44 protein-coding genes (1 of these 44 running past the window's edge) are annotated in these 51787 nt (G+C 34.9%); 9 read left to right on the forward strand and 35 right to left on the reverse strand.

Going from position 1 to position 51787, the window contains the following annotated elements:
* On the forward strand, nucleotides 1–1189 hold the 3' portion of the coding sequence (gene xylB / locus EQ827_RS01125) for a xylulokinase (RefSeq protein WP_181189135.1). Its footprint begins 323 nt before the window's first position; only the last 1189 of its 1512 coding nucleotides appear in the window; its start codon lies beyond the left edge, outside the window; the stop codon is at nucleotides 1187–1189.
* 27 nt (nucleotides 1190–1216) lie between these two features.
* On the opposite strand, the gene EQ827_RS01130 is transcribed toward xylB, so the two are convergent.
* Nucleotides 1217–2368 (reverse strand): ROK family protein, encoded by a 1152-nt coding sequence (locus tag EQ827_RS01130; protein WP_181189136.1) that lies wholly within the window; start codon nucleotides 2366–2368, stop codon nucleotides 1217–1219.
* Nucleotides 2369–2553: 185 nt separating this feature from the next.
* Here EQ827_RS01130 and EQ827_RS09205 point away from each other — a divergent pair, with 185 nt between their 5' ends.
* On the forward strand, nucleotides 2554–2859 hold the full coding sequence (locus tag EQ827_RS09205) for an argininosuccinate synthase domain-containing protein (RefSeq protein WP_181189137.1): 306 nt from the start codon (nucleotides 2554–2556) through the stop codon (nucleotides 2857–2859).
* Nucleotides 2846–4231: an argininosuccinate lyase gene (gene argH, locus EQ827_RS01140; protein WP_181189138.1), complete on the forward strand. Its 1386-nt coding sequence runs from the start codon at nucleotides 2846–2848 to the stop codon at nucleotides 4229–4231. The genes EQ827_RS09205 and argH overlap by 14 nt, the downstream gene beginning before the upstream one ends.
* A gap of 109 nt (nucleotides 4232–4340) precedes the next feature.
* On the opposite strand, the gene EQ827_RS01145 is transcribed toward argH, so the two are convergent.
* The 22 genes from EQ827_RS01145 to coaA all read right to left on the reverse strand — a co-directional run bounded on the left by EQ827_RS01145 (nucleotide 4341) and on the right by coaA (nucleotide 30219).
* Nucleotides 4341–5090, reverse strand: a complete 750-nt coding sequence (locus EQ827_RS01145) for a GntR family transcriptional regulator (protein ID WP_181189139.1) — start codon at nucleotides 5088–5090, stop codon at nucleotides 4341–4343.
* A gap of 5 nt (nucleotides 5091–5095) precedes the next feature.
* Nucleotides 5096–5596, reverse strand: a complete 501-nt coding sequence (locus EQ827_RS01150) for a UTRA domain-containing protein (protein ID WP_181189140.1) — start codon at nucleotides 5594–5596, stop codon at nucleotides 5096–5098.
* A gap of 140 nt (nucleotides 5597–5736) precedes the next feature.
* Complete coding sequence (locus EQ827_RS01155) at nucleotides 5737–6564, reverse strand: PTS system mannose/fructose/sorbose family transporter subunit IID (protein WP_181189141.1); 828 nt, start codon at nucleotides 6562–6564, stop codon at nucleotides 5737–5739.
* Entirely contained in the window at nucleotides 6554–7324 is a 771-nt protein-coding gene (locus EQ827_RS01160) for a PTS mannose/fructose/sorbose/N-acetylgalactosamine transporter subunit IIC (RefSeq protein WP_181189142.1), read from the reverse strand. The genes EQ827_RS01155 and EQ827_RS01160 overlap by 11 nt, the downstream gene beginning before the upstream one ends.
* 5 nt (nucleotides 7325–7329) lie before the next feature.
* The gene (locus EQ827_RS01165) at nucleotides 7330–7809 is read right to left on the reverse strand and encodes a PTS sugar transporter subunit IIB (RefSeq protein WP_181189143.1); all 480 of its coding nucleotides are present in this window, start codon (nucleotides 7807–7809) and stop codon (nucleotides 7330–7332) included.
* A 24-nt stretch (nucleotides 7810–7833) separates the two neighbouring features.
* Complete coding sequence (locus tag EQ827_RS01170) at nucleotides 7834–8250, reverse strand: PTS sugar transporter subunit IIA (RefSeq protein WP_181189144.1); 417 nt, start codon at nucleotides 8248–8250, stop codon at nucleotides 7834–7836.
* 19 nt (nucleotides 8251–8269) lie between these two features.
* On the reverse strand, nucleotides 8270–9355 hold the full coding sequence (locus tag EQ827_RS01175) for an SIS domain-containing protein (protein ID WP_181189145.1): 1086 nt from the start codon (nucleotides 9353–9355) through the stop codon (nucleotides 8270–8272).
* A gap of 242 nt (nucleotides 9356–9597) precedes the next feature.
* A complete protein-coding gene (locus tag EQ827_RS01180; protein WP_181189146.1) occupies nucleotides 9598–9822 on the reverse strand; it encodes a hypothetical protein in 225 nt (74 codons plus the stop codon).
* Complete coding sequence (locus EQ827_RS01185) at nucleotides 9816–10664, reverse strand: hypothetical protein (RefSeq protein ID WP_181189147.1); 849 nt, start codon at nucleotides 10662–10664, stop codon at nucleotides 9816–9818. The genes EQ827_RS01180 and EQ827_RS01185 overlap by 7 nt, the downstream gene beginning before the upstream one ends.
* Nucleotides 10665–10963: 299 nt before the next feature.
* Nucleotides 10964–14098: an AAA family ATPase gene (locus EQ827_RS01190; RefSeq protein WP_181189148.1), complete on the reverse strand. Its 3135-nt coding sequence runs from the start codon at nucleotides 14096–14098 to the stop codon at nucleotides 10964–10966.
* The gene (locus EQ827_RS01195; RefSeq protein ID WP_181189149.1) at nucleotides 14098–15228 is read right to left on the reverse strand and encodes an exonuclease SbcCD subunit D; all 1131 of its coding nucleotides are present in this window, start codon (nucleotides 15226–15228) and stop codon (nucleotides 14098–14100) included. The genes EQ827_RS01190 and EQ827_RS01195 overlap by 1 nt, the downstream gene beginning before the upstream one ends.
* 84 nt (nucleotides 15229–15312) lie before the next feature.
* Entirely contained in the window at nucleotides 15313–18321 is a 3009-nt protein-coding gene (locus EQ827_RS01200) for a type I restriction endonuclease subunit R, EcoR124 family (RefSeq protein ID WP_181189150.1), read from the reverse strand.
* Between the two features lie 19 nt (nucleotides 18322–18340).
* Nucleotides 18341–19540: a restriction endonuclease subunit S gene (locus EQ827_RS01205; protein ID WP_181189151.1), complete on the reverse strand. Its 1200-nt coding sequence runs from the start codon at nucleotides 19538–19540 to the stop codon at nucleotides 18341–18343.
* A gap of 30 nt (nucleotides 19541–19570) precedes the next feature.
* Nucleotides 19571–21148: a type I restriction-modification system subunit M gene (locus EQ827_RS01210; protein WP_181189152.1), complete on the reverse strand. Its 1578-nt coding sequence runs from the start codon at nucleotides 21146–21148 to the stop codon at nucleotides 19571–19573.
* Between the two features lie 15 nt (nucleotides 21149–21163).
* The gene (locus tag EQ827_RS01215; protein WP_181189153.1) at nucleotides 21164–21709 is read right to left on the reverse strand and encodes a hypothetical protein; all 546 of its coding nucleotides are present in this window, start codon (nucleotides 21707–21709) and stop codon (nucleotides 21164–21166) included.
* A 299-nt stretch (nucleotides 21710–22008) separates the two neighbouring features.
* Nucleotides 22009–23004: an anti-sigma factor C-terminal domain-containing protein gene (locus EQ827_RS01220; protein WP_258231766.1), complete on the reverse strand. Its 996-nt coding sequence runs from the start codon at nucleotides 23002–23004 to the stop codon at nucleotides 22009–22011.
* A complete protein-coding gene (locus EQ827_RS01225; RefSeq protein ID WP_181189155.1) occupies nucleotides 22997–23488 on the reverse strand; it encodes an RNA polymerase sigma factor in 492 nt (163 codons plus the stop codon). The genes EQ827_RS01220 and EQ827_RS01225 overlap by 8 nt, the downstream gene beginning before the upstream one ends.
* Nucleotides 23489–24623: 1135 nt before the next feature.
* Nucleotides 24624–25226: a stage II sporulation protein M gene (locus EQ827_RS01230; protein ID WP_181189156.1), complete on the reverse strand. Its 603-nt coding sequence runs from the start codon at nucleotides 25224–25226 to the stop codon at nucleotides 24624–24626.
* A 161-nt stretch (nucleotides 25227–25387) separates the two neighbouring features.
* Entirely contained in the window at nucleotides 25388–26413 is a 1026-nt protein-coding gene (locus EQ827_RS01235) for a threonine aldolase family protein (RefSeq protein WP_181189157.1), read from the reverse strand.
* A gap of 353 nt (nucleotides 26414–26766) precedes the next feature.
* Nucleotides 26767–28314, reverse strand: coding sequence for a glutamine-hydrolyzing GMP synthase (guaA, locus tag EQ827_RS01240; protein WP_181189158.1), 1548 nt, complete (start codon nucleotides 28312–28314; stop codon nucleotides 26767–26769).
* Nucleotides 28315–28381: 67 nt separating this feature from the next.
* Nucleotides 28382–29191, reverse strand: coding sequence for a Cof-type HAD-IIB family hydrolase (locus EQ827_RS01245; RefSeq protein ID WP_181189159.1), 810 nt, complete (start codon nucleotides 29189–29191; stop codon nucleotides 28382–28384).
* 98 nt (nucleotides 29192–29289) lie between these two features.
* Nucleotides 29290–30219, reverse strand: a complete 930-nt coding sequence (gene coaA, locus EQ827_RS01250) for a type I pantothenate kinase (RefSeq protein WP_181189160.1) — start codon at nucleotides 30217–30219, stop codon at nucleotides 29290–29292.
* Between the two features lie 49 nt (nucleotides 30220–30268).
* Between coaA and EQ827_RS01255 the strand changes: the two genes are divergently transcribed.
* Complete coding sequence (locus tag EQ827_RS01255; RefSeq protein ID WP_181189161.1) at nucleotides 30269–30826, forward strand: SGNH/GDSL hydrolase family protein; 558 nt, start codon at nucleotides 30269–30271, stop codon at nucleotides 30824–30826.
* A 50-nt stretch (nucleotides 30827–30876) separates the two neighbouring features.
* Here the strand turns inward: EQ827_RS01255 and EQ827_RS01260 are convergent, their stop codons facing one another.
* Together EQ827_RS01260 and EQ827_RS01265 are read right to left on the reverse strand one after the other, a co-directional pair.
* Nucleotides 30877–31503, reverse strand: coding sequence for a sugar O-acetyltransferase (locus EQ827_RS01260; RefSeq protein ID WP_181189162.1), 627 nt, complete (start codon nucleotides 31501–31503; stop codon nucleotides 30877–30879).
* A gap of 69 nt (nucleotides 31504–31572) precedes the next feature.
* Entirely contained in the window at nucleotides 31573–32946 is a 1374-nt protein-coding gene (locus EQ827_RS01265; protein WP_181189180.1) for an amino acid permease, read from the reverse strand.
* A gap of 438 nt (nucleotides 32947–33384) precedes the next feature.
* Here EQ827_RS01265 and EQ827_RS01270 point away from each other — a divergent pair, with 438 nt between their 5' ends.
* The 3 genes from EQ827_RS01270 to EQ827_RS01280 are packed head-to-tail and all read left to right on the forward strand — an operon-like array spanning nucleotide 33385 to nucleotide 35623.
* Nucleotides 33385–33921 (forward strand): hypothetical protein, encoded by a 537-nt coding sequence (locus EQ827_RS01270; RefSeq protein WP_181189163.1) that lies wholly within the window; start codon nucleotides 33385–33387, stop codon nucleotides 33919–33921.
* Between the two features lie 58 nt (nucleotides 33922–33979).
* Nucleotides 33980–34864 carry an ABC transporter ATP-binding protein gene (locus tag EQ827_RS01275; RefSeq protein WP_181189181.1) on the forward strand — a complete coding sequence of 295 codons (885 nt, stop codon included), beginning with the start codon at nucleotides 33980–33982 and terminating at the stop codon, nucleotides 34862–34864.
* A gap of 3 nt (nucleotides 34865–34867) precedes the next feature.
* The gene (locus EQ827_RS01280; RefSeq protein WP_181189164.1) at nucleotides 34868–35623 is read left to right on the forward strand and encodes a hypothetical protein; all 756 of its coding nucleotides are present in this window, start codon (nucleotides 34868–34870) and stop codon (nucleotides 35621–35623) included.
* A gap of 167 nt (nucleotides 35624–35790) precedes the next feature.
* Here the strand turns inward: EQ827_RS01280 and EQ827_RS01285 are convergent, their stop codons facing one another.
* From EQ827_RS01285 to EQ827_RS01330, 10 genes are all read right to left on the reverse strand, one after another.
* Entirely contained in the window at nucleotides 35791–36717 is a 927-nt protein-coding gene (locus EQ827_RS01285) for a quinone oxidoreductase family protein (protein ID WP_181189165.1), read from the reverse strand.
* Nucleotides 36689–37141, reverse strand: a complete 453-nt coding sequence (locus tag EQ827_RS01290; RefSeq protein ID WP_181189166.1) for a hypothetical protein — start codon at nucleotides 37139–37141, stop codon at nucleotides 36689–36691. The genes EQ827_RS01285 and EQ827_RS01290 overlap by 29 nt, the downstream gene beginning before the upstream one ends.
* Nucleotides 37142–37220: 79 nt before the next feature.
* The gene (locus EQ827_RS01295; protein WP_181189167.1) at nucleotides 37221–38045 is read right to left on the reverse strand and encodes a helix-turn-helix transcriptional regulator; all 825 of its coding nucleotides are present in this window, start codon (nucleotides 38043–38045) and stop codon (nucleotides 37221–37223) included.
* A gap of 33 nt (nucleotides 38046–38078) precedes the next feature.
* Entirely contained in the window at nucleotides 38079–39236 is a 1158-nt protein-coding gene (locus EQ827_RS01300; protein WP_181189168.1) for an MFS transporter, read from the reverse strand.
* Nucleotides 39237–39457: 221 nt separating this feature from the next.
* Nucleotides 39458–41350 (reverse strand): beta-glucoside-specific PTS transporter subunit IIABC, encoded by a 1893-nt coding sequence (locus EQ827_RS01305; RefSeq protein WP_181189169.1) that lies wholly within the window; start codon nucleotides 41348–41350, stop codon nucleotides 39458–39460.
* A 119-nt stretch (nucleotides 41351–41469) separates the two neighbouring features.
* A complete protein-coding gene (locus EQ827_RS01310; RefSeq protein WP_181189170.1) occupies nucleotides 41470–42321 on the reverse strand; it encodes a PRD domain-containing protein in 852 nt (283 codons plus the stop codon).
* Nucleotides 42322–42490: 169 nt separating this feature from the next.
* The gene (locus EQ827_RS01315; RefSeq protein WP_258231767.1) at nucleotides 42491–44041 is read right to left on the reverse strand and encodes a glycoside hydrolase family 43 protein; all 1551 of its coding nucleotides are present in this window, start codon (nucleotides 44039–44041) and stop codon (nucleotides 42491–42493) included.
* Nucleotides 44038–44712 (reverse strand): beta-phosphoglucomutase, encoded by a 675-nt coding sequence (pgmB, locus tag EQ827_RS01320; RefSeq protein WP_181189172.1) that lies wholly within the window; start codon nucleotides 44710–44712, stop codon nucleotides 44038–44040. Before pgmB ends, EQ827_RS01315 begins: the two co-directional genes overlap by 4 nt.
* 2 nt (nucleotides 44713–44714) lie before the next feature.
* The gene (locus EQ827_RS01325; protein WP_181189173.1) at nucleotides 44715–47507 is read right to left on the reverse strand and encodes an alpha-L-rhamnosidase; all 2793 of its coding nucleotides are present in this window, start codon (nucleotides 47505–47507) and stop codon (nucleotides 44715–44717) included.
* 13 nt (nucleotides 47508–47520) lie between these two features.
* Entirely contained in the window at nucleotides 47521–49224 is a 1704-nt protein-coding gene (locus EQ827_RS01330) for a glycoside hydrolase family 3 protein (RefSeq protein ID WP_181189174.1), read from the reverse strand.
* Between the two features lie 115 nt (nucleotides 49225–49339).
* Here EQ827_RS01330 and EQ827_RS01335 point away from each other — a divergent pair, with 115 nt between their 5' ends.
* A complete protein-coding gene (locus EQ827_RS01335; RefSeq protein ID WP_181189175.1) occupies nucleotides 49340–50350 on the forward strand; it encodes an AraC family transcriptional regulator in 1011 nt (336 codons plus the stop codon).
* Between the two features lie 102 nt (nucleotides 50351–50452).
* Nucleotides 50453–51640, forward strand: a complete 1188-nt coding sequence (locus EQ827_RS01340) for an MFS transporter (RefSeq protein ID WP_181189176.1) — start codon at nucleotides 50453–50455, stop codon at nucleotides 51638–51640.
* Nucleotides 51641–51787: the final 147 nt, after the last annotated feature.

Consider the following 51787-nt stretch of genomic DNA (forward strand, 5'->3'; position numbering starts at 1 on the left):
ACAATGCCAAGAAATTAAGCAAAAAATGGGAAATGATTTTGTTAAAATCACCCATAATCAGCCCCTAGAAGGTTTTACCTTGCCCAAGTTATTGTGGGTACAAGAAAATGAACCTGATATCTGGCAAAAAGTAAAAACCTTTCTACTTCCAAAAGACTATGTACGCTTTTGTATGACTGGCAAATTAGCAACAGATTTTTCAGATGCTACTGGAACAGTTATGATTGATATACAACAAAAAAATTGGAGTTCAGCAATTTGTCAGGCCTTTGATATACCCTTAAGTATTTGTCCTTCTTTATTATTTGCACATAATTTAGCTGGATATATTAGTGATAAATATGCGCACTTATCGGGTTTAAAAACTAAAACACCAGTATTCGCTGGAGCTGCCGATAATGCCGCTAGTGCCTTAGGTGCTGGAATTTTAGACACTAACACCATTTTGGCTAGTATTGGTACTTCTGGTGTGGTTTTGAAATATGAACCTGAGTCGCATACCAATTATCAAGGAATTTTACAATTTGAAGATCATGCTTTTGACCAAGGCTATTATTCAATGGGTGTCACTTTAGCTGCGGGAGATTCTTTAAATTGGTTTAAAAAGAACTTTTTTCCTCAGCAAAGCTTTAATGATATGGTACAAAGTGCTAATCAAGCACCTATTGGTGCCCACGGTTTGATATATACTCCTTATCTAGTTGGTGAACGCGCACCTTATGCAGATGCTCAAATACGTGGTAGTTTTATTGGACTTGATCGTTCACAAACACGTACTGACTTTGTTCGGGCAGTGTTAGAAGGTATTGTTTTTAGTCTGAAAGATTTAATGCAGATTTATATAGAAAACAATAGTCCTTTTACTCAAGTAATTGCTACAGGCGGTGGGGCTAAAAGTCCGTTATGGCTCCAGATACAAGCAGATATTTTTAATAAGCCAGTCATTAGATTAGCCAATGAGCAAACAGCCAGTCTAGGTGCTGCCATGACCGCAGCTGTTGGATTAGGTTGGTATTCTGATTTTCAAGATTGTAGAAAAACTTTTGTAAAAATAAAAGATACTTACCTGCCTAATTCCGTTAATGTCAAACCTTATCAGCAGCTATACCAAATTTATCACCAGGTTTATTCACAGACACAACAACTAAGTGCAGATTTAATCAAGTTTCGACAACAAAATAATTTATAATTAAAATAGCCCTTGGCATGCCAAGGGCTATTTTTTATGGTAAGTAAATTTCAAATTATAATTATCTAAGTTTAAAACATGATGAATTACTAAAGAACTAGCTCCTAATAAAGTTGCATAAGTAGAATTAGCAATTAAATAAAGTTGCGGTAACATCCCTAATTCGCTGGTTTGTTGTTGGATTGCCGAAAAAACTTCTGGTAATTCTTCTAATAATGGTGAGCTTAAATATATTTCTTCTGGAGCTAAGGAAACGGAGGCGTTGAACAATATCTGAGCAATACCCGCGATAAATTCTTTTAAAACTAATTTCACATCTTGATCTTTATTTTTTTCTAATCTAGTTAAATCTGCTCGCTCTAAGCTAGCATTTTGCTTTAACTGCCGCAAGCGCTCAATAATCGCATCTTCAGAATAAAGATTCTCAGCCTTCATATTGTTGCTAGAAATTATCGTACGTCCAATCTCACCGGCCGCCCCTTGAAAGCCACGATAAATTTGTTGATTTAAAATAATCCCAGCTCCAATACCCTTGTGAATACTAACACACAGAAGATTAGCTTTATTATGCTCATTATTAAAATCATGTTCAAAAATCGCTGCCAAATTAGCCTCATTCTCCAGTAACACTGGAACACCATATTTTTGAGAATAATGACTTTGTAAATTTAAATCCTCCATGTTTAAAAAAGGAGAATTAACTATCTGTGTTTGATCAACAATTCCATGAATTGAAAAAGCAATCCCCAATAATCCATGCAGTGATTGTTCTTTTTGGGCAATCAAGTCGATTTGTTCATCTACCGTTTGTAAAATGTCTTTAATCTGTGTACTTTTATTTTTAATTCTCTGATAATAAAAGTCCTTACTATTTAAATAGTTGGCCATAATGTGCAAGTGCTTATAACCTAAATCAATACTGATGGTATAGCCATATTTTTCATTTAAAGCTACTAAAATAGGTTTCCGGCCGCCACTTTTTGAAGCCTGGCCGATACCAACTTCTTTAAGATAGCCTTGTTGCTCAATTTCATTGTATAAGGCCGTAATTGATGATTTGTTCATCTTCAAATTACGAGCAATATCAATTCTTGAGATAGGCGCATAATTAATAATTTGCTGGAGTACTAAATTTAGATTTTTTTGATGAAATGTCTGCTTTTTGGATAAATCAGCCATATTAACCTCTCAATACAATAATCAGTTAGTTTAATTATACAACTTATTCAGGAGAGAGCAATATTAAGCAAATGAGATTAACAAGCATAATCAAAGGAGCCAATAATTAATGATTTTAAAAAAAGCATTGCATATTAAAGCCTTCTTATCTTATAATTCGCAGTAAATTGAATGGAGGGATTAGTGTGGTAAAAGATAAAATTGTTTTAACTTATTCAGGAGGATTAGACACCTCTGTAGAAATTGCCTGGTTAAAAAATGAAGGTTACGACGTTCTTGCATGCTATATCGATGCTGGTAAGGGTAATGTCATTTGTGAAGGTCGTCAATCGCCAAATTCTCTCTACGATGAAAAACTAGCTACCTATACAGCAGCTGATGAATTCGACCAAGAAGCCGCAGCTGGTTTTATCAAATTATACGGTTTGCCAACACAGGTTTACGCACAAGTCCATCAAAAATTGGCAGGTAATAACCATGTCGACAAATAAACTCTGGGGCGGCCGCTTTGAAGCTAGTGGTTCTCAGGCCATCGATCAATTTGGCGCTTCGATTAGTTTTGATCAGTTAATGGCACAAGAAGATTTGGAAGGTTCTTTAGCACATGTACAAATGTTAAAAGACACCGAAATTATACCCACAGACGATGCTGATCAAATTATTGCTGGCTTGCATCGTCTCCAAAAACAGTTGGCAGCGGGAAAGCTCCATTTTACTAGCACCAATGAAGACATCCACATGAATCTAGAAGCCATTTTAACGGAAGAAATCGGCCCAGTTGCGGGAAAATTACATACAGCCCGCAGCCGCAATGACCAAGTGGCAACAGATTTCCATCTTTATCTCAAAAAGCGCTTGCCCCTGATTATTCAAACACTTAAAGATTTTCAGACAGTGCTTGTCCAAAAAGCTGAACAAAATGTGGAAACTATTATGCCCGGTTATACCCATTTGCAGCATGCACAGCCAATTTCTTATGGGCACTATTTAATGGCCTACTTTTATATGCTGCAAAGAGATGTAGAACGCTTTGAATTCAATCAACAACATACTAACCTCTCACCCTTAGGAGCCGCCGCCTTAGCAGGCACTACCTTTCCAATTGACCGCCAGCAAACAGCAGTGACACTTGGATTCGCACAGCCTTATCCTAATTCTTTAGATGCGGTTTCTGATCGCGATTTTGCGTTAGAATTTTTAAGTAATGCGGCCATCTTAATGGTACATTTATCTCGCATGTGTGAAGAAGTCATTCTCTGGTCTACTTATGAATTCAATTATTTAGAATTGTCTGACCAATACTCCACTGGCAGTTCTATCATGCCCCAAAAAAAGAACCCAGATATGGCCGAATTAATACGTGGCAAGTCTGGGCGTGTATTTGGTAATTTGATGGGTTTATTAACGGTTATGAAATCTCTGCCACTGGCCTACAATAAAGATATGCAAGAAGACAAAGAGGGCACCTTTGACACGGTCAAAACTATCATTCCTTGCTTAAAAATTATGACGGGTATGATTAAAACTGCCACGGTCAAAACTGCGAATATGGAAAAGGCTACAACTAAGGACTTATCTAATGCTACGGAATTAGCAGATTATTTAGCAGTTAAGGGCCTACCCTTTCGCCAAGCACATGCGATTGTTGGCCAGTTAGTTTTAGAAGGAATCAAAACCGGTGTAACCTTACAACAGATTCCCTTAACTAAATACCAAGAAATCATGCCTGAAATTGGTGCCGATGTCTATCAAGACCTGCAAGCTAAAACTGCTGTTGAACGCCGGCAATCTTTAGGCGGTACTAGTTTTGAACAAGTGCGTCAACAAATTCAAAATGCAAAAACAATCTTACAAAAAGATTAAAATTAAAAGCTGCAGCCAAAGTCACATTTGGTTACAGCTTTATTTTTGATATGTGCTTTTCAGTAATTGACCCCACCATTTTACAGTTCGGCGATCAAGAGCAAAAATATTAATTTTTATAATTATTATCTTTGTATAAATGAAAGAAAAATTTTATTTTATCTGGTCGGTAATATGATTGAGTATACTCAACTAATTCATTTTCATCGGTATATCCAAAATATTCACAAAAATAAATTAAGGCATTATTTGAAATATTTAGATATCCTTCAATATTATTTGGGCAATCTTTTACAACCATTTTTTCTTCAAATTGTACAGGGGTTTTATAGACTTTATTCATAAAGTCATATAAAGAACTATTGTTAAAATTCGATCTTTCTGCCCCCTTATACAAAGCAAAAGGTATATTAGCTATTTGAACACATATAGGCTCCTTGTCTGCTAATCTTACGCGACTCAGCCGATAAAATTTGGAAAATTTGGGATAATTTTTAAAAATTAAATCTAACTGTGCATTTCTTTTTATTACATCAAATCTTATTACTTTACTAGATGGTTGCTTTCCTAAAAAAGTGATTTCGCTCGTTAACCCCTTATCTGCATTATTACCAATATCAATTCTTTTATCTCTAACATTCGGACTTATAAACGTTCCTTTTCCTTGTACGCGATATAAAATACCGTCATCAACCAATGAATTAATAGCGTATTTAATAGTCATTCTATTCACACCATAAATTTTCTCCAATTGTCTTTCAGATGGTATAGCTCTATTTTTTTCATACTCACCATTATTTATTTTTTGTAATATAATTTCTTTGATTTGTAAATACATTGGACTATTATAATCTATCAATAAGTTCACCCCGTTATATTCTGGAATCTATAAAGTTCTGGCAAAAAGATGTTCTCACTATATTCAATCATATTGTCTGAATAATCATTTATACACTTAATCATAGGTAATTCTTTTCGACTAGTTTTTAATAATTCAATTTGTATATGATTAATTTTATTAACAATAATTTCTTCATTACAATTTAAAATTTCAAATTTAAAATTATGTTTAAGTAAGTCATGAAATGATAAATTTTCTTTATACAATAAACCAATTCCCTTAACATAGTTCCAGGGAATATATAAATGCTCTATTGTCATAGGATGGTTATTAATAAAACGTAATCTCTGCAGTTCATAAATTTCAGTTGCAATGGGAATTTTTAAAATTACTGCAAGCTTCTTATTAGCTTCTATAACGTTATTTTTGATAACAATTGTTGTTAATACATCATTAGAATCTTTTTTAACAATATTGAATAAAGACTCAAAGTAATTCAAATTTTTAACTATTGGTAAAGTCATATATTAACTCCGTTACTTAATATGTGAATATATATTTGTGTCACTACGATGTATGATAACTCAAAAATAATAAATAGTCTAAAGATGAATTAATATAATAAACTCATCTTCAGACTATTACCTTCTATGAATATATAAATTTAATCTTTCGGAACAGCCAGTATTCCTGAGTACGCACCAAAAATACTAATAATAATTATTACTAATAAAATTATTAAAATATTATATTTTTTCTTCAATAAATGGCTAATATAGAATGTCAATCCCAAAGGTAAAAGACAAGGCATGATACTATTAAGTAAAGATTGTACTGTTTGTGGATGCTTGCCCCCTCCAAAAGTTATAGGTATATTTATTGATACCATTGAAGCAATCATTGCGCCAATAACAGCCATACCTAAAATATTAATAGCATAAGTAATATTATCCATTAAAGACCCGTCAATTTTACTAATAAATTTATTTCCTAAAGAATATCCATACTTTACGCCATAGTAACGAAACAAATAATTAGGTATATTAAATAATAATACAAACAAAACTGGTCCTAACCAATTACCATCTTTAGCTAACGAAATTCCGATTCCTGCTGTAATTATTCGTAAACTTCCCCAAAAAATAGCATCTCCTATGCCAGACAATGGCCCCATAAGCCCTGCCTTCATTGCATTAATAGAATCAGTATCAAAATTAGGATCATATGCATTTCTTTCCTCCATCGCAGTAGAAATGCCTAAAATAATTGGTGAGCAAGCACTTGTACAATTAAAAAATTCTAAATGGCGATGCATGGCTTTTTTTTGATCATCTAACTTAGGATACAATTTTTTTATAATAGGATACATACAATAAGCATAAGCCATTGACATCATTCTTTCATAAGAAAAACTTGCTTCCATGGGCATGGAACGCCAAAATAATTGTCTTATTTCCTTTTTTCCTATTTTTGATTCATTTTTAGAAATCATCTGATACATCTCCATTCTGTTCTGAACCTTCTTGAACAGTACTTAAAATAATATACATGATAGCTCCTAAAGCTCCTCCGATGATAGCAACGCCTATCATATCAAGTTTTAAATATGCATATAAAACAAAACCTATAAAGAAAAATGGTGCAACTTTTTTAGAATATGTCATATTTAATAATTGTGCAAAACCAACTGCTGGCAAAAGTCCAGTAGCAATAGACATTCCATCCATAATTTGTTTAGGTATTATAGCAACTACGTTGCGTACAGCTCCACTACCTAAGTAAAAAGCTCCAGCAATTACTATAGCGCTTAATAATGGTCGTAGCAAAGAAGATAAAATATGCATATTAGCTGCAGTTTTCAATTTCCCTTTATCTACAAAATTATCCGCCAAATGATTTAAAAATGGATTTATAATTACATAAAAAGAATTTTCTATTAATAAGTAAATAGTAGCAATAGGTAATGCAATAGTTAATGCTACATTAGGCCCACTATGCATTTTTAAAGCAAAAGCACATCCAAGTAGTCCACCTGATATGACGTCTGGTGGTATAGAAGCACCTATTTGCATCATGCCCATCCATACCATTTCTAGATATGCACCAATCATAACACCGGATTTAACATCTCCAAATACCATTCCTAGCATAAGACCAGTAACTAATGGACGCCCTATAAAACTAGTACCTGTAAAGTCTTGAAGATATGCAATAAAAGACACAATAAATATTAAAATGGTCTGTAAAATCATTATTGTCACATCCTCTCAATTGCATCATTCATTATAATTTTTTTATCAGTCGGACCTTGCTGAGCAAAAATTTGCACACCCTTTTTACACATTGTACGTATATCAGATTCTTCCTCTTCATTGATATAAATTGAACTACTAATTCTTTTGGATCCGACAGTTTTTTTAGACAATCCTAAATTAAGTTCTTTTATTTTATTACATCCTTGAACTAATCTTTTTGCATCAACAATGTTTTCTACAATAATAAATAAATGGTATTTATCTGTAACATCACTATTTAAAGCTTTTAATGAATCTTCAATATTTTTAAAAATCAATTTGCATCCGTTAGGTTTAGCTAAGCGTAAAGTTGCTTTTCTCATTGCGTCATTTACAACAGAATCATTGGCAATCAAAATACAATCTGCACTAATGAAATTGCTCCATGCAAAAGCTACTTGACCATGTAATAAGCGATAATCAATTCTTGTCATTTTAATCATTATCTTATTTCCTCCTAGCTAAATTTAAAATATGTCATCTTTTGCTTGATTTAAATCTAAATCACTACAGTCCATAATACTATCTTTAGATGCATTTATAGATTGTGAGATAATTTGTTTTATATTTTTATCTTTTGATGAAGTTAGTAAAGTTAATAATAATGAGCTATTCATACCAGTAATGATATATATATTTTTGGTAGATAAATAATTTAATAAATAGTTATTTACACTTCCGCCTAATAAATCGCTTACAAATATAAGCTTGTCTTTATTTAAATCACTATGATTAATAATATTCTGTATTGATTTTTCAAAATCAAAATCATCTATATATGCATCTATGGCCACAATATCATCACGTTTACCTAAGATTACTTCTAGCATACTTTTCATTCCACTAGCTAACTTACCATGACTTACCAAAATGTACTTTATCATAATAAAACTACCCTTCTTGCTATGAATTAATAGAATGTGAAAAATCTTTATTAAATGGATAATTAATTAAATCAATATCTTTAGCATCAGCCAAAATTGATGCCATCAATTGAAAAGGAACAATATAAATAAGCGGTGTTAAATCAATATTTACAGGTGTTGATATCATAAGATCTTTTTTGATATCACTTTCATAAACAGAACTAATGACAAAAACATTATTAGTTATTTTTTTATAAAATTCGATAAACTTTTTCATACGTGGAAGCTCTTTTTCTTCAGATACTATTAAAAATATGTAAAATTCACTATTTAAAGCCATATCAGGTCCATGCATAAATTCTTCCATTTCATATGACTGAATTGGACAACGATAAGATTCTCCCAATTTCATACCGGCTTCTAATGCAGTTGAATAATTCAATCCATATCCTGTAATAACTCCACGTTTCATTCTCAAAAAATCAGAAATATGAGATATACACCATTTGCGTGATTCACTTATTATCTTAGAATAATTCAATAACATATTTCTTATTTCTGAGCATTTACATTCATAATCTCTTAATGACAAATTATTACAAGAAAGAGAAAGCTCTAATGCCCATAAATAAATAGTAAATATTGTTACAATGTATCCCTTTGTCTCTACCATGACATCTTCAGAGCCACAATGTAAATCACAAACAACATCTGCATATTTCACTATTTCGCTATCATTATTTTGTGTTAGAACTAGTGTTTTATAGCCCTTTTCTTGAGCCTCAGCTAATGACATAATGGTAGAGCGACTTGTACCTGTTTGTGAAATTGCTATACACATAATTTCAGATTTATCATATTTTTGATTATTATTTATATTAATATAATTAGTAAATATCGTTGGTATTACAACATCTACTTCAACCTGTAAATATTTTTCTAAATAAAATTTAGCTAAAATTGAAGCATGATGGCTAGTTCCCGAACCTAAAATATAAATTTCTTTTATTGTGTTATTTCTAAAAAATTCAACAATAGGCCTACTTAGTTCTTTTCTATTTTTATATACGTTTGATAACAGGTCTGGCTCTTGATTTATATATTTCTCCAATGTGGTCAGCATTAAAAATCATCCCTTTTAAATTTTTATAAAGTGGTTTATGTTTTCATTTTATAAACCACTTTTATACCACTATAATATGATTGCGTATACATTTTGTCAATAGAAAATTAGTAACAAATAAACTTTTAATAGGAATTCACCTTTTATTTTTACATTTAAAAAACAATACAAAAAAGTTCCCTTTTAAACTTAATATAGCAATTTAAAAAGAGAACTTTATTAAATTAATTTTAAATTAAATATCATTTGTTTTTCAGTAATTGACCCCACCATTTTACTGTTCGGCGATCAAGAGCAAAAACAATAATTGCCCCAATGAAAGTCATAATGTAGGGATGATTAGCAGTAATTACGGGAAAATAATTATCGATAATGAACAGATAAATAATCCCGCCCACAATAATATTAAAATTATAGCGAAATGTTAAAATTGCCAGAGCGATAATTCCTTGAACAATATTTACCAATCTGAATCATCTCCTCGGTCACGATTTTGATATTGCTGATCGCCTTGCCAATAACCGTACATATATCCTTCTTCAAACTGCCCATCAGCACTACGATTATCATCATAATATCCACCTTTGCCGCTTCGCGCTCCGACAATACAATAATAAATTAGCCACAGCATAAATGCGTAAGACCAAAAATCAATGAGAGCATTCCAGTCTGGTGATTGATTCGTAACAGCATCATGACGTTGAACAAAGGTTCGATATTTGTGGATGACCCGCATCAGTTTATGATCATTAGTAATATTTTTTGGCAACAGCCAGTGCAAGTACCAGCGTTGAAAGTTATTGGGAATCCGAGGACTTTTATCATTACTAATAGGTGTAAAAGTAACTAAATTCCGCCCTTGATAACGGTAGACAATCACAAAACTAACTTGCCCACTTATGCGGTCGTTTTGCTTTTCCAGTTGGTCGGCGTGTTTTTGGGCAGCTTCAGCTTCGTCATAGTCATCATAATCTTCATCGTTAATTTCGGGCACTTTAGGCAAGGTGGCTTCGAGCTCGTCTTGTTGATAATCTTCTAAAACGGAATCATTTTGGTAGATTTTTTTTAATTCTTTGGCATTGTAAATATCCCAATTTGATGGTAATCCCTGATATATTCGCACCCAAATTTGCCGTGGGTGCGGCAGCTGCTGCAACTGCTGGTTGAGCTCATGGATTTGTTGGATATCTGCAGTTGTTAGAAGATGTTGTTGGTCATGCACTTGTTGATCAGCATAAACCGGATGAGCGGAAATAACGAACATCAAAAACATTATAATAATAGAACTTAATTTTGTTTTCAAATTCATCACAATCTCTTATTTTAATTATCGAAATATCAGACAAACTACTGAAAAATGGTGGATCCAGCAGACAATAAAATTTTTAACAATTAATTACTATTTACTCTCTAATTAGATAATACAATTTAAAATTAGTATAAGCAAAAAAAGTTGTGGCCTAAATAATGCCTCAACTTCATGGTTTGAATATTTTTAATTAGCGGCTGGGGAAAAATTATAAACACACTCCTAATTAAACTCAATCAATAAAGAATTGTCACTAGATGAAACTTAATATTATTGTTTAAAACCCTTAACTGCTAACATTACGGCACTACAATGTGTGCTTGGCTCTTACCTTGGCCGCGGGCAGTAACTTGAATTTGATATGGTATACGCTCTTGAAGCATTGAGACGTGACTGATAATGCCAATCATACGGCTGGAACTTTCAATATTTTGTAAGGCCGTTAAAGCGGTCGCTAATGAATCTTGATCTAACGATCCAAAGCCTTCATCAATAAAGAGGGTATCAATCTTAATTCCGCCGGATTCATTTTGAATGACTTCTCCTAAAGCTAAAGCCAAACTCAGAGCCGCGATAAAACTTTCACCACCAGATAAGGTATGAACACTGCGCGTTTGGCCGACATTATCATCGTAGACATCAATTTCTAAGCCGGTATTCTTTTGGAAAGTACCCATTTCTTTGTGCAAAATCAAAAAATAACGTCCCGAACTTAACTGCTGCAAATGTTCATTTGCTACTTGCAAAATCTCAACTAGTTGCGAACGTAAAACGTAGCGCTCTAGTCCTAGTTTGTTATCGCCCCGACCATTAACAGTATCAACCAACAACTCTAGTTCATTAATATCTGCCTGCTGGTTAGCGAGATGCTGCCAATTAGTTAAGATAGTTTGTAAATGATCATCATTTAAATTCATTTGATCGCGCCAGTCATGATAACGCTCCCGGGCTGCTTGTAAATCTTGTTGTAAGGTGGCAACTTTTTGGGTTTGTTCTTGAATATCTCCAGGGGAACGATTACCAATAATCTTTTGCAACTCGCTAATTTGGGCTTGAACTTGAGTGAGTTGCTGCTGATAGGTCTGGACTTGCGCTTCTAGCGGGTCTAAATGTGGCAGTTGCTCAAGTAATTCAACAAATGGCTGCCAAGATTGGGTTTGTAGTTTTGCCAAAATTACCGCGGTTAATTGGGCTTGACTTTGTTGATATTCTTGTTGTTTTTGCTTTAAATCCGCTTGTATTTGGGCTTGCTGCGTTTGTGCCTTAGTAAGCTGGTGTTGATTTTGCTGCAATTGTTGCTCATTAGTGTTTACTTGTGTTTGATATGTTGTAATTTGCTTTTCTAGTTGCTGTAAATGCACATCTAAAGCCTGCAAATCGGCATATCCAGCTGGCAAATTATGTTGGGCATCTTGGAGCTGAGTTTGCAGTTGTTGCTGGTGTTGTTGCGCAGTTTGAAGCTGCTGTTGCGCATCTTGGAGCTGAATTTTGAGACTTTGCAATTGCTGTTGAATCTTTTCAACTTGATGATTTTTAGCCTCTAAATCTTTTTGTTGCTGTTGTAACTGCTTTTGTTCCTGATTTTGCTGGTCTAATAACTCCTGCACTGTATCCGCTACGGCCATTAAATCAGTTTGATCCGTTGCAATTAACTTTTCTGCCTGTAAAGTTTGCAATAATTGCGCTAAATCGACCTGATACTGATTATTGCTGTGGCTTAATTGTTGTTGCCGTTCTTTAATGATTGAATCCAGCTGGGATTGGGCGGCCGCTTTTTGGCGACTCAATTTTTCTGCTTGTTGTAACTGCTTTTTCGTAACGACTGGTATATCCGCCACTTCAGCCGGTTGTGGATGATCAAGACTTCCACAAACTGGACAAGCGCTGCCCGGTGTTAGTTGTGCTACTAAATTAGCGATTTGATTTTCTAACCAATGATTGTGCAACTGCTGGTAATCAGCTTGGGCTTGCTCGGCTGCTTGTTGAGCTTGCTGTAATTGCTGTTGAGTCTGGTCAATATTGGTTTTCAAATCTTGGTTGGCTGCTGCTGTTTGTTGTAATTGTTTTACTTGCTGATTAAATTGCTGCAATTTATTGTGCAGCTGTTGGCTGTCATTAAGTTGGGCTAATACAGTTGGCAATTGTTTAACCGCTTGAGTTAATTCTTGCTCTTGGGTCTGCAAGTCTGATTGTTTTTCCTGCAGTTTGGCAAACGCTGCTTGTGCTTGGTTTGCTTTGTGAAGAGCAGTAGTAGTTTGTTGTTTGAGGTCTTCTACTTGGGCAAACGCCAGGCGTTGACTGGTTAAGACAGCCTTCTCATCTAAGCGTTGAGTTTGTTGATCACTGGCTTGCGCTAGTGTTTGTTTTTGCGCTGCTAGTTCTGCTTGTTGATGTTGCAGATCGGTGAGCTTTGTTGCTAGCTGGGGCAATTGCTCTTTTGTGTGTGCAATTTGCTTTTCCAATTTTTGCAGTTGTTGGTAATCGCCTTGATAATGTTGTGCCCACTTTAATTGACTGATAAGGGTCTGCTGACTATTAATATGGGATGATTGTGCTTGCAGCTTTGCCAATTTTTGTTGTTTAGTTGCAAGATCTTCCTGGCGTTGCTGGAGTTTTTGGGCTTCAGACAGTTGACTTTGTGCCTGTTGAGTTTGTTGTTCTAAAAGCTGTTGGCTGGCATCAAGCTGTTGGAGAGTCTGGTGAGCTTGTTCTTGTTGGCATTGTAAGAGTTCGATTTTTTGATGATTAGTCAATTGCTCTAAATCTGCAGGCTGCTCTTGCCAAGTTACCTTAGCAAATTCGCGCGTAACTGCATCTGTATAGCCTTGATATGCTTGTTTTTGCTGTTTTAATTGTTCATTTAAAACATTACTCCAACGTGCAAATAGATTAGTCTTAAAAATCTGACGCAAGACGCCTTCTTTATCCTTACTATCGGCCATTAAAAAACGCCGAAAATCACCTTGCGGCAGTAAGACAATCTGAACAAACTGCTGCCGGCTTAACTGTAAGACATCCCTAATTTTTAAGTTAATATCTTTAAGTTTGGTAATTTCATCTATTTTTTGGTCATCACGAAAAATCGCCAATTTTCCCGTACTTTCATAAACCTTTAACCCGTTGCCACGTTTTTTGGTTAAAGTTTGTTTTGGTTGACGGCTGACACGATACGTTAAACCTTGATGGGTAAACTCAAAATCAATTTGCGTCGGAGCGCTTGGCGCTGCAAAGTCCGAACGTAAACTCTCTGGCTTGCGGTCTTCGCTAATTCCTTCTCCGTATAAGGCAAAAGTCATTGCGTCAAAGATAGTCGTCTTGCCACAACCAGTCCGACCAGAAATCAAAAATACATTTGCTCCCTGTAACTGCGTAAAATCGAGAGTTTGATGTTCATAAGGCCCAAAATTTTGCATGGTTAACTTCAAAGGTTGCATTATTGCTCCTCCTTATTGGCAATTTTTAAAGCAGCAGCAGCCCACTGGCGTTGTTGGTCAGTTAGTTCTTCTTGTGCTACTTGTTCATAAAAGTCAGCCAGCAATTCTAGAGGATCTTTATGCCGTAATTGCTGCCCATTTTCACCCTGATAAGCAAACTGTGCTTCAAAACCCTCTGCGCGGGTTAAAGAAATTAAATTCGGATAAAGTTGGCGCAGCTGGGTTAAAACATTGGGAATTGGTTTTTTGTCGGTCAAAGTAACCCCAATATAATCATCTTGTTTTTGAGCTTGATAAAATTGTGGGTTAGTTAATTCGGCAAAACTAGCCGTGATTTGCTGCACATCTCTTAGGGGTGTAAGAGGATGAAAAGTACGCGTTAAGGTTTCAGTATCAATAATATAGACACCTTTATTTTGTTTAGCCTCAGATAAAGAAAATTTCACTGGTGAGCCGGAATAACAAGCATTTTGCGCCTGTAATGCGTCTTTGCCGTGCAAATGGCCTAAAGCTACATAATCAAAATCAGCTAATAAATCCAAGGGTACCGCCGCTAAACCGCCTACCGTTAACTGGGTTTCAGAGTCTGTTTGCAAACTGCCACTAACAAAGAAGTGGGCAACCAAAATATGACGTTTTCCAGGAGTAAAGAGGGTTTTCATCTGAGTGATGACAGCGGCCACTGCTTGGTCTAAATGCTGCAGCGATTCATCATGAAAATATTGTTGGGCTGCAAATGGTTCAAAATACGGCAACAAAAAAATCTGTGTATCGGCTACTTCGATTGGTGTAAAGGCCTGCTGCAAGTCAGTATATAAATAAAAATTAGTTTGTGGAAACCACGGCGTCCCCGTCGCCAAACGGACACTGCTATCATGATTGCCTGAGATTGCATAGATGGGCAATTTATCAGTTAAATTCAATTGCTGCAACATCTGGTTCAGTTGCCTAACAGCTGCTTCGGCAGGCGCACTGCGATCATATAAATCCCCAGCTATGATAAGCCCGTCTACTTGTTCTTGCTGTGCAATACTTTCAATTTGTTCAAAGGCCTGCTGTTGTTCCGCTGTTAGGTCAAAGCCATGCAGCCGCCGGCCGATATGCCAATCGGCGGTGTGTAATAGTCGCATAATTATCCTCACTTTTCTCACTTAGTAAAAAAGCCAAACTGTCCTCCGCCAGTTTGGCTTAACACCAGTTATTTAATCAATTTCTTAATTATGTTGTATTAATGGTTGTATCTTATCAAAATAGTATTTAACCACTTCATGGCGTACTTGCTTTTTCCACTGTAAGAGATGAGTTAAGTCATTTGTGGGATAAGCCGCTTTAAACTTTTGAAAAGCTCCCTTGCTCACTAACTTATTCATACCCTTTTGTTGGCTAATATCAGCATCAGGATCATAATGAGTCATAACAAAACGCAAATCATCATAATCAACTTGATAACGCTGCGCAAATTCTTGCATAATCTGCTGACTTTCTTGGTCAATTAAGGATTCCAATACTTGATCCATTTGTTGATCAGTATAATCTTGCGGATTTTGTTGAACTTTGCGCCACAAAGACCTAATAATATCGGCTAATGGCTGATTAGTCTGTGCTAAATCGTCAATATAAGTGTCAATTTTTTCTTGACTAGTTGTATCCATAGGAAACAATTCTTGTTCATTGTGTTCGGGAATATAAGCCTGAATCAGCGCCATAATATAACGCTCATCGACTTCCTTCGTATGAAAAGACTCCAATTCATATTCGTCATCAATGACAATATCACTGTCATCTGGATCATCAGAATTATTTTGATGTAACTGTTCCACCACATTTTCATATGTGCCGCGTAAAGCTGCCAAAACATCAGGATCAATATCATCAATTTGAACTCGTTCTTCAGGTTCTAGCTGATCTTGATGATCAAGTTCATCATAAGTTTGAATAGCTGTTAAACTCTTATCATATTCTTGAAAGTCCTTAACAAACTGCTTTTGTTCAGTGACTGGAGCCTTTAAAAGTTGGGTCAAATCATCTTTTTGGCGTAAATATTTATCTAAGTGTTGACGGACTTTTTTAAATCTGCGCCGCGATGTCGCCCAATCTGGAGCCATAATCGTCGCAGTACCACCATTAGAATATAAGCGCAAAGCATCATCAATAGCCGTGCTATAAGTTTCCGGATATTGGAAGGTTACAATCTGTCCCCAAGTCTTACCCGCATCAAAAATACGATTAGTCCGTGAAAAAGCCTGAATTAAATTCTGTGGGTTGAGTGGTGGCCGATCCAAATATAAGGCAGCCAGATTAGGCGAGTCAAAACCCGTTAACAGCCGATCAACCACAATCACCAAATCTAATTGCGCACCTGGCTGTTGGTAAAGCCGTTTCTTACGTGCCAAGCGGTCATTAACATTACGATTATATGCATCTAATTCACTCATAGTAAAATTAGTGCCAAACATCTGATTATAATCCTTAAGCGATTGCTTCATCTGTTCTTGATTAGCTTCTGATTCGGTATCATTTTGCGAAATAGAATAGGTAATTGCAATCCGTGGAAAATCAGGTGCTACTTTTAAAATCCGCTGAGATACACCGCCCGCAGCAATGACTTGACGGAATAAGGTGTAATACTTTTGCGCTTGCTTAATTGAAGAGGTAGTAAAAATTCCCGAATATCGGTGCCCGTTTATGAGTCCTTGCTTGCGGTAAGCTAAAGCCAACACCTGTTCTACTACTGAACGCATGTGGGGATCTTGCAGATAAATACTGTCCATCTTCTCTGTATTGGCCTCGTCACTTTCAGACTGATATGCGCTGCCTTGATTATCAATTTTAAAGCCTAACACCGCCTGATCTCGAATAGCATCTTCAATCGTATACTTATGCAGGACAGGACCATACAACTGTTCAGTTGTGCGAGCTTCTTGGCCGTTTTCTTTACGAGCATTTTCTGAAAATATTGGTGTACCAGTAAAGCCATACCATAAAGGCGGATGCACAAAGAACTTATCTAACTCACGCTTTTGCGCTGGTGTCACCGCCCGATGACATTCATCTACAATAAAAGCCAAATGTAATTGCCTTAAAGAAGCATATTTTTGAGAGCTGGCCGAATCATCGTCAATCCGTTTAAATATTGCCTGCAACTTTTGGCGCGTAGTCACGACGACATTACGATCCCCGTCACCTAATTGTTCAGCTAAGTCGTAACTATTATTCGTCTCATTGACATTAATAGTATCGTTATTCGCGTAAGCTTGAAAGGCTGCTGTGGTCTGCATGTCTAAGTCCTTGCGGTCAATTAAGAAGATTGTCTTTTGCAAGGATGGAATTTGTAAGAGATTACGAGCCACCTTATATGAGGTTAAAGTTTTACCTGAACCGGTCGTATGCCAGACAAAACCTGATTGACCTTGACGCGAGGCTTCAAAAATTGCCTGAATGGCATGAATCTGGTAGGGACGTAAGAGAATAATCTTCTTGGCTTCACTATCTAAAACTGTATAATCAGCAATCATTTTATGCGCCGCGGGAATATTCAATACGGCCTGTGCAAAATCAAGATAATTATCAACTAAGCTATTATCTTGATTGACCCATGAGGTCAAAAATTGCGCATTGAGGTGTGGACCCGCGGAGATATAGCGGGTGCTCGTGCCGTTAGTAACTACTAACATCTGGACAAAACAGTACAGGTCGGTAAATTTACCCTCATCGATATACTTTTGCAGCTGATGGAAGGCTTTCATATAGGGTTGTTGCGGCGTCTTTAACTCAATTTGGATCAACGGCAAACCATTAATGAGAAGTGTCACATCGAAACGCCGGTCTTGGTCAATTGCTAGAGTTCTGGGTACTTGGACTTGATGTGCAATTTCATAAACCGAAGAACCACCAGTGATATTAGTATTATCAAGAATTAATAAGTCTGCGTCGGGCAAATTAGAATCATCCCTTTGAAGATGAAAACGCACCTGCCGATTAGCTCCCATTAAAAACTGCGCGGCCCGATAAAAGCTCGGCTGTACTAATTGAGTGCGAATCGTGGCTTGTTCATTAGCAGTTAAAGGAGCATCAGCTAATTGATCTTGATTATTAGCTGTTAAAATTTTGAAAAAATTATCCCATAACTGCGGCACCGTTTTAAGGTCTTCACGCCGCACCCATTGATTAACCCCTTGGGTCAAGCGGTCAATCAGTTTCTCTTCCATCGCTGCTTCTTCCATATCTTGCTCCTTTTAAGGTTTAGACAAACATGTTTTGTAAGAGGGACTTTTTGAGTAATTTAAGCTGCTCTAATTGGGAATCATTGGTAGAAATTAGATTATCAATATCTTTCAAGAATGTACCTATTTTTTGTTGTTCAGTTATAGAGCAAATATATATATTCTTATTTTCCATATCGGCTTTTGTTACATGTGCCATAGTTGATCCATTAGTAGTACTTAAAAGTTTTGTTTTATCAGCTTTTAATATTTGTAAAGCAAAATCTATTTTTAAGAATTTGGATAATTCTATTTTCCATATATGATAATGAAAAATAACTTTTTCCCCATTCCAAACATGGGGTCCAAAAGATGCTGACCACGCATATAATAGATCTCCTTTATTTGCATAATTTTTTTTAGGTAATTCCAAATTAGAATAGTACCAATTTTCATTAGTATAAAAATTACCAACTCTTAAAACAGGATATTTGCCATTAAATAATAATTCATTCTGTTTATAAGCTCGTCCATTAACAAAATCGGCTATATCTCCTAATCTTTTCTTTTCCCATTCACCTTCAAAACCAGCAAAGCGAATTTCCGGAACTTCTTGGCCGTTATTCACAAACATCTTTTGCAAAAGCGCCTTTTTGAGCAATTTAATTTTGGCAAGCTTTTGCTGTTGCAGGTCAATGAGTTGATCGATTTTAGAAAATAAAGCGCCTATTTTTTGTTGTTCAACATCTTCAGGAAAAAATAAATAAATTCTCTTCATATCTGTATTAGATATTTCTAAAAAAGTAGATCCTGATGCTAATCTCAGCGCCTGTTTTTTTATGCTAAATCCATATGAATATACAAAATATGAATTATAGCCCTTATTTAGTTCAATAGATTGAAAACCCTGGTTGGTAGCTGCTGGCGTTGTTATTATACCCATGTTACCTATACCAGCACGACTAGTAAATAAAATGGTAGATAATGGAGGATGAAGCTTCGCAGCACTTTTTTTTAAGCCTAATTCTGTGATTTTTTTTTCGCTATTATTTAAATAAGACTTATTTTTTAATTCTGTAGGAGAATACCAATTAATATTTCCATCATCCCAATATTCCTTAATTGATGTATCAGGTGTTCCACCACCCACAATTTTTGATACTTCTCCTAATTTTTTCTCTTCCCATGCACCTTCAAAGCCCTGAAAACGTAACTTGGGTACTAACTTTTTTTCAGTCATCTTTTTTAGTCCTATCTATATTTAATTTAATCATTTTAAGACCTTCTTTAACGCGTCAAGAGTTTTCTGAGCTTCCGGGGTCGTCGCCACTAGATCGGCCATCATGTCATTGATTTGGGCGGTGAGTTGGGCTTCTTGTTTTTTGATATCTTGCATTTCACTCAACAATTTATCCACATCAACGGGTGGTTCTGCTTCAAAGGTATCAACATAACGCGGAATATTTAAATTAAAGTCATTTTTTTGAATTTCCTCAAAGGTCGCTAAGTGCGCATACTTATCCACATCTTGCCGCTTTTCATAGGTATCGAGAATTTTTAAAACATCTTCTTCGCGCAAAACATTTTGAGTTTTAACCTTTTCAAAATCCTTCGATGCATCGATAAAGAAGACATTCCGGTCTTGCTTATCCTTTTTTAAGACTACAATAGTGGTAGGAATTCCTGTACTATAAAAAAGATTTGCTGGTAAGCCAATGACCGCATCAATTGAGCCATTCTCAAGTAATTTTTGGCGAATTTTACCCTCAGAACCGCCACGGAATAAAATTCCATGCGGCAAGACAATTGCCATTGTGCCACTGTGTTTAAGATGATAATATCCATGCAATAAGAAAGCATAATCTGCTTTAGACTTCGGCGGCAAAACGCCATAAGCGGCAAAGCGAGGATCTTCTAAAAACCCTTCATTAGCCGACCACTTTAAAGAATAGGGTGGATTCATTACTACGGCATCAAAATTGGCAACTTCTTCTGCCGGCCAATCTTCATCTAAAGTATCGCCATTGCGCAAGTATTGATTGGCGAGTTCGACATGGTGCAAAATCATGTTCATCCGGGCCAAATTAAAAGTTGAAGTATTAATTTCTTGGCCGAAGTACGTAATGCGGTCGTAATTGGCCACATAGTTACGGAAGTTCAATAATAAGGAACCTGAACCCATTGCCGGGTCATACACAGCCATCCCATTTTGGTAGTTCTTCCCTACTAAAGTCAAACGGGTCAACAATTCTGAAACTTTTTGCGGGGTGTAAAATTCGCCCGCTTTTTTACCAGATTCAGAAGCAAATTGACTAATTAGATATTCATAAGCATCGCCGAGGCTATCGCTTTCTGTTTTTACCAGTTCCAACTTACCAATAGCTGCGAGCACTCCGGCAATTGTGTCGGCTTGTTTTTGTGGGCTATTGCCTAAGCGTTTAGAATGCAAGTCATAATCTTCAAACAAGCCCTCAAAAGCTGAATTCCGACTTTCTAACTTGGTAAACGCATCCCCCAATTGATTCAATTGGAAAGTATGGTCTTGAACTGATTTTAAGATATTGGTATAAGTATCCGCGGGGTCAATCCAATAACCGAGGGTATTTTTTAATTCATCTAATAAGTCTTGATCAGTAGCATTTTCTTCATATATAGCCTGTGCTTGCTCCAAAGTTATATTAGAATCATCTTCCAAAAGCTCCGCCACTTCATACAAGAGGCTATCGGATAGATATTTATAAAAGACTGTTCCTAATAGATAATTCTTATACTGGCTGGCGTCCATTTTGGAACGCAAGACGTCTGCGGCACTAAAAAGTCCATTTTCTAGATTAGTTGTTTCACTCATGTTTATTTTCCTCCATTAATTACTTTGTTTTAAAAGGGTTAAAATTGCTTGGTTATATTTTTGGTTGTACTCACGTTGTAGGCGATTTTGTACAAGCAAAATTCGGTAAAGGTTACCAATTTTTTTTTGCACATTGATCGCAGGTAAATCAAGATCTAAATTTTTAATGCTGGAAGCTGTTACCCGCCGTAAAACTGTTCCTTCCATAGTACTATATAGTTGTCTTTTAACACTTTCGGATTCATTAAGAACATAGCAGAGATACCAAGGATCAACCTCTTGGGGATCTAGCCCTAACCGCATAATATGTTGCGGCATGATTTTCCCATCTGATTGTGGTGAAATTATAGTAGCTTGATTTGTCATAGTATTAATAATTAAACTTCCAGCGCTGGTAATAGCCTTGTTACTGGCGGGTTTTTGTGGCCCCTGATACCCTTGATAGAGATCAAATTCAATATCATCATTGGTATAAGTAGTCAAGTTATTGAATTCTTTTTTATTTTTGAGTTCAATACTATTCAGCCCGGACGTAATATGAGCTATTTGTTTAAGTTTCATTGGAAACTCCTTTCTTAATATTTCAGCCGATATAAGTAATATAATATTTCAATTGAAATATGTCAAGACTTTTTTAAAATATTTCACGTGAAATATTTTTTAAAACACAAATTATTTATATAATCGTTTTTTAATATTGTTATTATAGCATTTTCCCCTATTAACACTATGACGATAGTAAAAAAGCCAAGCACATCGCTTGGCTTTTTCATGGAATGTTAATTTTATTGTTAGGTTCCGACACATCAGCTATACATATTTAGAAGCAGGAATAATTAAATGACTTAAATTTTTATTGTTTAATATTTTGGTTTAATATATGGTACGCGCTTAATCGTGGCTCCCACAGAGCTAGCACTAATCCAATCAGCGTTTGCTAATTGTTTAAAGTTCTCGCTTTGCCCGGTGAGAATCACGCCAGAAAATTTGGCCTTTGCTAAAGTCGGATACTTTTTGGCATACTTAGCGGCATATTGAGCGGGTTTATAGGGTTTGCCATTATCAATAGTATAACTTTCAGTCAGATGATTATCCTGAGCATGCAGCAGACTCTTACGAAAATCGGCATAGTCTTTATTGCTTAGTCGCTTAATACCCCTATCACTAAAGGCTTGAATGCCTAGATAATTATTATTAATGGCCTCAATATTAACGTCCTTATCTACACCAATCCAATACCAATCAGCACTAACACCTTGAGGTAATATTTTTTTAATTTGCTGATAAGTCAGAGGCTTTTTGAAAGTAACTGCCACTTCTGCTACATAATTGGACATCTTGCCGACTTGCTGCAATTCATGAGGCATATCTAGAGGCATATCACCCTTTAAATATTTATAACGATTATTATAAAATAAAGGTATTTTAGTTTGGGTAGCACGATCATAATCTGTTTCTTGTATATGCCTATGTTTTTTATTAAAGTCGACTGCCCCATCTACAACATTAGAAATAGTTACTACATTAGTAAATATAGTATATCGCCCTTCTACACTACTCCAAGGAATCCGATAGCCATCTATTTCTTTATAGCGATGACTGACAATTTTACCATGCTGATTGTTATCATCAGCTAGCTGTTGATCACTAATTTGAATATTAGGCGCCATAATTTCAGAACGCATACTCAATTGCTGCATTAACTGATTGGATTGCCGCATAACTAGTCGACTAGTTAAAAAATTAAATCCTATCATTACAACTGGAACTAATACGACAATTAACAGGATTGTCCCTAGCCATCTTTTAAATTTAACTTTACGAGCCAAGCGATCAAATTTTTCCGTTTCATTCATTAATCTCATCTCCCATAATCTTCTTAAGTTTGTGACGTAAGCGATATAAGCGCATCTTTACAGCAGCCTGTGGTATTTGTAACTGGACGGCTATTTGAGTAATAGACTTTTTATCCAAATACCGCCAACGTAATAATTGGCGATTAGTTATCGATAATTGTTCCAATGCCTGGCCTAACTGAACTTCACGTGGTGAAACTTCAGCAGGCGTTAGCTGTTGATATTCAGGTATGAGATACTTTTCTAGCAATTGCTGCCAATGACGCTGGCGCCGATAGGTATCAATATATTTAGTTTGAACCATACGATACATATAGGGGCGCAACTGCTCTGGCGGTAAAATTAATTCCATTTCCAAAACTTTAACAAAGACATCTTGAATCACATCTTCGGCCACTTGTGGTTTTGCACCTTGGCTAATTAGGTAGTTGCGTAACTCTAATAACATCTCTTTGATTAATTCTTCATAACCATCAAGTTTCATTGCACCCCCCTTTCACTTAAACAACGAATCAAGTTAGTAAAAGTAACGCTCTTCAATAAAAAAATAACTTGTTATAGTCCTGATAGGATATAAACAAGCTATTAGCTAAATAACATATTTCTTTATTTTATCAATACGAGTGGATGATAGCTATTTTTTCTAAGAGTATCTACAAACATTGTTCAAATCTCGTTTGAAATCCAGCTAGTAAATGAACACAATAACGTTCAATATCAAAATAATCAAAAAATATTTAATTTGGTGACACAGATATTTTAATAATTTATTATTGTCTTTAGAATTTGGTTGTATATTTTTCGTTGAGGAAACTCAAAGCTAATTTCTTGAAATGCTAATTAGCTGTTTTACAAATTGTCTCAATAACCCATGTCCACTAAGATTGCGCACAACTGTCTTGCTTAATCAGAAATCATAGTGATCACCATTTTTGAATCATTAATATAATCCAGCGAAATGGTGCTACTATTCCTTGAGCAATGGCTTCAAAATTACTTTTAAAATCTTAGTAGTAAAGATGCATAGTGGCATTATAGTCTATTATCCGCAAAAAATCCGTACTCAATAATTACGTACTGGCCAACAAACAGAAAGAGATAGACTATCAATAGTGATATAGAAAATGTTTTTAGAAACTGGTTTCATAAAAGTAATAATTGCCAGTGGCGATTACTCAGACTGTTAGGATGGAAGCCATTCAGGTAAGTCTGGGCAGTCCAAACTGTTAAAAAACGATAATACCGGCGTTTATTAATCATTTCCAATTCTGTTCGGCAACAGAGAGCAGTACTAAGAGTTTAGTGTTTGGGAAATTGAATTTGACGAACATTAACGATGAGTACGAATTTGAGAAGGCACAATTGATAATAAAGTGGAGGCAATTATTTAATAACAGCTTTTAATTATAAGCTGAAAAAGTAATAAATGTTATTTAAACTAAGATTCGCCTAACATAACTTTTGCTTCTTTAATAATAGATAACTAAATTGTAGCCTAGTAAGGCATTTTATTAAAAAACTATTAATACATCATGCGTACTATAATATAGTATTTTCTTTAAATATAGAAAACAACATATAAAATAATAGTTATTATACATATTCATATCCTAATTATTCTAGATTAAAGGGGTAATAAATGATTCAATTAAGGCAGCTATCACGATTAACGATACAGAAATAATTAAATACTGAAATAAAATTATTTTCCAATTAAATTTTTCTTTCCTTTTATCTTGTCTTAATCTTTTATAGATAAACCAATAGATATGATTGTTAATTTGCGATGACAATCCAATTATTAAAAACATAGCTGAAAATTCAAAAATCCCATGAGGCATAATTCCAATACCAAATTCCAAAACAGCAGTTAAAAAGTTAGTTTTAATACATGAAAGTGTCAAAATTACTCCTAACATGCTGCCCATACCTATAACCACTAACCAATATAATCCTGGTATAGGTATTAGTCCAATTAAAATCAACCAAAAGCCAGCCACTTCATTATTCTTTAATATTTCAACAAATGCATTCCATCCAGGTTTAGTATTGGGCGCTACTGCCATGTTATTAATAATTAAATTAAATAAATGTTTTATCACATTAGGATTATAATAATTGATAGCAAATAACATTATTGCAGAAAAAATAATGACTAGGAATAATATTATCCAACCATATATTAAATACTTAAATAATATATTTTTATTATAAGCTATCATTTATATTCCCTATTTCTGTAACAAAATTGTTTAAAAAATAAAGGTTATTATAGCATAACTCGCAACATTAAACTATAAACATTAACAAAATAATTTAAAACATAAATATGATTAAAAAAGGATTGATATTCTCATATCAATCCTTCACATTTTATAAAACTTTAAACCAATTCCAATAATCGTTCAACATCCTCTGAAGGGGTTGCCCAAGAAGTTACAAAACGCAAGACTGTATGGGTTTCATCATATTTTTCCCAACGGGTAAAGAGTACCTGCTCACTTAACTCTTGAACTTTTTGATTATCCACAATAAAGAATTGCTGATTAGTTGGTGAATCTAGATATAATTGATAACCCTTGTCTAAGAAGCCCTGTTTAAGTTTCAAAGCCAAATCTACTGCATGCTGACTAATATCAAAATAAAGGTTGTCGCTAAATAGCTCCAAGAACTGCAAGCTATTAAGTCGTCCCTTAGCTAATAAAGCTCCGTGTTGTTTAACAAAGGAATAAAAATGTTCAGGTTCGTTATTTTTAGTGAAAACGACTGCTTCCCCGCATAGGGCGCCGATTTTAGTACCCCCAATATAAAAAACATCTGCTAATTGGGCAATATCTTTAATAGTTAAATCAGCTTCAGGACTGACTAAACCATAACCTAGCCGTGCACCGTCAATATAGAGCGTTAAATGATGCTGGTGGCAGACTGTGGCTAAATCGGTCAATTCCTCCTTGGAGTATAAAGTACCATATTCAGTAGGGTAAGAAATATAGACCATACCCGGAAAAACCATCTGCTGGCAATTATCATCATCATAAAAATCTTTGATATAAGTGTCCACTGTTTGCGCAGCTAACTTACCATCTTTCCCAGGTAAAGCCAAGACTTTGTGACCGGTGAATTCAATTGCCCCAGCTTCATGTAAATTGACATGACCAGTATCAGCAGCAATGACGCCTTGATAGCTTTGTAACATGGCGTCAATGACAATTTGATTAGTCTGCGTCCCTCCAGTCAAAAAACAAACCTTAGCCTCGGGACAATCCAGTGTAGCCTTGATTTTGGCCGTGGCCTCCGTAGTAAAGTTATCGGTGCCATACCCAGTTTCTTGTTGCATATTGGTATTTATTAAGCGCTGTAAAACCTTGGGATGGGCGCCTTCTGAATAATCATTCAAAAATGAAATCATAGTCCTGTCGCTCCTAACTTGTTAATATCCTTTAATACTAGTTTGACATAATTTTTATAAAAGGACAATTAAAATAGTTTTGGTAAGGAAAGTACTACCTCTTATAAATAATAATAACTAACATTGCCCAGCGTAATATCACCTTTTAGATACAACGTTGATTTTAGTGTTTGAAAAGTCACTGAATTGTAATTCTGCTTGAATTTTTACTGCTGCTTTTCATTATTATAGATTTTCACTTATTACTTTGAACAGTAACCCAATCTACAATTTTACTCGTCAAAATGTTTATCTTTCTTAGACTAAAGTAAAATAAAAAGCCTGACTATTGCCAAGCTTTATTTTGTATCATTTTATTCCCATTCAATAGTTGCAGGTGGCTTAGAAGTAATATCATAAACGACGCGATTGACGTGATCCACCTCATTAGTAATTCGTGTAGAAATCTTTGCCAAGACTTCCCATGGAATTTGGGCAAAATCTGCTGTCATTCCATCAATCGAAGTAACTGCACGAATGCCGACTGTATAATCGTAAGTCCGGCCATCACCCATAACACCGACACTGCGCATGCCCGGTAAAACGGTAAAGTATTGCCAAATAGACTTTTCCAATCCAGCATTTTTGATTTCTTCACGTAAGATATAATCACTATCGCGCACAATTTGTAATTTATCCTTACTGATTTCACCTAATACTCGAATTCCTAATCCCGGACCAGGAAATGGCTGCCGCCAAACGAGATCATGCGGCATCTCTAGCTTTTCACCTAATTCACGAACTTCATCTTTGAATAAAGTCCGTAGTGGTTCAATCAATTGGAAGTGCATATCTTTAGGCAAACCGCCGACATTATGATGTGACTTAATAGTTTGGGCAGTATTAGTACCACTTTCGATTACGTCGGTATACAAAGTGCCTTGTGCCAAAAAGTCAATCCCATCTAATTTTTGGGCTTCATCATTAAAGACCTGAATAAATTCATTGCCAATAATTTTCCGCTTTTGTTCTGGATCACTGACACCAGCGAGTTTCTTTAAAAATCGTTCTTGAGCGTTTACCTTGATAATATTTAAGCCAAATTTGCCTTCCAGGTTGTCCATGACTTGTTGGGCTTCACCTTTACGCAATAGACCATGGTCAACGAAGATACTCGTTAATTGATTGCCAATAGCCTTGTGAAGCAAAACACCAACAACAGAAGAATCAACACCACCAGATAGGCCTAACAAGACCTTCCGGGAGCCAACCGTTTCACGGATTTTAGCAATTTGTTGCTCAATAAAGTCGCTCATACTCCAATTAGCTTGCGCGCCACAAATCTTAAAAGCAAAGTTCTTTAAAATATCTAGGCCATATTGAGTATTACGAACTTCAGCATGGAACTGAATACCGTATAACTTTTGAGTTGCATTTTCTACAACCGCATAAGGTGTATTGTCACTAACAGCTACGGTTTCAAAGCCTTGCGGAATTTTAGTTACGCGATCGCCATGACTCATCCACACAAACTGCTGATCAGGTAATCCCGCAAACAATAAGGAGTCAATTTTTTTAATAGTAATATCAGCATGCCCATATTCAGGTGCACCGGCAGCTTGAACGGCACCACCAAGATTATCCATCATTAATTGCATGCCATAGCAAATTCCTAAAATTGGAATCCCTAATTGCCAAATCTCGGGATCAATCTTTAAAGCATCGGCATCATAAACACTATTAGGACCTCCCGAAAGAATGATACCTTTCGGTGCCAGCGCCTTAATTTCTTGAGCTGTCATGGTATGAGGCAATAATTCCGAATAAATACCAAAATCACGAATCCGCCGAGTAATTAGCTGATTATATTGGCTGCCATAGTCCAGCACAATAATACTATCAGCTTGTTTTTGCTTATCCAATCGCCACACTCCTCTGATTTAATTATTAATATTGTACATAAAATTTTGCAAACTGTATAGTTTCTTCCTATAAGACAAATTTTTCTAAAGCTTGTGCTACCCCGTCATGAGTATTATCAGCAGTAATATAGTCAGCCAATTCTTTCATTTTCGGATTGCCATTAGCCATTACCACCGCAGTGCCAGCAGTTTGAAACATGGTTAAATCATTTTGTTCGTCACCAATTGCCATTAATTCATCTAGTTGGAAGCCTAAATGCTCAGCCAAATCATGCAAAGCTCTGCCCTTGGTCGCTAATGAATGAGCAGCTTCAAGCATTATCGGCATGGAACGAACAATCGAATAATCAGCTCCAAATTGAGCTCTAAATAAAGGCTCAATTTGATCCATTTGCGCTGCTGTCCCAGTTAATACTGCTTTAGCGAGAGTGAATTTAATCGGCAAATCGGAAGAATCTAAAACTGTAATCCCCGCCTGCATTTCGGTAGCTTGCATCAAAGTATAAAAATTCACTTCATGATTAGCAGTGTATACATGGCTGTGATTATCTAAAACATTTAAATGAACATTTTCATGGTTACAAAATTGCTGAATTCGTGTAAAATCATCCGGTTGTAACACATGTTCTTGAATAATCTGACCCGTTGCGGTTTGAATCGTGCCACCATTATAAGTAATAAGATATTGTTCATCCGAGTCAATTCCTAGCTCTTGAGCATAGGACTGCAATCCTTGCAAAGGACGGCCAGAACACAATACAATCTTGACACCCTGTTTTAAAGCTGCCGCAATTGCTTGTTTATTTTTAGGAGTAATTTTTTGGTTAGGATCCAATAAAGTTTCATCCATATCAATTGCAACTAATTTAATTGTCAAATTCGGACCATCCTTTAAAAATATTTAATACCAATATCTTATCAGTTTTTATGATTTTTATCAGACAATCTACTCTTTTATTAGAATTTAAACAGCGGCTAATACTTTTTCAATAAGACCTTATCAATGACATGACCATAAGTCTTATGCAAAATCAAATCTGCCCGATTAATAGTGGGGGCAATATATTCAATTAAGTTCTTATAATTAACGTCATGCCATACTTGATGTGCATACTGAAGGACTTCTGACCGCGGTTGTTGAGTAAATTGATAGTAATAATTACTTGGGTCAGGATGGTCAAGCTCTGCCTGTAAGAAGCCTTCAAAGCGGTGAATATACCATTGCTCAATTAAGCGAGGATTAGCATCAACGTAAATTGAAAAATCAAAATAATCACTAACATAAATATTTTGTTTATCCGGCAATTGTAAAACATTGATACCCTCAATAATTAAGATATCAGGATTATTCACAATGTTAATTTGGTGAGGCACAATGTCGTAAATTTCATGGGAATAACTTGGATATTGGACAGGGCCTTGATTATCCTTCACTTGTTCCAAAAATAATAACAAGCGTTCATTATCATAGCTCCAAGGAAAGCCCTTATCTCCTAAAATCCCGCGCTTTTTTAATTCGGCATTAGAATACAAAAAACCATCCGTTGTAATTTGTTCAATATTATATTGTGGATAAGCGCGCTGCAGCATTACCTTCAATAGGCGGGCTGTGGTACTTTTGCCCACAGCTACGCTGCCGCTAATACCAATAATAAACGGAATTTTATGAGGCTTGACTCCTAAAAAATCAGCTTTAGCCCGTGATAAATGCTGGTAATTATGTAAATAAAGATGTAATAAATGCCGCATCGGCGCATATATTTCGCGAACATCATCTAAAGACACATGATCATCAACAGATTTAATCTTTTCCAAGTCGTTATCATTAATTTCATTAAAATATTCCCCATGAAATTGCGACCACTCTTGACGTGAATATTCATTATAATTTATAAAATCTTGCATAATTATTCCTCACAAATGATATGATAAAATAGTTGAAAAGGAGTTACAGATGAAAAAAATAATTCTCTTTGGTGATGCCATTTTAGCTGGAGTACGCCATGAACGAGTGACTGATTGTTTTACTAAGCAAATACAAGCGGCTTTTGCCGACACAAAAGTCATTAATTGCTCAATTCCCGGCCACAAAACTAGTGATGCGCTTACACATGTCCAACGGGACGTTGTTGCTCTGCAGCCCAATGTGGTGGTGCTTTTTTTTGGTGCCAACGATATCTTAACCATTCATGAAATGAAACCGGGTTACTTTACTAATAACTTAGAACATATCATTACTGAAATTGGGCCGGAAAAAGTAGTTTTAATCTCACCGCCATACGTAGATTATCATAAGCATCCCGAACGCAGCTGGCCGCGACAATTGCAATTTAGTTTAGCTGCTGAACAAATGGCTAAAAGCTATAATTTGCCCTTTATCAATCTCTTAGAAGCTATGCAGGCTAGCAAACATCCCGAACAATATCTTCAAGCTGATGGTTTACATTTTAGCGATCAAGGTTATGAATTGTTGGCAAACTTATTAATTCCTGCAATTCAACAAGTCCTATGATATTAGCTTTTTCTTCTCAAAACAAGTAAATAATTGCAATATTTATCTAATTAAGACTGCTTTTTTCCTGACAAATAAGCAGTCTTTTTTTGCATCCAGTAATCATAATCTGCAGTTGTTAGTGGACGCAAGATCCGCGCGGGATTACCTACTACTAAGCTGTCCGCTGGTAAATCCTTAGTCACCACACTGCCTGCACCAATCACTGCGCGCGCCCCCACACTGACTCCGGGCAAAATTACCACACTGCCCCCAATCCAAACATCATCACCAATCTTAATCGGTAAACCATATTCTAAACCCGTACGCCGAACTTCAGCATCAAGGGGATGGCCCGCTGTATAAAAACTCACATTTGGCCCTACAAGAACATTATTGCCAATAACTATTTGGTTGACATCTAAGAAAGTACAGTTCTGATTGGCATAAAAGTTATCACCTAAACTAATATGACGGCCATAATCTACATATAAAGGCGGATTAATATAAATATCCTGACCTGCTTTTCCCACTAACTGCCGCTCCAAAGTGATGATTTTCTCTCGTTGCTCAATAGGTAATTGATTAATTTGTTGAGCGATTTTCTTACCATTAATAGAATTATGTTCAGGACGAATGAAATCGGCGCAGTACAGTTGACCCGCTAACATTTGATGGTAATCGTAATCTTTTGACAAAACTAACTTTCCTTTCAATATGTAAAAATAAGACTGCTATCAAGTCCACTAGCAGTCTCCCAATTTTGTTTATTTTTTATTGCGGGCAGCTTTTAAACTAGCCGGTTGAAAAACAAAATAACAAATAACTAAAATCACTTCAAAAATTACTCCCACAATAATCGAAGCTTGAGTTTCGGGATTAATAAACATAAATAATAAAATAATGATTAATCCAATCAAAGCAATCCAATTAGTCCATGGTGCACCGGGCATTTTAAAGGGATGATTAGCCAATTCATCTTGATGTAATTTACGGAAGCGTAAATGACTAATTAAAATCACAAACCACGGTACCATTCCTGGTAATACACTGGAGCTATACACTAATACAAAAATATTAGCTGCTGAATGTGTAAATAATGGCAATAAATAGTTTAAAATTGTTCCAATCAAAATTCCTAAAGATATCGCAATTACTGGCCAATAAGGCACTTTATGCCGAGATACTTTAGTAAAGGATTTAGGCAGATCCCCATTTTGCGCTAAAGTATATAACATCCGGCTAGCACTAAAAATTCCCGAATTGCAACCTGACAAAGCAGCAGTTAAAACTACAAAATTAATAATTTCTGCAGCAAAAGTAATCCCCACCTTCGCAAAAGTTTTAACAAATGGGGAACCGATACTTCCTAATTGGTTCCAAGGATAAATTGCCACAATAACAAAAATTGCTCCAATATAAAAGATTAAAATACGTAATACTAACGATTTAATCGATTTAACAATACTTTCTTGGGCATTATCAGCTTCACCAGCAGTAATACCGACAACTTCAATTCCTTGATAAGACGCTGCTACAATCGAAAGTGAAAACATGAATCCCTTAAAACCGCCTGTAAAGAAACCACCATGAGTCCATAAGTTACTAATACCGACTGGATGCCCATTATTACCGACACCAAAAACAATTACCAATAAACCTAAAATAATCATTAAAATAATAGTTACTACCTTAATAATTGCAAACCAAGATTCTAAATCTCCATAAGCTTTAACCGTGGCTAAATTAGCCAAACATAAAGTAACAACCACTACCAACCCTGCAATCCAGCCAGGAAAATGCGGCCACCAAAATTGTAAATATTGCCCGACAGCAATCACTTCACTAATTCCTACTAAGGCCCATTGCAAGACATTACTCCAAGCAGTCATAAAACCTGCCACTGGGTGCACATATTCTGAAGCAAAATCAGCAAAAGAACCCGTAATTGGATGTAGATATAACATCTCTCCTAAAGCTCGCATTACTAAATATAAAATAGCTCCTGCTAGCGCATAAGCCAAAAGTACTGAAGGACCAGTCCATTTGATGGTAGAGGCAGAGCCCATGAACAACCCCACGCCGATCGTTCCACCCAAAGCGATCATTTGCATTTGGTGTGAAGATAAGGATTTATTCAATTCCTGTTTTTCCATATGCCTGTCCCCCTTAAATATAATAAACAAAAGTTTACCTGATTTTACACCATAAAGCAAAGATTTCTTAATCAGATTAAAAAAAACTTATCTTATAAAAGCTACTTAATGGTAACCAAGTGGCTCTTAAAAGCCTTTATTACTAATTAACATTTGGGAGATTCATTGCCTAAATAATAATTTTTCTCGTTTTAAATTTTATATGTTTGGCTTTTAAAAACAAATTTATACAATATCTTCATTAAAATAGTTTGAAGCTTGGAGTGATTAAATGTTGCTCAACTAAAGGAGGGTAACTAACTTGACTAACTAAGATATTTTTAACTTCATAATTTATTCTTATTGATTTTTAATCAAAAAATATTTTTTTATCTATTGAGAATATTTTATTATCGTATTACAATAACAAAAGGAGGAAATAATATGACTACAAAAACTAGACTAATTTTGAAAACAATCTATACATTTAGCTTTATCATTGAAATATTCTTATTTATTTCCGGGTTATTGTTTACTTTTGGAAGTTTAGCTTTAATTAATCCTGAAAATAAATTTTCCAATAATTTAAAAATTATTGTTGGATCACAAAACTTAACAGCCCATTCACCCGCAATTGTAATAGTACTTACGCTAATTGCAGCGTTAGTATTCATAATTGCTTTAATTATGGTCATGATAGTTATGCGAAAACTTATTAAAAACATGTTACAAAAGCAATACTTCATTGCACAAAATTTGCGATATTTAAAAAGGATATTACAATTACTGATATTTGCTATTTTTGAAGAAGTAATTGTTGATATTATCTCTTCGTTAATTACTTTAATGAATGGTAAGTCATTGAAAATAGATTTCACCCCATTAATTATCAGTTTGATTTTTGTAGCTATTTTTTACACAACTTACACCTTATTAAAAAATGGAATTGTTATAAAAAAAGAAAATGATGATTTTATCTAAAAAATCAATTTTGGTGCAAACTAATATCAAAAAAGCAGGAGCAATATTAATGTCTGAAATACTAAAAATATCTAGCCTATCTAAAAAATATCGTAAGAATTCTTTTTATTCACTAAAAGACGTCAATATTACTATCAATGATGGAGACATTATCGGCTTAATTGGAAAAAATGGTGCAGGAAAGTCGACCTTTCTTAAGCTAATCACTAAAGCTATCTCTCCGACCTCAGGTGCTATTGAATATAAAGGACAAAATATTCATAAAGCAAATAATGTTTTGGAACCATTTGGAATAATGATTGAAACAGTATTTTTACCTTATTTATCTGTAATTGATAATTTAAACTTCTATCTAGAAATTCATAATAAAACTGAGTATAAAAATAATATCAAGAATACACTCAACCTCGTAGGCTTATGGGCACATCGTAATAGAAAACCAGCAGATTTCTCTTTTGGTATGAAGCAAAGATTAGCACTGGCAATTGCTCTAGTTACTGAACCTAGCTTTTTGATTTTAGATGAACCATTTGTAGGATTAGATCCGATTGGGATATCTAATTTAATTGATATCTTAAAGCAATGGGCATCTAAAAGACAGGTCACAATGATTATTTCCAGTCACCAATTAGAAGAATTAGAGAGCCTATGTACAAGATATATCTTCATCGATCAAGGAAAATTACGTAAAGCCTTTAATAAGAGCATTACTTTAATGGAAATTAGCACTACTCAATTATCAGATGATCTCATTAATAATTTAAAACAGTTTGGAAATACAGTGGAATATAATGCAAAGAATCAAAAAATAGTTATTTCAAAAGATATTTCACAAAAAGAATTAAATAGTTTGCTACTAATCTTAACCCAAGCACAAGTAATTAATAGTATTTCAAATAATAACAGCCAATTAAAAGGCTTTTTTGACACAGAAAAGAGGTAAAACATGATTAGCTTAACAAAGACACTTACTAAAGTAACTTTTAAGAAAAAAGAAACTTGGTTGTTTTTAGTATTTTGCGCAGTACCTTTATTATTAATAGTTGGAGATTTATTAGGATCTAATTTTATACAACTCAACGCTATGGGTAACAAAATTAGTTTTATAGACTTTTTTAATGCTGTACTATCGTTACAATATAAAATCACATTGCCCATTATGTCTTTAATTTTTCTAATTTCTTCGGCCATTCACGATGAAATCAAAAACGGTGTTCTATTTTTATATAAGGATATGAGTAGAAGCAAAATTCTTAATTCTAAACTGCTAACTTTTATTACTATTTTATTTAATTATATAGTATTACTATTCATCACTTGCTTAATAACTTACTATACTGATTTAAGAACAAAAAGCTATACTACAGGAAAATTTTGGGGAAGCTTAGCTGCTAATCAAGATGCTATTGTAGGTATATTAAGTTTGGTTTGTCTTATGGCAATTGTTATTTTCCTTTCAACAGCTATTTCTTTAAATTTAAGTAATGGATTTACTTTATTAATTGGTACAGTATTTGCGGTACTTTCAACTACATTATCACAGGTTAAAAATATTAAATACATTTTTCCTAACAGTTATGCAAACGATCTTCAAAAATATGGATTTAATAACGCTCTACTCGTTATGTTGGGAGTTACAATAACTTATTTAGTGATAATTTATTTTTATTCATTATTTAGATTCAAACATCTAGAATATTAATTATGTACTTAACCGACTGTCACAGCTTAGCAGTCGGTTTTATTTATTTAATCTTTAAAGAAATACTTTTTTAAAAAATGATATCCAACATAAGCAATCACACCAATTACTAAAATACGCAATATCCATATTCCTAATAAACAACTTAAAATCAACTTTATCATATACTAATTCCTTTTATAATTTAAAAGTATCCTCCCTTGTGATGGCTGGCTTTTAGACACTTGTTGAGCCTGTTTAACATCTCTAAAATTAAATTGCGTTTGAATTACTGCTTGGATTTGACCAGTAGACAGCATCTGTAATAACTGCTGGTAACCTTTCAAACCAATATTTTGGTTACTAAAATTAAAGGTTTGACTAGTTTTTAGTGTTCGATAATGTTGTCGAGACAAAGAAAAAATCTGTAATTCATCATATTGTTGAACAATCGTGTCTAATAATACAGCTGAACCTACACAGTCAATTACTTTATTTGGTACTGGTACTTCTTGTAATTGTTCTTTAAAGTCATATTGATAATCTACAACATAATCAGCCCCTAATTCTATTAGTTGCCTATGACTTTGCGTTCGCGCTATAGCAATAACTTTTGCCTGCGTTAATTTTAATAATTGTATTAGATAAGTACCTACTCCACCACTAGCGCCGATAACTAAAACAATATCATGAGCATGAATGTGACTTTGCCATTGAGCCATTAAAGCAGCATCAGCACCACCAATAATCGTAACGGCAGCTGCTAAGTCAACATTAGAGGGCACCGAAAATAATAATGGCGGAATTTTAGAATTAATCGTTGTAACATGTGAGCCCCCAGGATGGACTCCTACAACTTTTTGATTAATTAAACTACGATTGCGCATTGATCCCACTTGTACTACAACCCCAGCAAAACCATAGCCAATAATGCGGGGTATTTTGACTGGATTAAGTTGTTGCAATCGGCCTTCCTCCATGAGCCAATCCCAAGGTAAAATTGGGGTATAATGTGTCTCAATCATTGCCGACAGTGGTGATAGTTGTGAATCTGGTAATGTTTTTATCTGTAAATCGTTAATTCCTTTAAAAGAATTTTGAATAACTGCCTGCATCATTGACCTCTTGCTCTCCAGCATAAGCGCTTAAATTAGCTAAATTTTTAGAAAAAGCAGCCTTAAGTATTGGCTGTAATAATGTAAACGGCAAAGCAATGATAGCAGTAGTGGGTAAAAATAATTCTTGTTGCAGAACAGAGTGTCCCATGTTTTCTAAAAATGTGAAAACAATGCGATATTCCAATTGCCCATGAGTACTGTGATAAATAATCATATTATTACTATCTATAATCTCTAATTCTTCATATTGATTAAAAGCAGAAGCAGAACGCCTAATTTGATAATGATTTTTAACTGGAATTACCTGTGAAATTTCTGGTATCCAATATTCAAGTTGTTGCCCATCCAATAGTATTTGACGAATACGTTCTTGTGATACCTCAATGTTTAATTTATTGGCAAATATTCTTTGTTCCATCATAAAAACTGAAGCCTCCTTGATTGAGAATGACTTCAGTTTACGTAATTAATTGAATTAATAAAAATCAGAATTCTGATATTTATAAATTGCGATAAATTTTTTCATTAAATAATTCACTTAAAAATTGCTGATGTGCTAGTGACTCACGTTGCTGTTGATCATTGCCAGTGGCTTTTGCAACGTGAGCTAATAAATAATAATCATTAGCTAATAAATAATGGGAATTATGATCCGCTGCAAATCTAATACCTTGAGTTAAATAAGTTATAGCGTGGACATATTGTTTTAATTGATAGGATCCTACAGCAGCTAGGTAATACAAGATATTTTGATTGTCTTCATATTTTAAACCTGACAACCCGGCCAATGACTGCTGTACTAAGCTCTGAGTGATATAAGGTTGATGTTGATTGGCATAAATCAAGCCTAAGGAAGATTTTGTTAAGCGTGTCAATGTTGAATTGATTTGCTTAGGTGCTTGCGCCAAGGATAATTTAAAGGATTGAATAGCTAATGTTGTATTAGTCTGAACCTGATATTGAGCTACTCCTAGATAATAATAATAAGCCTGAGTTTGGGTAGCAGTCTGGACTGCAGCAATGGTTGCCTGAGTTTGCAAGAAATCTAATAAAACTTGATATTGATGCTGATTACAAAATTGCTCCATTTGCTTATTAATAGTTTTAGCAGCACTGATATCATAATTTTGGGCTAAACTTAATTCATCTAAACTAAGATTATAACGTTGACATAATTTAATTAATAGCTGAGCATTGGGTATATATTTATTATTTTCAATAGCGGATAACATCGATTGTGCACAAATATCTTGCGCAGCTTCTTTTTGAGTGAGATGTAAGGATTTACGATAAGTTTTAAGAAAATTACCTAATGATGTATTCATACTTTAATTATACTATTTTTAATAGTAAAACATTCAAAATTTAATTAGCAATTTTTGAATCCATATCACGACAATTCCCATTATTAAGAAAAAGATTGTTGCGAAAAGTGAACTAACCGTTCCCCAACGAATAATAAATTGCCCGCAAACCATTGAACCCAGCGTTGTTCCCAAGTTTGCACCTGTAATAAATAAGCCATTGGCTAAATCAGGGGTAGAAGCTAAAGTATCATTCATAATATATTGATTTAAATTTTGTGTCATTCCTGAAAAAACCCCTATAACCATAATGAGAAAGAAAATTAATATTAAATTTTGATGGCTTAAATAAAGCAACAAATAAGGAACAATCATTAAAATTGGCAAAACTAAAAGTATTTTTTGAGGAATAGATGCTAAAAGGCGCCCTGCGACTTCATTGCCTAACACATTGGCCAATCCATAAATTAGCAGTAAAAAACTAATCAGCAAACTAGATACTGAACTAGCCTTGCTTAAAAAGTCAGATAAATAACTATAAAAACCAAACACCGCACCATTCAAACAAATAATAGTGACCATACTAATTATTGTGGGAAATTGAATTAAAGCCTGCATTTGTTGCCTAAAAGAAACAGAACTAACTTCTATAAAAGCTGGTAAATACACTGCACAAGCAATTCCTATCACAACATTAACAGCGGCAAAGGTTAACATAACTAATTGAAAAGAACCATAATTTGCCACTAAATTGGCGATTGGCACTCCCAAAACCATGCCGGCCGATATGCCAACAAATACTTTGGACACTAATTTAGTTGCTTCGGCTTCATTATCAGCAATTTGGGTTGCCATTGACATCGCATAAGAAACAAAAACGGGGTGTAAAAAGGCTGGCAACACTCTTACAACCAATAAGAGCGTAAAATTAGTAATAAAAGCTGAAGCTAAACAACTAATTACAAATAATCCAATCGCCAGCAACATGATTTTCTTTTTATTAAAGCGTGACAATAATGCTGGCAAAAAAGGACCACTAAAAGAAATAATTAGTGCAAAAAAGCTTACCATTTCTCCAGCTCTAGCAATACTAACTTGAAATTGCTGAGAAATTAGCGGTAAAATTCCCATAATTCCCATTTCAGTATTAGTAATACAAAAAGTCCCTAGCGCTAAAACACTAATTAAGATATTTTTTTGGCTCTTGATCATACTTCCACCTCATTTTAGAGTTATTAACAACATTCTAAGATGAGAATATTTGCATGTATAATATCTATAATTGATAGCTAACTATAATAATTTGTTATAGTGATAGCAACAAATAAATTATTTTAATATTAGGTAAATACTCATTTAAAACCACTATAAAAAACCACTAGAGTGGAGTTTAATCTAGTGGTTTTTTTAATTATTCAGAAAGCAAATTGTAATTATTTTAATTCTAATAGTTTATCTTTTTGTTGAACATTTCCGTTTGCGACAACATCTACTTCATGATAATTCTTAGTATTAGTAATAATAATTGGGGTAGTAACTTCTAAATTGGCTTGTTTGATAGTTTCAATATCAAATTTAACTAATAATTGACCAGAAGTTACATGATCATCCTTTTTAACTAAAGTTTCAAACCCTTTACCATCTAGTTGGACTGTATCCATACCAATATGAATAAGAATTTCTGCCCCATCATCAGTTACTAAACCAATTGCATGCCCAGTTGGAAATACCATTTGTACAGTGGCATCGGCGGGAGCAACAACTTCACCAACTGTCGGTTCGATGGCTACTCCTTGTCCCATAGCACCTGAGGAAAAGACTTCATCTTTAATATCTTTAAGCGGTACAACTTCACCAGTTAAAGGACTAGCAATTTGTGTAGCCGAATTATAATCCACTTCTGTTGTTTCAACTTCACTAACATTTGAAGTTTCTGCAGCACTAGTTTCCACAGCTGCTTCTTTTTGGCTATTAACACCACCCCAAAATACTGTTAAAATTGTTCCTAAAACAAAAGAAACAATATCACCAATTATTGATAACCAAATACCATTACTTATAAATGTTGGAATAGATAAAACACTTACTAAACCAACGGCATTAGCATGTACACCTGAAGCCGCAACTATGGCGCCACCAATTCCTCCAGCTGCCATTGCACAGTAGAAGGGCTTTTTCATTTTTAAAGTAATACCATAAATTGTAGGTTCAGTAATACCGAAAATAGCAGTAATTGTGTTTGAGCCGGCTAAACCCTTCATTTTTTCATCTTTAGTTCTTAAGAAAACTCCTAAAGCTGCACCAGCCTGTGATAAAACAGCTGGCAAAAGCAATGGCATTAAAGTATCAAATCCAAATTTAGACAGGTTATTCATTGCTAATGGAACAAATGCCCAGTGGACACCAAAAATAACAAATACTTCCCAGAAAGCACCCATAATCAATCCCGAAAAAATCCTAGCATTTTTGTAAAGTGCCATAAAAATTCCTGCTAATCCTCCACTAATTGCTGAACTGATTGGCCCCACAACAATAAAGGTTAAAGGAACTAAAATCATCAAGACACATAATGGTGTTAAAATATTGCGAACTGATTCGTGCCAAAATTTATTGAATAATGGTTCTAAATATTTTTGCACGAAAACAACTAACAAAATCGGAATAACTGTACTTGTATAAGTTGTAGGTACAACAGGAATACCAAAGAAGTTAATAGCTGTATTTTTAGTAGTTAAAGCAACCATGGTTGGATAAACTAAGGCCATAGCAATTGAAACCGTTACATATTGATTGACCTTTAGCTGTTTAGCAGCAGTAAAAGCCAATATAATTGGTAAGAAATAAAAAATTCCATCAGCTGCCGCAAACCAAATTTGGTAAGCACCAGTTGTTGGTGTCATCCAATGTAGAGCTACAAATAAAGATAATAATCCCTTTAAAATACCGGCACCGGCCATAGCACCTAAAAATGGGGTGAATGAACCAGAAATAAATGCAATAAAGGCATCAAAAGCAGACTTAAAGGTTAATTTTCCCTTAGGTGCTTGCTCTTCACTTTTAGTTGCATCATTTTCTCCTAAACGGCTATCCTGTTCCACTAGTGCATCGTACACTTGTGCCACGTTATTGCCTATAACAATTTGATATTGCCCGCCAGCCTGTACAACAGTAATCACGCCATCTAAGGCTTCAATTTTATCTGTCTGGGCTTTTTTTTCATCCTTCAAAAGGAATCGTAAACGTGTAGCACAATGCCAAGCAGACTTGATGTTGGCATCTCCACCAACTAATTTCAAGATGTCTTGGGCTAATTCTTGATAATTCATGTTTTCCCTCCTTAAAATAAAAACCCGTTAATAGCTACACTGATAGTGTCAAATACACTAACAATAATAACTACCAACGGGTTAATGCCTGATCGAATCAGTAACACACCACAAAATGGTTATTTATTATTTATTTGACGATGAGTTACTCGCCAAATATGTAACGTTAAATAAACTTTGTCATCCGGTTGTAATTGCCAGCCAGTCTTTTGCTGTAAAAAGTCCCCAATGCGTTCAACAGTCGCGTAAGCCTTGGGATATTTAGCAATCATTAATTTCAAAATTGCCGGATCCAACTCATCATTATGACTCTCAGCCTTTTTTAAATGCTGAATCATAAAGGAACGCAAATGTGTGATAAAACGGTTGAAATTAAACGAATCACTATCCAAAGTTATTCCATATTGATATTGAACTATTTCCACTATTTGACCAATCAATTTAGAAATTTTGATAGTATCATGTAAACCGGTTCCACCTGAGCGTAAATTTAAGAAATGATAGGTAATAAAAACAACTTCGCCACTTGTCAGCTTGATTCCAGCCAACTTCTCAATGAGCTGTACTGCTTGTTTTGCAGCATCATACTCTTTAGGAAATAGTTTTTTAACACTCCATTTGGTAGTACCATCAGTTAAATCTACACCCTCATCTGCACGCTGCAAGGTAAACTCAAGATGATCGGCTAATACTAAATACTGATAACTGTTAAATTTGACATTTAATAAGGGTTCTACCAATTTCACCACTTCTGTTGTGATTACAATTGTCTGCGGTGAAATATCTGCCAAATTGTCCATCGATGTTAAATCACTTTCTGCAGCAACAAAACGACGTTGAATTTTTGTTTTATCAACTTGATCACCGGGCTTTTTACCAAAGCCGATGCCGTTACCAATCACCACCCATTCTGTATTATTCTCGTCTTTAACCAGAGCGACATTGTTATTGAAATTTTTAATAAAATTCATCTCAGCCTCCTGATTAAAAGCAATAAAAAAACCTATCTCTAATTATAGCATGCAAAACACAACTATAACATGAGATAGGTTGATGCCTGATCGAATCAGTAACACACCTTACTTACCGTTAAATATTATAATAATATCTGGAAACGGTGTCAAGTGAAAATAGTAATTATTATTTTGTTAATTTTCTCTGAACCTGAGTAATGCCAATTTTAACTGCAGTACCAACAGCATACAATCCTTCAACATCACCAGTATTCAACGCGGCAATCGCTTCATTAGAAAGATGTAAAGCAGCAATTTTAAAGGAAATATCTTGATCTGACCAACGTGCAATAAATTGCTTACAGTCAGAATAATTCTTAATTAGCAGCTGTTGCGGTAAAGTCGACCTAGTCGCAATTACTGTTGTTTGCTCAACATCGGCAATTTTAACAACTTTTAAAAACTGATACATTTTAGTTGAAGTATCATATTCTATCATTAAAGCAATATAGTGATCTGCATTAATCAGACTAACAATTCCAGCCTGTCCTTGCTCTAAAGTAGTTGTCTTATGGTCTAGTGATATCTCAAATTCTTCTTGGGGCTCCGTTTGGCGAATACCAATAAAAGACGGTGTCCCTAATTGTTCAAACTTGCGATTACTGCCTGTTAATATTAAATGACCCTTAGTTAACTCTAATCGCTCGGCTAAATTAGCTCGTAAGGTTAACCACTCTGGATTTAATTGTGCAGTTGAAAAGTTATCAACAAAATCAGGTAATTTTTGTGTACCTATTACTTTAGCGTGGTCTGGAAAATCATCTAGATTGACTGTTTGTGTAGGTACCCCTTGATAGATATGTGGCCAGTCGTCATGCCAGATTACTGGATATAATAAGGTTTCTCGACCAGTATTAGTAATCTTACTAAATTCCACAGAACTTGGCCGCGTCCCTAGGCAGGTCAGCCACCAATTACCTTGAGTATCTTGAAATAAATCCGCATGACCAATATTTTGTAACGGTTCTTCGGCACGATCACGGTTGGTAAAAAGGGGATTGATCTCTATTGGTGCTTGATATGGTCCCCATAAATTATGACTGCGCTGCATTGTAATCATATGACCCACGCCAGTACCGCCTTCAGCCATTAATAAATAATACCATTCATTCTTTTTGATAATATGAGGACCTTCTACATCACGTCCACCTGTTCCTAAGGTTAACACCTTGGGTTTCTGCAAAATTTGACCCGTAGCTAGATCAATTTCTACTTGTTGAATAGCTTTAGTGCCTTTCTGATCTATATAACCAGTAAATTGAACATATACATGTTCAGCTTCAAAATATAAATCTGGATCAATCCCTTGAATGTCCAATTCTACTCGCTGATTTTCCCAAATAATTTGTTGATGATCAGCACTGAGTTGGCCTTTGATAAGAATCGTTTTAAATTCTGAAAAATTAGTAGTAATAACATAAAAATAACCTTGATGATAACGAATATTAACTGCAAAAATACCTTCATTAGATTTAGCTTTGGTTAAATCAGCTTGACTAGCCATTCTAATTACACCTGGCATTTTTTGCCAATTAACTAAATCTTGACTTTGCGAAATAGCAATTCCCGGATAATATTCAAAAGTACTATTAGCTAAGTAGTAAGTCCCGTCTACTTGAACCATACTGGGGTCGGGATACATGCCACGAACTATGGGATTTTGATAGGTATTGTTCAAGATTGTCCCTCCTGCCATTGTTGATAAGCATTACTAATTTGTTCAATGTTCAAATCTTTAGTTTGCGCAAATAGTATATCCGCAGCAGCCAATTCTTGAGAGTCACCAATTCCCACTGAAAATGCTTGTGCTTGATTAATAGCTTGAATTCCTGCAATTGAGTCTTCCAAAGCAATACAATCTTGTGGTTTTACTTTAATGCCATCAGCAGCAGCTAAGAAAATATCAGGTGCAGGTTTACCCTGTTTCACTTCAGCAGGATTAGCGATTGCGGCAAAATAGTCACTTAACTGTAATCTATCTAAAATTATCGGTGCATTTAAACTAGCCGAGGCTAAAGCCAGTTTAACGCCACTTTGACTTAAAGTTTGTAACAATTGATTAATGCCCGGTAAAATATTTTTTGGCGTTAAGGTTTGAAGTAATTTTAGATAGTACTCATTTTTTTGCTTCATTAATTGTTGAAATTTATCAGGGGTAACTTGAATTTGTAAATAATCTAAAATTCGCTGTAAAGAATCTGCACGACTAACACCCTTAGTCTGTTCTTCTAATTTTGCTGGTAAATCCCGCTGAAAATTATCTTGGCTAAGCTTTGTCCATGCTTGAAAGTGATAAACTGATGTATCAGCTATCACACCATCTAAATCAAATAATGCACCCTTAAACATATTTATTCCTTTCTTTGACTTAAAACTGGAGTTTTTTCTAAAAGTTGGTTAATTTGTTGTAAATGTTCTGAACTAATATTGATAAAAGGAAAAGTTAAATTTAATTTGGCTAAAGACATTTGTGCCAAATCACTAGTTGGATCATCTTTAAAGAAATCTAAAATTGGATCAATTGCTTGAATCTGTTGTACAAGTTCTTCATCCTTCAAAATATCAGCTACTGGTGTATCTTGATGATAAGTTTCTATATAATTTTTAGTAGGTTGATATTGCAAATCATATGTTCCTGCCGTTAAGGTAAAAGGCATTTGAGCATACTTAGTATGATTGATCTGAACTTGCTCGGCACGCGGCAGCTGAACTTTAACAGTGACTCCAAAAGGAATAGTCAAATGTATTTTAATAGTGTGCTGATTATCTGTTTCAATGGCTGATTGCACCTGTAAATCTCCATACGGTGTTGTAAAATGTCCGCTAATTTGTGGTAAGCGGTAATCGAACTGCGGGGCAAAAGTAACTTGCTGATAACCCACAGTGTGTTCTGTAATACCTAACAAATATTGATAAGCCCACTGCATAATAGTTCCAATGCTATAGTGATTTAAAGAATTCATTCCTTCCGGATTCATAGAACCATCAGCTTGAATGGAATTCCAGCGTTCCCAAACGGTAGTCGCACCTAAATTAACTTCATTAAGCCAGCTTGGATAATCTTCATTTAAGAAAATTTTCGCTGCTAACTTATGTTGTCCAAATTTTGATAAAACAGAACAGAGGTATGGAGTTCCTACAAAACCGGTTTTTAAGTGATCATTATCTTTATGCAAGCGCTGCACCAAATCTTTTACTACCCGCTGTTGATCTTGCGGCTTTACTAAATTAAATTGCAAAGCTAGGGTATAGGCTGTTTGCGTATCAATTGCGACTCGACCTTTGGGGGTAATATATTCTGCTTGAATAGCTGCCTTGATAGCAGCTGCTAATTGAGAATAATATTTTTCATCAGCTACATTACCAAATAACTTGGCAGTTTGAGCCACAATCCAACTGGAATAGTAATAATAAATGGAAGCAATAAAATCTTCATCCGTTTTACCAGTTGGCATTGCTGGATTTTCACCATCCAAAGCAAGCCAATCACCAAATTGGAAGGGACTAACCCAGAGATTAGGTATTTGTGTATTTTGACTAATCCAATCCACCCATGATTTCATTGCTGTGTAGTTTTGCCGTAAAATGGCCGGATCACCATAATTTTGATACATATTCCAAGGAATAATAGTTGCAGCGTCACCCCAAACAGCAGCACCACCACCATTTTGGCCCATTGCTGGAGCATACATTGTAACCATCCCTGCATGCTGTTTTTGTTCAATAGCCAAATCTTGAGCATACTTCTTAAAGAATGCAAAAACATCCATATTGAAGGCTGCTGTATTTGAAAAAATTTCAGCATCTCCCGTCCAGCCTAATCGCTCATCACGCTGGGGACAATCTGTCGGTACATCAAAGAAGTTGCTCTTTTGACTCCATAAAATATTATCAAACAGACGATTAACCTTCGTGTTATTAGTATGAATACTTCCAGTGCAATCCATATCTGAATAGATTACAGCAGCTCTAAAATCCTCAGCATCTAAGGATTGGGTATTACCTGAAACTTTAACATAGCGATAACCATAATAAGTAAAGTGCGGCCGCACCCACTTTTGTTGGCCATCAGAAATATAAACAAAAGCGGCTCGAGCTTCCCGCAAATTATCTCGATAGAAATTGCCCTTTTGAAGAACTTCCCCAAATTGGAAAGTAATCTTGGTACCCTTAGGCTCACGATTATAAAATTCCAACCAACCAGCTTGATTTTGTCCAAAATCTAAAACCTGTTCCTGGTTTGGTGTCGTAATAATTTCCTGTACTGATAATTGTTCCTTAACTACTAGTGGCAAACTTAGTCGATCTTGTAAAATTTTATAATCGTGATCAACTACCACAGCTGGCTGCCAATCAGTAATTAGCCGATTATCATCTAAATCTTCACCATAGTAAATTGCGGATTTAACAATTTTACCGCTAGTAGTCTGCCACGTATGATCAGTGGCAATAACTTCCCGACTGCCATCAGTATATTCTAAATGATATTCAGCAATTGTTAATTGTTGATTACCATAAATACAATTTTGACCGCCATCAAAGCCATAATTTCCCTTGTACCAACCATCACCACATGATATTAGTAATTCATGCTCCTGTTGCTGCAGCTGTTGAGTAACATCGTAAGTCTGTACCTGCACCAATTTGTCATAAGCAGTTACTCCCGGAGTTAAATATTCATTGCCAACTTTGTGCTTATCAATGTAAGTTTCATATAGTCCTAGACCGGTAATATATAATCGCGCCGATTTTAGCGGCTTTTTAATCGTAATTACTTTTTTAAAGAGAGTATTTTGAAGATCTTGATTAGAATTGCCAAGCCATTGAGCCTGCCAAGCTTCATCCATTTTTCCTGTTTCAAAAAAGGATTGGGCGTGTAAATGTTCTTGCTTCGATTTGACTTCGACTAAAACTTGATAACGCGTCCGAGGCTGCAATTGTAAATCTACATCAAAATAATTATTATCATAATCCAACCATGAGCTTTGCCAACAAGGTTGCTCAGGTGTTGTTAAATAAATAGTTAGCCGTTTTTTTAACTGGACAAATTTGGTTGCTGAAATTTTAAACTCCACACGCAGATCGTTTAATTGAAATCCTAGTGGTTCATGCAAATGATTAATAGTAATGGCACTAATATTCATATTATTCCCTTCCTTATAGTCTAGTCTGAAAGTCCCCACAGAAAGGATCAACCGGGTTAATCCCCTGGAATGGTTCATGACCCATCAGCTTACGTATCACAGCATCAATACTGGCCTCGTTACCTGTATAGGCATTAATAAAAGTCGATACATTTGGCACATCAAATAAATGATATGGATTAGCGGTTGAAACAAAGACCGTCGGAATTGACTTCATAAACCACGGCGCGTCAGCAGCCATCAAATGAATCCAATCTAAACGAGTAGTGGTTTGATTGCTGGCAGTCTCAATATTAGCCACATATAAGGCTAGATCAAATTTACTTTGAAGATCACTTACACCCTCTTCAAAAACCTCGTGAAAATCTAAATGCTGACGGTCAAATAAGGAAACTTCAAAGCCAGCTTGCGTTAATTTATTTTTAAAGGTATCTGTTACGTGGCCGCCTTCTTTAAAACCACCATCATCATTATCACCTAAAACTACCAAGCGAATACGCCGGTACTTATCTGGAGTTAATGGTAATAATTGATCGCGATCTTTTACTAAAGTGACTGATTTTTGGGCAATTTGTTGGGCAACTTGTTGATGCTCTTTCAAATTAAGCTGAATTTTGGTCGGTGCAGGTTGTATCAATTCTTCATTAACATTCATAATTCCTTGTGCCAATTTGGTTCCCAGGATGCGCATAACCGCCTCATCAACTCGTTCCATACTTAAAACACCATTATCGATAGCCTGCCGCACATAATGATAATCTTCATCAATGTTTTTATTGAATAATATCATGTCAACGCCGGCATTAATTGTTTGCGGTAATAAATCTTTACGAGCTATCGCTGCATTATAACCGAGCATCGGTGTAGCATCTGTAATAGTAAGACCATTGAAATGTAGAACATTTCGCAATAAGCCATCAATCAATAATTTAGAACTTGAAGCAGGACGCAAATCCTTATCAGCGATTCCTGGCTCTAATTGCCGTTCCCAAGCAGGCTGCATAATGTGAGCAATCATTACACTAGGAGCGCCCTCTTCAATTAAAGCATGATAAATCTGACCATAAGACTGCATCCATTCGTCAGTCGTTAAGGAGTTGACGGAGCTTAATAAATGCTGGTCACGTTCATCAACACCATCGCCCGGAAAATGTTTAATCACTGGAATAATATGATTAGCTTCTAATCCCTTAATTTGAGCACGAGACATTTTTAATACGCGTTCTTTATCACTACCAAAGGTCCGCGTATTCATAATGGGGTTGCGGAAATTTTTATCAATATCAACAATGGGAGCAAATGACATATTGCCTCCCACTTGATAAGCTTCGCTGCCAGCAACATTACCTAATTGATAGGCACTTTCAGGATCATCAGTCGCTGCCATTTGTAAGGGAGTTCCTAGCCAAGTTCCTTCGCTAATTAAACCATTGCCACCTGATTCTAAATTAGCCGCCATCAGTAAAGGAATTTTACTAGCCTGCTGTGCTATACCAATTTCGCGTTTTAATTTTTCTGCTTTATCTGGCCGATACATCATTCCTCCGGGCTGATACTTCTTAATAAAGCTAGCAATATCTACAGTTGTTTCATCTTGTCCAATTACAAAAAATATCTGACCAACTTTTTCAGCAATGGTCATTTTTTGCACTTTGTTTTTTAAATAATCTATTTGCTCTTGTTTTAAAAAATATGGTTTTTTGGTTAAATCTAGCATAATTTGCCTCCATTATTGTTTACGTTTCCAGTTTAAAATAATTGACTTGTTTTAACTATTGCGAAAAGCTACAATAAACATGTTCATTTTACAGATTGAAATGTGAGGTAACAATATGAATCCAGAAATCTTAGAACTATTACATAAAAAGAATCGGCCACGGGACTGGCAAACAATGAAACCTTTTATGGAACCTATGCAAGTTAGTACTTTACACAATAAACCTGTTTATGAATTTTTTTATACATTAACAGACAATTTGCAAGTAAATCCTCATAATATTAGTATTTCAGTTTATCCAGTTCAATCATATGTTCCTTATCATGTTCATAATTATATTGAAATGATTATTCCTTTATTGGGAAATTGTACTGTTCTAACTAATAAAGAGGAAATAAACGTTCAACAAAATGACATCATAATTATGGGAAATCATACAACTCATACAGCTAAACCCATAGCTGAAAGTTCAATAATAGTAAATATAGCCTTAAAGGGAAATGCTTTTACTTTAAATGAGTTCAATTTTATTCAGCATTCTAACGAAAGTATCTCTCATTTACTTTTTTCATTACTTTCTAACGAAAATTTGGGAGAAAACACCTACAGCTTATTTCACACAGCCCATAATAGTAAAGTCATTAATTTGCTATATGATATTCTTGATGAATATTATCATCCTGACATTCATAGCAATCAAATAATAAAATTAGAAATTCTAACACTATTTTCCAGATTACTTCGTTCTGCTGCGCAAGCTGATATTAATGTCAAAGTAAACAATAAAGCATCAGGAAATAATGTATTAACTTTTTTACTCTATATTGAAAAAAATTATTCAAATATTACTTTAGTAAGTATGGGGAAACATTTCGGTTTTAACTCAAATTATCTTTCGAATTATTTAAAAAAACAAACTGGTATGTCCTTCATACAATTAGTACATCTTCAAAGAATCAACGTTGCGGCTGAATATTTAATCTACACAAATGCTTCTATTGAACAAATATCATATAAAATTGGTTATGAGAATCCTTCCTATTTTTATAAGATATTTAAAAAAATACTTCATATATCCCCAACCGAATATCGGAAGGTTAATCAGAAATTTAATCCTGTAAAATAGACACAATTGGAGTAACTTTTGCATATGGTGCTGTTATTTTTTAAGCACTATACTTTTACATGTTAATGAAAACGTAAACAACAATGTGAGAGGAAAATATATATGAATAAGAAAAAAGTTACTCTAGCTTTTGGGATTCTTAGTATGAATTTACTGCTGATGTCTACTTCTGTTATTGGTTCTGCCATTGCAGCAATTGCAAAATCATTCCCAACAGAACCAATCTCGAAGGTACAGATGGTAGCCTCTATTTACCAGTTAGGCCAATTAATCGCAACTTTATTTTTTACATGGTTAACCTATCATTTAACTAGAAAAAATATTGGTGCTGTTTCAATACTTATAGTTGCTTTAAGTGGGCTAATACCAGCATTTTTCCCTAATAGTTTAAATTTAATTTTAGCCTGTATGACAGCCTTGGGATTTGGAATAGGATTAATTAGTAATGTTGGTCCGGTGCTTTTGCAAGAACATTTTGAAGGTGAAGAGCGTGCCAGTGTCATGGGTTGGGCCGTTGGATTCAACAATATTGGAATGATGGTATTTACTGCTTTAGGCGGGATTTTAGGTGCTTCTAATTGGCACAATCTTTTTTGGATTTATGGTCTTTCATTAATAATTTTAATTGCATTCTGGATTATCGTTCCCCAAGATCGAGTAATTTCACAAAATCAAAATTTAGACAAAAATACTAATAATGGTAGTTTTTGGTCAAATTTAAAGAGCTTAAATTTGAATGTATATATTATTTTAATCATTACATTCGTAATGTCTTTAATTTTAATGACATTCATGGCTAATCAATCAATTGTTTTAGCAGGAAAAGGTAAAGGAACAGCCTACACTGCTATTGTTATAGCTATTGGAAATGTTGGGGGTATTCTCACTGCTTTTTCTTTAAAATATATTCGCAAATTTACCAAGACTAATACTATGGCTTATGGTTTTATTGCCTTTGCCTTATCTTTTATCTGTATTGAATTCTTTGGTAATCCTGTATTACACGTATTAGGAAATATGTTCTCTGGAATGGGTGTGGTAATGGTCAATGCTACAATTCCGTTTGAACTTTCCTTACTTGCTGATGAATCAAAATTTCCAATTGTTATATCTATGAATACCTTAGTTTCTTCTATTGCTGGAGTTATTGCACCCATGATTTTGGCCGGCATTAAAATTCAAGCTGGGGCTCAATCATTTAATGCGGGTATCATATTAGCAGTTATTGTTTCAGTTTTACTATTCATTACCCGGTTTGGATCCAGAATTGAAAAAAATCATTCTAAATAATTCTGCAGAAGAAAATTAATAAAAAGCCCCTTCAAGGGGCCCAACAAAAGCCTACCAACCGCGACTATTCTCATTATTTTTGTGGTTTAATCTTGGAAAATGGATCAACGTACTCTCTTTTACTAATTGTATCTTGTAAGCGATCTT

The sequence above is a fragment of the Bombilactobacillus bombi genome, from assembly GCF_013607485.1.
Lineage (GTDB): Bacteria > Bacillota > Bacilli > Lactobacillales > Lactobacillaceae > Bombilactobacillus > Bombilactobacillus bombi_A.

What these genes read in the sequence shown, in the direction of transcription:
- EQ827_RS01190 (WP_181189148.1), bottom strand. Translation starts at nt 14,098, where the DNA reads ATGCAACCTTTGAAGTTAACCATGCAAAATTTTGGGCCTTATGAACAT.
- EQ827_RS01255 (WP_181189161.1), top strand. Translation starts at nt 30,269, where the DNA reads ATGAAAAAAATAATTCTCTTTGGTGATGCCATTTTAGCTGGAGTACGC.
- EQ827_RS01235 (WP_181189157.1), bottom strand. Translation starts at nt 26,413, where the DNA reads ATGATTTCATTTTTGAATGATTATTCAGAAGGCGCCCATCCCAAGGTT.
- argH (WP_181189138.1), top strand. Translation starts at nt 2,846, where the DNA reads ATGTCGACAAATAAACTCTGGGGCGGCCGCTTTGAAGCTAGTGGTTCT.
- EQ827_RS01330 (WP_181189174.1), bottom strand. Translation starts at nt 49,224, where the DNA reads ATGCTAGATTTAACCAAAAAACCATATTTTTTAAAACAAGAGCAAATA.
- EQ827_RS01185 (WP_181189147.1), bottom strand. Translation starts at nt 10,664, where the DNA reads ATGAATTTGAAAACAAAATTAAGTTCTATTATTATAATGTTTTTGATG.
- EQ827_RS01170 (WP_181189144.1), bottom strand. Translation starts at nt 8,250, where the DNA reads ATGATAAAGTACATTTTGGTAAGTCATGGTAAGTTAGCTAGTGGAATG.
- EQ827_RS01160 (WP_181189142.1), bottom strand. Translation starts at nt 7,324, where the DNA reads ATGATTTTACAGACCATTTTAATATTTATTGTGTCTTTTATTGCATAT.
- EQ827_RS01130 (WP_181189136.1), bottom strand. Translation starts at nt 2,368, where the DNA reads ATGGCTGATTTATCCAAAAAGCAGACATTTCATCAAAAAAATCTAAAT.
- EQ827_RS01200 (WP_181189150.1), bottom strand. Translation starts at nt 18,321, where the DNA reads ATGGAAGAAGCAGCGATGGAAGAGAAACTGATTGACCGCTTGACCCAA.
- EQ827_RS01290 (WP_181189166.1), bottom strand. Translation starts at nt 37,141, where the DNA reads ATGATGGAACAAAGAATATTTGCCAATAAATTAAACATTGAGGTATCA.
- EQ827_RS01295 (WP_181189167.1), bottom strand. Translation starts at nt 38,045, where the DNA reads ATGAATACATCATTAGGTAATTTTCTTAAAACTTATCGTAAATCCTTA.
- EQ827_RS01325 (WP_181189173.1), bottom strand. Translation starts at nt 47,507, where the DNA reads ATGAATATTAGTGCCATTACTATTAATCATTTGCATGAACCACTAGGA.
- EQ827_RS01165 (WP_181189143.1), bottom strand. Translation starts at nt 7,809, where the DNA reads ATGATTAAAATGACAAGAATTGATTATCGCTTATTACATGGTCAAGTA.
- EQ827_RS01195 (WP_181189149.1), bottom strand. Translation starts at nt 15,228, where the DNA reads ATGCGACTATTACACACCGCCGATTGGCATATCGGCCGGCGGCTGCAT.
- coaA (WP_181189160.1), bottom strand. Translation starts at nt 30,219, where the DNA reads ATGCAAGATTTTATAAATTATAATGAATATTCACGTCAAGAGTGGTCG.
- EQ827_RS01205 (WP_181189151.1), bottom strand. Translation starts at nt 19,540, where the DNA reads ATGACTGAAAAAAAGTTAGTACCCAAGTTACGTTTTCAGGGCTTTGAA.
- EQ827_RS01225 (WP_181189155.1), bottom strand. Translation starts at nt 23,488, where the DNA reads ATGAAACTTGATGGTTATGAAGAATTAATCAAAGAGATGTTATTAGAG.
- EQ827_RS01340 (WP_181189176.1), top strand. Translation starts at nt 50,453, where the DNA reads ATGAATAAGAAAAAAGTTACTCTAGCTTTTGGGATTCTTAGTATGAAT.
- EQ827_RS01280 (WP_181189164.1), top strand. Translation starts at nt 34,868, where the DNA reads ATGATTAGCTTAACAAAGACACTTACTAAAGTAACTTTTAAGAAAAAA.
- EQ827_RS01285 (WP_181189165.1), bottom strand. Translation starts at nt 36,717, where the DNA reads ATGCAGGCAGTTATTCAAAATTCTTTTAAAGGAATTAACGATTTACAG.
- EQ827_RS01335 (WP_181189175.1), top strand. Translation starts at nt 49,340, where the DNA reads ATGAATCCAGAAATCTTAGAACTATTACATAAAAAGAATCGGCCACGG.
- pgmB (WP_181189172.1), bottom strand. Translation starts at nt 44,712, where the DNA reads ATGTTTAAGGGTGCATTATTTGATTTAGATGGTGTGATAGCTGATACA.
- EQ827_RS01230 (WP_181189156.1), bottom strand. Translation starts at nt 25,226, where the DNA reads ATGATAGCTTATAATAAAAATATATTATTTAAGTATTTAATATATGGT.
- EQ827_RS01270 (WP_181189163.1), top strand. Translation starts at nt 33,385, where the DNA reads ATGACTACAAAAACTAGACTAATTTTGAAAACAATCTATACATTTAGC.
- EQ827_RS01175 (WP_181189145.1), bottom strand. Translation starts at nt 9,355, where the DNA reads ATGCTGACCACATTGGAGAAATATATAAATCAAGAGCCAGACCTGTTA.
- EQ827_RS01310 (WP_181189170.1), bottom strand. Translation starts at nt 42,321, where the DNA reads ATGAATTTTATTAAAAATTTCAATAACAATGTCGCTCTGGTTAAAGAC.
- EQ827_RS01220 (WP_258231766.1), bottom strand. Translation starts at nt 23,004, where the DNA reads ATGAATGAAACGGAAAAATTTGATCGCTTGGCTCGTAAAGTTAAATTT.
- EQ827_RS01155 (WP_181189141.1), bottom strand. Translation starts at nt 6,564, where the DNA reads ATGATTTCTAAAAATGAATCAAAAATAGGAAAAAAGGAAATAAGACAA.
- EQ827_RS01305 (WP_181189169.1), bottom strand. Translation starts at nt 41,350, where the DNA reads ATGAATTATCAAGAATTAGCCCAAGACATCTTGAAATTAGTTGGTGGA.
- EQ827_RS01215 (WP_181189153.1), bottom strand. Translation starts at nt 21,709, where the DNA reads ATGAAACTTAAACAAATAGCTCATATTACGTCCGGGCTGAATAGTATT.
- EQ827_RS01210 (WP_181189152.1), bottom strand. Translation starts at nt 21,148, where the DNA reads ATGAGTGAAACAACTAATCTAGAAAATGGACTTTTTAGTGCCGCAGAC.
- EQ827_RS01150 (WP_181189140.1), bottom strand. Translation starts at nt 5,596, where the DNA reads ATGACTTTACCAATAGTTAAAAATTTGAATTACTTTGAGTCTTTATTC.
- EQ827_RS01300 (WP_181189168.1), bottom strand. Translation starts at nt 39,236, where the DNA reads ATGATCAAGAGCCAAAAAAATATCTTAATTAGTGTTTTAGCGCTAGGG.